The sequence below is a fragment of the Paenibacillus sp. P22 genome (genome assembly GCF_000469945.2).
Lineage (GTDB): Bacteria > Bacillota > Bacilli > Paenibacillales > Paenibacillaceae > Paenibacillus_O > Paenibacillus_O humicus.
In genome coordinates, this window is sequence record NZ_CBRA020000143.1 from 1 (window position 1) to 47,999 (window position 47,999).

Here is a 47,999-nt window from a genome sequence, read left to right on the forward strand (position 1 = left end):
CTTCACGGGCACCACCGGTGCTACCGGCGCAACGGGCTTCACGGGCACCACCGGTGCTACCGGCGCAACGGGCTTTACAGGCACCACCGGTGCGACCGGCGCAACGGGCTTTACAGGCACCACCGGTGCTACCGGCGCAACGGGATTCACAGGGACCACTGGAACTACCGGTGTAACGGGACCAACGGGCTCGACTGGATTTACTGGTGCCACGGGAGCTACCGGTGCGGCAGGCTTAACAGGCACTAACGGTGCGACTGGCGCAACGGGCTTCACGGGCACCACCGGTGCTACCGGCGCAACGGGCTTCACGGGCACCACCGGTGCTACCGGCGCAACGGGCTTTACAGGCACCACCGGTGCCACCGGCGCAACGGGCTTTACAGGCACCACCGGTGCTACCGGTGCAACGGGCTTCTCTGGCAGCACTGGAGCAACTGGCGCGACGGGCTTCACGGGCACCACCGGAGCAACTGGAGCGACGGGCTTCACTGGCACTACCGGTGCGACCGGCGCAACGGGATTCACAGGGACCTCTGGAACAACTGGCGCGACTGGATTTACTGGCACTACGGGAGCTACCGGTGCGACGGGCCTTCCAGGAGCTACTGGACCAACTGGGGCGACAGGCTTTACAGGGGCCACTGGAACGACTGGAATAACTGGCCTTACAGGAGCCACTGGAGCAACCGGTGCGACTGGATTTACCGGGGCTACTGGCCTCACTGGCGTTACTGGAAACACTGGTGTGACTGGAGCAACCGGTCCTACAGGCTTTACAGGTGCAACCGGAGCAACCGGAGCTACCGGCGCCACTGGATTCACTGGCACTACCGGACATACCGGTGCGACGGGCTTTACAGGAACTACTGGGCCAACCGGTGCGACAGGCTTCACAGGGGCCACTGGAACGACTGGCATATCTGGCCTTACAGGAGCCACTGGAGCAACCGGCGTGACGGGCTTCACAGGGGCCACCGGAGCTACCGGTGCGACAGGCTTCACAGGGGCCACTGGAACAACTGGTGCGACTGGGCCAGCTGGAACTACTGGCTCGACTGGATTTACTGGTGCCACTGGACCTACCGGCGCGACGGGCTCTACAGGTGCGACTGGCTCTACAGGTGCCACTGGCTCTACCGGTGCGACGGGTTTCACTGGCACCACCGGAGCTACTGGTGCGACGGGCATCACCGGTGCTACCGGTGCGACCGGCTTCACAGGGGCCACTGGCTCTACAGGTGCGACGGGCTTTACGGGTGTCACCGGAGCTACCGGTGCGACCGGCTTCACGGGTGCCACCGGAGCATCTGGCGCGACGGGTTTCACAGGCGCCACCGGAGAAAGAGGCGCGAATGGATTCACGGGCACCACCGGAGCTTCAGGCGCGACGGGCTTTACAGGTGCTTCTGGAGCCACTGGTCCGACTGGTCCGACAGGTGCAACAGGCGTCACAAGCGCTACCGGTGCAACCGGCTCAACAGGTGTTACAGGTGCTACAGGAACAACGGGCACTACCGGCATCACAGGTGCTACTGGGCCTACAGGGGCCACGGGACCAACCGGCTCCACAGGAGCAACTGGCCTAGAGGGTCCGACAGGTGCAACGGGCGTCACCGGAATCACAGGAGCGACCGGCCCTAATATACTGGCTCAAGGGTTTTCGGCGACGCGAGCCCCCACTACAGTGTCTGCGAGTGCACAGCTGACGAACTGGAGCACGCCTTCTCCTTTTTACTCCGGTACCGGATTCAATGCCGCGACGGGAAACTACACCGTTCCGACTACAGGCAGATATTCGATTCTGGCGACCATCACTTACAGCACCACAGCAAGCCTGACCGCGAGTATCGGGGCGTCCGTATCCCCCCAATTCGTCATTATGCGGACATCGCCGACTACAACCAATCTCGTTACGGGGAACTTCCCCGTTCTGGACGTCAACGTTGCCCTGGTCCTCACCCTTAGGGCCATCCTTGGCACCGCCACCGTCACGATGACGGGCGAATTCTCGCTCAATGCCGGTGACGTCATCGGAATTTACTACGTCGCGAACGGACTGAACGTCAACCTCAATCTCGGGGGAGCCGGCAGTGCCGTAACGACTTGGGCCATACACGAAATGACTTGATTCAAAATTTGCAGCTCTAGGAGCGGTTGACATGGCTTCGGACCCCCCTCCTTCCGTAGAAGATCGGGTTAAACGTCGAGCAAAGTATGAAAACACCATTCATCTGCTTCTCTTTTCCCTCGCCATGGAGGAATTGAGCATGGCGCATATACTGAATGCGGAAGGCGAAAAAATCCAGCATGCGCTTGGCACGCTCCACGGAACCAATCCTTTGGCGCGGACGGTCAAGGATATCTGCGACGTGAACGGCAGCGTGCTGGAAACATTGAAAGAACTGACCAAAAAGGATTTGATCCTTCTCAACAAGCTGGATCGGGTGACTCAAGCTTTCATGCAGACGGAAGAAGAACCATTCTGAAGCAGTACGGCGGAAGATATGAGTGTTGACTGGAGGTGGTGATCGGTGTCTCAACCGAACATTCCCGATATAACCCCTGAAATTAGCGTGACCAAAAAAGAGGCTTTGTCCCTGCTGCTCAGTTCAATCGCTATGGAAGAGCTGGCTCTGTCCAATCTCATCAACGCGGAGGCGGACAACATTCTCGCCTTGGCCAGCCTCATCAAGAAAGAAGGATGCCTGCCATCCCGCAGCCTGCAGCAGATTCAACAAAATACGGCTCAGTTCATAGAAGGAATCGTCATCAAGCAATGGCTGGCGTTGAACCGGCTTGACCGGATCATCCATTTGGCGGGGCATGAAGGTACTTGCGAGTGCTGCCACAGCGAAGTCGAAGAATGAATACCGTGCCTGAATCGCCGTTGTCCGCTCTCCTTCCTCCCAAGCCGCTGCAGGAAGCGTTGAATGAATGGCTGCAAGGGTCTCTCGCTCTCCAAAGAGCGGGCGGCCGCTTGCTGAGAGCGGAAAAAGCGGTCCTGAAAGCTTGCGGCCAATCCAGCTCCAATCCTCCTTCGGAATCTCTCGTTCGCGGCAGCCGCCGAATCGCTCAATCGGCGAAAGAGCTTAACCGGCTCTTAGCCTCGGCTCGAAGGAGAGCCTCTCTGCTGCAATCCGGAAGCCGCAAGTCCATCCCGGCTGGGCACGAAAGCCGCCGACCCCGATCCGGCGAATCCAGCATGAAGCTGTTTATCAAGCCTATGTCCGTCCCAAGGGAGCTCCCCCCGCCATCCCGCAGCCAAGCCGGCAGGGTGAAAAAACCGAATTCTCATCGTCCAACCTTCTTTGCCCGAAAGCATCTTTTCTTCCCTTAAGGCGGTATAGCTCTTATATCGATGAAGATTTACGCCGCATGCATAGATCTCCTAATAAAAGCCGGGTGATCGACTTGATCCCCGGCAGGCGCTCAAGCGCATTTTCAACAACCGCCACTGGACAGTATGTCCGAGGAGATTGGGACAGGCTGACAGAATCAAACATTGATTTACGAAATCGATAATTCGCCGCCCGTCCATTTCCTGTATAATCCAATTGCACCTATCTTCCCTATCGAAAAGGAGGCATTATGTAATGAAATCAATCGTCAGGCTTTTAGCGTCGGCCGCCCTCGTGCTGGCTCTGCTGCTGGGCAATGTAAGTCCGTTGATCGGACAAGCGGCCCCGGTGGCGGATGCAGCCGTATCCGGACCGACCGATTTTGCCGGCATCATCGCCTACATCAAGGCAAACGGCAAGCTGCCGGCCAACTTCCTGACGAAAAGCCAGGCGACAAGCAAAGGCTGGGTATCCAGCAAATGCAATCTGGCCACAGTAGCACCCGGCTACAGCATCGGCGGAGATGTCTTCTCCAACTATGAAGGCCTGCTTCCTGCCAAGTCGGGGCGCACCTGGCGCGAGGCGGACGCCTATTACACGTCGGGGTGCCGCAACGCTTCACGGGTCCTTTATTCCAATGACGGCCTCTACTACACGACAAGCGACCATTACGCCAGCTTCCAGAAGTGGTGAGCAGCTTAAGGGACTTGCTTTTTCAAGCAAGTCCCTTATTCTTGGAATAGACATGAACCCTCTCCAAGGAGATGAGAAAGCTGGACAATATCTTGCTACTGGACGGCAGCAAGCTGGCGACGATCGAAGCTTTTCACGAAGCGCTTAGCCGCGGGCTGCACTTCCCCGATTATTATGGCCGCAATTTGGATGCCCTTTACGATTGCCTGACGGATTATGACGGTTCCCCGCTGACCATTCATTGGACTTCCATCGAAGACAGCCTCAAGCTGCTTGGCGAACGCACGACATCCGCCCTGCTCTCCGTATTCAAGGATGCCGCAGCCCGCAACCCCAGCTTGATTTTCTCCACTCCCGACTCGAACTAAAAATACCGGAGGCCTGCCGAAAACCTCGGCAGGCCTAGCAGGCTTCCATCTATCGGCTTGGTTATTTCCACGCGCATCCGTTCCTTTCCGCATATCTGTCCATTCAGCCGCCATCTGCAGCAACCTCTGCAGCAGCCGGCCAATGTCCGGCGAATTCCTGCTCGTCATAAGCGTAAAAGCTGGCCAGAATCGGCTTGCGGTCATCGAGAAACAGCTGGCTCGACACGGCGGATACAAGCTTGGGAATCGCATAACGCATGCCCGAAAGGGCCGAAGCCGACAATCCGCAGCTGATCATCGCAGAGTAATTGAACGTAAACAGTCCATGTAGCAGGCTGTCCCCCTCTTCGGTTCGGCTCGTGAAGGCGAAGCCTGGCGTCAAGTAAGGATGGGCGTCAAGCACAGAGCTGGCGATGGGCTCCGGAGCGTCGTACCGGTCCTTCCAGCGGGCGATATGCTTTTCCACCAGCTTCAGCTCCGGACGCAGCGCCGGATCGGTCAGCAAGCCGGTGCTGACGAGCAGGAAGTCGTAGGCGAAGCTTCCTGCAGGCGTCGTTACGACCGCCTGCCCCCCCTCCTCCCTGACAGCCAGCCATGGCGCTCCCAGATGGAGCTGAAGCCCGGCCAGGCGCACGCCCGCTGGAAGGTGTCGTTGGTCGGAGGCTGATTGTGACGGAAGAAATGCGCCATCGCCTCGTATTTCTCTTCATCGGAGAGGATGTGGAAATGCTCGATCATGCCTGAATACTCCATCTGGCGGATCGGATTGATCCGAGGCAGCTCGCTGCGCCGGACGAATACATGCGCAGCCGCGGCTCCTTGAGCAAGCGCATGGTTGGCGTTGTCGAACGCCGATGCTCCCCCTCCCAGCACAGCGATCCTCTTCCCGGCAAGCCTGGAGAAATCGATCGGCTCCGAAGTATGGGCATATAGGCTGCGGGATACGTTGTCGGCCACGATGCCGGGAACATGCCACTCTCCGCCCCCCTGAATGCCGGTAGCCAGAACGACCTTTCGCGCCAGCAGATGCGGGGATGAAGGCTCGGAGCCTTCCACATGAAGGCGATGGATGCCGCCCGGAAGCGGCTCGATCAGCTTCAGCCTGGCATCGTTCCGAACAGGCAGCGCGAGGATGCGGCGATACCATCGCAAATATTCCATCCATTCGCCGCGCGGAATTTTGTCCACTGCCTCCCAGCCTTCCTCTCCGTGCTGCGATTCCCACCAGGAGCGGAAGGTCAGGGAAGGGATGCCGAGATCGATGGAAGTCAGATGCTTGGGCGTCCTAAGCGTGACCATTCGGGCATAGGTTGCCCAAGGCCCCTCCCAACCCTCCGCATTCTCGTCGATGACAAGAATGTTGGACACTCTCTCCCGCAGCAGGCCGAAGGCGGTGCCGAGCCCGCTTTGGCCGGCGCCGACGATGACAACATCATAGACGTGCCCATCCGGATGCACGCGGGGACGAACCCAATCCTTTCCACCAAAAGCAATATAGGCAAGATCTTTGCGGACGCGCGCGTTCAGTTCCTCTAGGCTCATGGCAGCATTCATACCTTTCCGGACGCGATGGCATCCTTGCATGACCGTTCATCAAAGGAATCAGCGGATAGAAGGAGAGATTTCGCGACAATATGCGGCCAACCGCTCCTCGTCAGCTCCTTCGAAATTGTTTATAGGTTATATTTTATGACCTGCTGTGTAAATATAGAGCTCTGCATCTTGTAATCCGCTTTTCGGATTTTGTGCAGCGTAACGATTTTCCCCGCCTTCTCCCCGAACGGCCCTTTTCTCCCTCTCGCCCTTCCATTCGGCTTGAAATAAAAAAGCATCTCCGGAGCGACAGGAGATCGCTTCGGAGATGCTTCTTGCGGCCGGCTTCACATCCCCGGAAGGCTGCGCCGGTACTTGTCGGCAGACATGCCGACCGTCTGCTTGAACAGACGGCTGAAATGGGCCGGATGCTTGAACCCGACGCGGAAGCCCGCTTCCGTAACGGAAATGTCCGGTTCCAGCAGAAAAAGCACCCTGGCCTGGTTGACGCGCTGCTTGTAGATGTACTCGAACAGCTGCACGCCGGTAACTTCCTTGAACGTTCTGGACAGGTAGGAACGGCTCAGATGCAGCTCGCTCTGAAGCCGCTCCAGCGTCAGCTCCTCGGAAAGATGTCCGCCGATATAGTCCATGATATCCTGCGCGATCTGCTCCTTGTCCCTCGACCGTTCCGGCGCCAGATTCATCGGCTCCCGGCATCGCTCGTAGATGAACCCGAGCAGATCCTCGAACGCCAGCTTCATCCGGTACAGGCCGGAAGCATCGCCCTGCTTCTTGAAGCGGTCCATCCGGGCCAGAATCTGCTCCGCTTCTTCCCTATGCTCTCCCCGCAGAGACAGCCGATAGTTGCGGAGCTCCTCGAACGGCCGCATGACGGGAAGCTGCGCCCCGGAAGGCGAGGCGGCCCGGAGCGGATCGGGGTAGAAATGAATGATGCTCCGCACGTAAGGACGGCTCGGATCGACCTTGGGCCTGTGCAGGGTCATGCCGTACATGAGCAGCATGTCGCCCGGCTCCAGGCGATAAATGCGGCTACCGATCAGATACGTGCAATCCCCTTCATGGAAGAAATAAATCTCATAGTAGGGATGAGAATGGAAATCCTGCATGACCTGCCCATCCTCGCGAAAGGTATAATCGAGCAGGCCGGCAGGATATCCGCCGCTTCCGGACATGCATGCCACATCCTCTCCATGGCTCACGGCCATGGGTTCAGCATACCATCGTCCATCCGTTCTGATAAGAGAGCACCTGTCAGGCTCCCGACGCGGCACCGCTCGTCTCCAGCAGCTCGCGCATATAGCGCGAGTATTGCTCCAGCATTTCCGGCGAGCTGTATTGCCCGCTGAAATCCTCCACCCCGATGAAACCGTCGTAGCCGACGGCGACGAGGTCGGAGACAACTTCCCTCCAGCGGACGACTCCGCCTTTCATGCCCGTCCAGCCGCTGTTCCACCGTACGCTTCCATCGGCATCGGCCGTCGATGTCCACCCGGCATTTTTCATATGCACATGAGCCAAATAGGGTCCGAGCATCTCCATGCCCATGCGGTGATTCTCGTAGCCTTCATGGACCATGTTGCCGGGATCGTAGAGGACGCCGACGGCATCGGCGTCCAGCCCTTCGCACAGCCGGATGGCAGCCGAAGCGCTCGGGGCGATCGTCCCGTGATGGGTCTCGATCAGGCCTTTGACTCCATATTGCCTGCACAGGCCGGAAGCTTCGCGCAGGTAAATCCTCTGCAGGCCGAACAGCTCGCCGAAAGGTCTCGACCGGTCGTAGCCGTGAACGCCGAGACGGATATAATCCGCTCCGAGCTCCCTCGCCGCAGCCAGCACCTGCTCCGTCCCTTCCAGATCGCCCGCTTGCAGATAAGGCGTCAGGCTTATGGACTTCAGTCCTTCCTTCTCCGCTGCGCTTCGGAACCGGGCCAGCACGCCGGCATCTGCGCTCTGCGGCACCGTAGCCAGATTGTTGCCCCAGAAGGAGGGCTTCTCTTGCCCGACAGCTGCGGGAGTATCCTTGCAGCGCCATTCTATCCCCTGCAGGCCTGCCTTGCGGGCGGCTGCGGCAAGCTCCTCCGGATGAAGCTCCGGCGTTGCCACCGTAAATACGGACAGCTGAATCGTCATGGTCGATATGGCCTCCAATCTGTCATCTGAATTATTTCCGCCTCCAGGAAGCAGTCTCCTTATTCAAGGCGGAGCTTCAATTGAATCCGCCGATCCTTGTCGCTGCCGCTTGCGCCAGCAGGCACAGCTCCGCCGCCTTGAACGCATGCTCCTGCGTCATGGCCTTCTCCGTCCGGTTCAGGACATCGAGAATCAGGCTGCCGAAAAACGGATACCCGACCTTGCCGGACAGCTCCATATGATGCTCTCCCTCGCCGTTTACGAGATAGAGATGATCCCCCTGCGGGGAACGGGCGATATCCACGTACTTGCGCAGCTCGATATAACCCTCCGTGCCGAGGATGACCGTGCGGCCGTCCCCCCAGGTCGAGAGGCCTGCCGGCGTCAGCCAGTCGACCCGGAAGTAATGGCTGGCTCCGTTGTCGCCCAGCAGGCTGGCGTCGCCGAAATCCTCCAGCTCGGGATAGTCTGGATGGTGGTAATTGCCCACCTTGCTGTGAAGCACCCGGGCATCGCGGCAGCCGGCAAAATGAAGGAACTGCTCGATCTGATGGCTGCCGATATCGCACAGGATGCCTCCATACCGCCGCCGGTTGAAAAACCAGTCCGGCCGCGACGGCGCATTGAGCCGATGCGGGCCGGTGCCCATCACCTGCACGACCCGTCCGACGGCTCCGTCGGCGATAAGCTCTCCGGCGAATACGGCGCTCTCCACATGCAGCCTTTCGCTGAAATAAACGGCATACTTGCGGCCGGTCTCGGCGGCGCAGCGACGGGCTTCCTCCAGCTGCGAGAGCTCCGTGAACGGCGTTTTGTCCGTAAAATAATCCTTGCCATGCCGCATGACCTTGACGCCGAGCGGTCCGCGCTCGTTCGGCACGGCGGCTGCCGCGACGAGATGCAGCTCCGGATCCTGAAGAACTTCTTCCAGGGATCCGGCAATGGCCGCGCCCGGGTAGCGGGAGGCAAACGCGGCTGCCCGATCGTAATCGGCATCATAGACCGACTTCAGCGTGCCGCCTGCTTCGATCAGTCCGTTGCACATGCCGTAAATATGGCCATGGTCGAGGCAGACAGCGGCGAACACGAATTCCCCCCTGCCGACGACGGGACTCGGCTTCCCTTGCGGGGCATAATTCATGCCGTCCTTGCTCACTTGCGGTTCCCCCTTTCATCCGCAGCGTCAATCGCCGCGACAATGATTGAATGATCTAATGAGTGCCCTTCACATCCAGCGTACGGCCTGCAGCCGCTTGGTCCTTGCCGGCAGTCGAAGCCGCGATGCGGGCCTGCAGCTCACGGTAATACTGCTCGTCATCCAGCGGCAGCTCCACCCAGCCGTCCGTCCAGGCGGACAGGAGCATGGCGTTGGCAAGCGCCAAGCCTTTGATCCCTTCCTCTCCAGGCGACTCCAGCGGGGCGCGTCCGGCGATGGCATCGACCCAGTTGCGGGTCACGGCCCGGTGCTGATTGGGCTCGCCGCCCGGCACCGGGACATCGATCCGCCATGTCTCCGGGCTGCCGAAGCCTCCGGCGTACGTCCGGTTGAACTCGCTCTCCGGCGTTCGGAGACGCCAGAACGTCAGCTTGCCGTCCTCGGCGACCAGCTTGCCGCGGTCGCCGGTAATCTCGAGCCGGTTCGTGCCGGGCGCATCGACGGTCGACGTAATGAACACTCCGGTCGCTCCGTTGGGGTATTCGGCGTAAGCGGTAACATCGTTCTCCACTTCAATGTCCCGATGCTTGCCGAAGCCGCAGAAAGCACGGATCCGGGTCGGCATGAGGCCGGTGACCCACTGCCACAGATCGAGGTTATGGGGCGATTGGTTCATCAGGACGCCTCCGCCCTCGCCTTCCCAGGTCGCTCTCCAGCCGCCGCTGTCGTAATAGCTTTGGGAACGGTACCAATCCGTGACGATCCAATTGATGCGCCTGACGTCGCCGAGCTCTCCGGTTTGGATCAGCTCTCGCATTTTGCGGTAAAGAGGGTTCGTCCGCTGATTGAACATGATGCCGAACACCCGGCCGCTGGCCGCGGCAGCCTCGTTCATGATCTTGACCTGCTTCGTATACACGCCGGCCGGCTTCTCCACAAGCACATGCAGTCCCGCTTGGAGGGCGGCTATCGTTTCTTCGGGATGGGAATAATGCGGCGTGCAGATCAGGACGCCGTCCACCTCGCCGGAATCGAACATCTCCCTGGCGCTTGTGTACGTCTTGACGGAGTCGCCGAAGGCGGCCTTCGCCCAGGAAAGCCTTTCCTCCCGGACATCCGATACGGCAGCCAGCACGCCTCCCGGCACTTCGCCCGCCGCCAGATACGCGGCATGGCCCGAGCCCATATTGCCGAGCCCGACAATTCCGATTCTCAGCTCAGTCGTCATTTGAATGCCTCCCCATGCTTCGGTTCCGCCCGCCTGTTGGCGGGTATGCCGTGATTGTATCATGGCAGCGGTTGCAGCTCTTGACCGAGATGGACCGATTATCGCTTTCATTTGACTCTCGTTGCACAATACAGGCCCAAGACTCCATTCCGCTGCGTCTGCTCCCCTCTGAGATAAGGCTGTCGCTGTCCAACCGAGCAGGAGATTCCCCCCCCCCTCATCCATCCACATAAAAAGCAGCGGCTTTCGGACATGAACTCATCCGATTGCCGCTGCTTGTTGGGTTGGAAAAGGTCTCTCCTTCCTGAAAATCCATCGGACAGGCCATTGCCGGCGTCAGCCTTTCACGCCGCCGACGGTCATGCCTTTGACAAAGTATTTCTGCAGGAAAGGATACACGATGATCATCGGCAGGCTGGCCACGATCGTCATCGTCGCGCGGATGGAGCTCGGCGTGACGAAGTTCGAGCTTGAGTTCGCGCTGTTGGCGAATGCCGACGCCGACGTCATCGAGGAGTTCGAATTGGAGTTGGCCAGCATCTTCATCAGCTCGTACTGGAGCGTGCTGAGATTCACTTTCTCGGAGTTGTAGAGGAACACATCGAACCACGAGTTCCACTGGTAGACGCCGGTGAAGAGCGCGACCGTCGCGAGCGCCGGAAGGGCGAGCGGAACGACGATCTGGATGAAGGTGCGGAACTCTCCGGCGCCGTCGATCCGGGCGGACTCGATGATGCCGTCGGGAAGCCCTTCGATGAAGGAGCGGATGACGATCATATTGAAGACGCCGATGATGCCGGGCACGATGTACACCCAGAAGGTGCCGATCAGGTCCAGATCCCTCATCAGCAGGTAGTTCGGAATGAGGCCCCCGTTCAGATACATCGTCAGGATGAACATGATCGTAACGAACTTGCGGAGAACGAATTCCGGACGGCTGATCGTATAGGCCACCATCGCCGAGCAGAAGACGGTGACGACCGTTCCGATCACCGTGCGCAGGATCGAGATCAGCGTCGCGTGGAAGATCGTCGCTTCCTTGAAGACGTACTTGTAGTTGTCGAAGCTCAGGTCCCGCGGCAGCAAGTAGATGCCGCCCTTGATGGAATCGTTCGCGTCGTTCAGCGACACGGCCAGCGTGTTGATGAACGGATAGAGCGTGAAGACGACGAGCAGCGACAGCACCAGGACGTTGAGCGTATCGAATATGCGGTCTCCCGGAGATTGGAACCGCTTATGCATTTTCTTGGGCTGCTGCGGCTGGGGAGCCGGTTCAGCGGCAGGCCGGACCGTATTTGCCATGATCCATCACTCCTTCTAGAACAGTCTCTGCTCGCCGAACCGCTTGGCCATGGAGTTGGCGGTGAACAGCAGGATGAAGCTGACGACGGTTTTGAAGATGCCCGCAGCCGTCGCGAGCGAGAAGTTGCCCATCGAGATGCCGTATTTGAGCACGAAGATCTCGAGATTTTCGGAATAGTCGGCATTCATGCCGTTGCCCATCAGGTATTGGGGCTCGAAGCCTGTCTCCAGGATGCTGCCGAGGTTCATGATCAGCAGGATGACGATGACCGGCTTCAGTCCGGGAAGAGTGATATGGAGAATGCGCTGGAGCCTGCTCGCTCCGTCGATCTCAGCCGCCTCGTACTGCGACGGATCGATCATCGTCATGGCGGCGAGGTACACGATCGTATTCCAGCCCACGTCCTTCCATACCTCGGATGTGCCGAGAATGCCCCAGAAATAATGGCCGACGCCGAGCCACATGATCGGCTGGTCGAGGATATGAAGCCGCATCAGCACTTCGTTGACGATGCCGCCTTCATCGATGGACAGCGCCGTGGAGATGATGTTGGCCGCCACGACCCAGGAAATGAAGTGGGGAAGATAGCTGATCGTCTGCACGGCCCGCTTGAAGAAAGCGACGCGGACTTCGTTCAGGAGAATGGCCAGTACGATCGCGGTGACGAACCCCAGCACGAGCTTGATGACGGCCTGGACAAGCGTGTTGCGGAGCACCCGGATGAAGGTATCGTCCGAGAAAAGGAAGCGGAACTGCTCCAGCCCGACCCATTCCTGCTGGAACATGGTCAGATTGGGGCGATAATGCTGGAAGGCGATGAGCCAGCCCCACAGCGGCACGTATTTGAAAATGAAGATCCAGATGACGAAAGGCACCGACATGAAAATGAGCGTTTTCTGCTTGAGAAGCGTCTTGAACCATCGATTCAGGGCGCTGGGCTCTGCGGCCCGCGGCGCCGGGACGGCGGTTTGATCCCGCATCGTATCTCTCCTCTCCTATCCAACAAGGCACCCAACGTGCAGGGACCGGACCCTGTTGACTGACCGGTCCGGTCCCTCTTGAAGCAGCCTGGCTTACTTGCCTTGCGTTTTGGCGATTTTGGCGGCGACTTCTTTGGTGAGGGTGTCTTCGTACGCTTTCACGTCGAGCTTGTTGAAGTCCTTGAGATACTGGTCCCAGATGCCGTCGAACTGATCGGGCTTGGCCAGCACGAGCTTGGAGAAGTATTTCAGCTTGACGTCCTTGGACTTCTGCGTGAAGATCTGCGCCGGCGAGCCCTGCTCGAGCGAGATGCTCCAGGCCGGGTACCACGGGCGGTCTTCGGGCTTGGCGAACAGCTCCGAGAACGTCTTGACCCCGTATTTGTCGAGGATCAGCTTGTCGCCGTCCGTGAAGGAGGCTTGGGCGACCTCCGGCTGGCGTCCCGCGTTGAACGAGTTGCCGTCCGCAAGCGTCGAGCCCTGGCCGTACATCGGCCAGCTGTAGTTGAAGTAGGAGAAGCCGATGCTTTCCTGCTTGGCGTTGTCCTTCAGCATTTCGATCTGCTCCGGCGTGCGGTAGAAGCGGCCCTTGTCGTCCACCTCGTACGTTTCGCCCTTGATGCCCCATTGGATCAGCACCTGGTTCTCTTCCTTGAGCATCGTGTCGAAGAACTTGATGATGCGCTCCGGATCCTTGGCCGCCGTCGTGATGCCGACGCCGCGGTTGTTGATGAAGGAAGGAGGGTCGAGATACTGGTCGGTCGTATTGTTGTCGAATACGATCGGCAGCGGCATGTAGTCGAGATCGTCGTTGCCGGTTTTTTTGATGTTCTGGAGAGCCTGGTTCGCCTGCCAGCCGTAGTCGAAGAATCCAAGCACTTTGCCGGAGGAGATTTTGGCCAGATACTGGTCATAGTTGCTGACGAACGAGGCTTGGTCGTACAGTCCCTCGGAGTTGACCTCGTTCAGCTTTTTCAGCCAGGTTTTCGTGTAGTCGCTGTTGGCGTATACCTTGGCGTCATGGGTGCTCATATCGACGATGACGTCGCCGTCGTTCGGATAGCCGGCCAGATGCATCGGCGGGTTGAAGATGCCCATCGTCCGCCAGTCGTAGATCAGCGAGCTGAAGCCGGTCAGCTTGTCGGTCTTATGCGCGTCGTTGTACTTCTTGATCAGGTCGAAGTACTCGTCGATCGTCTTGATTTTCGGATATCCGGCTTCCTTCAGCACGCGGCGCTGAATGAAGAAGGCGCCTTGATCGATCGTCGGGCTCGGGATGTACTCCCCGACCACCGGGCTGAACGGCAGGAAGTAGATGTTGCCGTCGTCCGCTTTCATGAGGTTGTAATAAGGGCCGTATACGCGCTTGATGTTCGGTCCGAACTTCTCGATCAGATCGTTCAGTGGAATGAACGCCTTGGCGTCGAGCACCTTGTCGATCGCGGTATCCGGAGCCAGCACATCCGGATAGTTGCCGCTCGCGATCATCGTGCCGATCTTCGTATTGACGTCGCCGACCGGATATTGAAGATTGAAGTTGACCCCGGTCTGCTCCTCCAGCTTTTTGCCGATCTCCGTTTTGTTGGAGTCGATGTTCGGCACCTGGGAGTTGGCATTGAAATACGTGAACGTAACCGGTTTCAACTCTTCCTTCGGCTCGCCGCCCGCATCCGTATTGGCTGGAGCCGATGCTTCCGGCGATGACGCGGGAGCCGGGTTTCCGGCATTGTTGCTGCTGTTGCCGCTGCAGCCCGCCACCGCCGCCATGGCGACGGCAAGGGCGAGAAGGCCCATTTTTTGTTTGACCATGCTGGTCATGTCCCCTTCCACCAATGAAAGTCTCGAAATTGTGCAACCCTTTTCTGTAAGCACTTTCATTGTAAGGCAGGGCTGAGAGCCGCAACACCCGACAAACTTTAGCTGTTACCCCAAAAACCTTAGGAATTAAGCGGAACGCTCCTCCGGCTCGCGCGGGAAAGCGATGCGGATGGCCGTCCCGCGCTGCCATTCGCTGTCCAGCTTGAACGTAAAACGGTCGCGATAATAGAGCTGGAGCCGGCGGTAGACATTCTGGATGCCCACATGCTCTCCGAACGACTCCTCCCGCTCCAGCATCCGCTCGATCGCTCCTACCTCTTCCTCCGGCATGCCAGCTCCATCGTCCTTGATCTCGGCGATCAGCTGCCGGCCTTCCGCCCGGATGGCGAGCCGGATCAGACCGCCGTTCTTGCTCGGCTCGATGCCGTGGATGCTGGCATTTTCCACGAACGGCAGGATGGACATTTTCGGAATGAGCCATTCCATCGCCTCGTCCTCGACGTCGATCTCGTACATCAGCTTGTCCCCGAACCGGTACTTTTGAATTTCCAGGAAGCAATGGACAAGCTCGAGCTCTTCCCGCACGGTCATCCAATCCTTGTCCCAGGACAGCGAGCGCCGGAAGATTTTGGCCATATTGTGGATGATTTTGGCCGTTTCCTCTTCCTTCTTGATGATGCTGCGCATGCGGATCGTCTCCAGGGCGTTGAACAGAAAATGCGGATTGATCTGGCTCTGCAGAGCGTGGAGCTGCGCTTGATTGCGCTTGATTTCCAGATCCTTGCGCTGAATGTCGGCCACATACACGTCGTCGATGAGATTTTTGATCTGCATGGTCATCCGGTTGAACTCGTTCGTCAGCTGGCCGATCTCGTCGCGATGGTCGGGATGCTTGATCGTATCGAAGTGATGGTTCCTCACCCTCTTCATATGCTTGAGAATGCGGACGATCCGCACGCTCAGCGAACGGGTGAACCAGATGATGATCAGCGTCGGGATGAGCAGATTCGGCAGGGCGAGATAAACGACAAAATTGCGGGACTTGTAGACATCCTGCAGAACGCGGTGCTCCGGAAAGACGCCTTCGATCCGCCAGCCCTTCAAATAGTCGACGTTCTCGATGCTTTTGGTGACCGCGATGCCGTCGCTCGGAGACGCATGGCTCGCATAAGCGAGCGAGCGATGCTGCCAGTCCAGAGCGGAGCCCGAAGCGTAATCGATCAGCTCCAGATCGTTGACCAGATACAGGTCGCCCTGCAGGGTCGAGTTGCGGAACAGGCTCGCGACCGCATCGTAGCTGATGTCGATTTTGACGACGGAATGGCGGGCGTACTGGGACTGGAAGTAGTCCAGCTTGCGGACGAAGCTGTATACCGTCTCCAGGCCGCGCGAAGTCTCCACATCGTTGCGGACGACGACCGGCGCCCTCCTGCCGGGCATCTCCAGGGCGCGGTACCAAGGCGTCGCCTCGACCTCCTCCGAGATCGGAAGCACCCCTCCGCCTCCGATGATGGTCGGGTTGTCGGTGTAGATCGTAATATTGCTGACGGATTTGTAGATCGGAGAATACCGGTACAAGGTCGGGCTGATGTCCGAATAGTAGGAATCGACGTATTCGGATGCGCCGGCATACGGCTTTTCGATCGTCTCGTTCAGCTTGGCGTCGGTGTAGAGAATAGAAGAAATTCCGGCCGCGACATCCATCTGCTCGAGGAAGTCGCGCCGGATCTGCTCCATGGCCATGGAGATGTCGTTCAGCTTTTGCTGTTTGACGTGATGCGTCGTCACCTGATAGAACACAAAGTCGGTCAGCACGATCGGGATCAGCACGCAGACCAGATACACGATCAGCATTTTGTCCCGGAGCCGCACATGATTCAAGCTGAATCGCATAACACTTGCCCTCTCCGTCATGTTTTGGCCAACAGCTCGTTGCGGTAGGAGGTCGGCGATTTGCCCTCTACCTTCTCGAATTTGCAGATGAAATAGTCCGGGTTGTCGAAGCCGACGCTGCGGGCGACTTCGTACACTCTCATTTCCGTCTGGCGAAGCAGCTTTTTGGCGTTGTGGACCCGAAGCTGCAGCAGATAGTCGTTGAAGTAGACGCCGTAATTCTTCTTGAACAGCTGCCCGAGATAGACGGGATTCATATAAAACCGGGCGGCAATGCTCTTGAGGCTGATGTCCTCGTTGTAGCGGCTGTCGATATACTGCTTGATCTTGACGATATCGCCCTTGGCGTTGCTCTTCCGCAGCCGGCTTGCCATCTCCGAGCTTTCTTCGGCGAACGCTCGGAACAGCTCTCTCAGCCCGCATGGAGAAACCGGATAATCCCTCCAGGACAGAATCGGATCCAGGGAGAGCAGCTCCTTCTCGTCCCCCTGCAAGGAGCGGATCGTGCCGATCGCGCCGAAAACGAAGCGATTGACGGCATTGTGGACCGCGTCCGGCGTATACCGCTTGCTGCGGAACTGGTCGAAAATCCACTCGATGCCCGCATTCCGCTTGTCGGGATCGGCGTCCTCGATCTGCTCCTGCAGACGGGCATATTCGGCCGGCTCGAATTCAAGCCGGCGCAGCTCCTCTCCCTTCAGTCTCCCATAGCCGAAGGTTCTTTTCTCCGGATAGGCGAACTTGAACTGCATCGCATCGAGGGCGGTGCGGTAACCATGCTTGAGCTGCTTGAGCCCTTCAACCTGTTCGCCCAGATAACCGGTGAACAGCAGCCCCGTACGGCGCCGCAGCCGCTCGGCGAGGCGGTCGGCGGCTTCCTCGGCGGACAGCCCGGATGAAGAAGGGAGAACGACCGGCAGTCCGTAGACGCCCGGCTTATGCTCCAGCAGAACGCATGGACGAGGAGTCAGTCCGAGCTGCTCGGCGCAGCCGGCGATTTCCAGCCGCAGCTCGCCCGCCCGCTGCTCGGGCTGCTCCGCTCCCATGAACGACAGGATGCCGTTGGCTTCCAGGATGAGGTAGCAGCAGGAGCCTTCCGGATCAAGGCCGAGCAGCTCTCCATGCCTCTGCAGCTCTTCGCCGGAGCTCTGACCCCGCAGCAGGCTTTCGAGCGCCTTCCGCGATTGCCGGGAGGACCGCTCCCCGGCCTGCTCGTCCTTCTCGATCTGGGAGGCCAGCCCTTGCAGCGCCTCCATCATTTCGCCATCGTCCACCGGCTTCAGGATGAAGTCCCGGACGCCGAACTTGATCGCCTGCTGCGCATAGCTGAAGTCTCCATACCCGCTGACAATGATGAACTTGACGGAATGATTGCCTGTTCCCCGGACCGAACGGATCAATTCCAGACCGCTCAGGACAGGCATCCGAATGTCGGTGATGACCAGATCGGGGGCATGCTCCCCGATCATCCGGAGCGCTTCCTCTCCGTCCTCGGCTTCCGCGCATACCTCGTAGCCGCAGGCTTCCCAATCGATCATGCTCCGCAATCCCTGCCGGGCATAGCCTTCGTCGTCGACCAGCATGACCTTGTGCATCGTATCCCTCCTACGGGTTGATCAGCTCAGGGCAGCATCTTCGTCGGGCATCCAGATGCGGTAGCTTCCGCTCAGCGCCAGCATCGCGAACATATACAGGCAATTGTCATAGTAACGGCGCTCTCCGGTGCGCACGGGCGTATCCCAGAACCGGCGCACCGTATTCAGCGCAAGCTCCCCGCCGGTTGCCAGCGCGGCCATGGCGTTGGTCGCGGCCAGTCCGACCGGATGGAGCGATTTTTCGTCCAGCGGAGTGCCGTCGATCTCATAGCGGCGATAATCCTCGGGGGATTTGTCCGCGAAGAACGATTGAATGCGATCGGCGACCGCCGTCTGCTCCGGATCGGCGCGGAACCATTCGTAGTCCAGGCCGATGTTCGCCGCGACCCGGTACGAATCGCTGAAAAACTTGCCGTAGCCGCGGTCGTCGTTCGGCGTTCCGTCATAATGGGCGTACTCCGGCGCCAGTCCGGTGTCCGGATGGCTGGAGAGATGGATGTACGCCCTGCTGGCCTCGGCCGCTTCCTTCCAGAAGGAGCGGTCCTCCGGATCGGACCAGAGCGCGAACAATTCATAGAAATGGGGCAGATGGTAGGAAGGATCCGAATACTCGCAGTTCGGAATGAACTTGATCAGCTTGTTGTCCCGGTTCCACATCGGATCGCCGGGCCTTCCATCCTCTCCCTTGTGCAGGCAGGCCCGGAGGATGTCCCTCGCCTTGGCGCTGTAATCCAGCGGATGCTCGCCTTCCCCCCAGCGGTTGGCGGCGAAGAAGAGCGCCAGCGCGAAGTATTCCTCTCCGTCCGGCGCCGGGCCGTCCGAGCGCCGCGAGCCGTCCGTATTGCAGGACCAGGCGAAATACCCCTCGCCCCAGCCTTCCTTCATATGCATATATTCATAGGACCAGCGCCAGATCCGGTCGAACACGTCCTTGCGGTCCAATTGCACGGCCATCATCATGCCGTAGGACATTCCTTCCGTCCGGACATCCAGGTTGCCCGTATCGAGCAGATAGCCCTTGTCGCTGCCGGCTTCATAATAGATCCGCGTCTCTTCGCCGCCTTCGAACAGCTTGCTCCACGTCTCCTCCACCCGTGCAGCGATTTCTTCGGACGGATAGCCCGCTTCCATGAACACATTTCGATACGTCCCGGTATGGAACGCTCCGCTGCCTGCTTGACCCATGCTTTCCCGCCTCCTCGTTGAATTTTATTGCCCGTGCTTGCCTTCCGTCTCTACAATACGGTGAATGAATAGGCATCTTCGATAAAATGAACCGGAATTTCGGGAACGGCGGCCTGCAGCCGTTCCGCGAGCAGCCGCATGCCGGGCTCTTCGCTGGCCGCATGCCCCAGCAGCAGCAGCGACCTCCGATCGCCGCGATGCAGGGAATCCCGGACATATTCCGGCGTTTCCCATTCCGGACCTTCTCCGGCGACGACCAGATCGACGCCGGACTCCTCATAGAGAGGCACGGCGACGGATCCGCCGCCTCTGTATCCGACTGCGATGCCGATCCGGCTGCATCGATAATCCAGGCCTCCGATTCCTCTCAGCCAGGGAACGTTCAGCTTGCGTTTGATATGCTCCGCAACGGAGCGGGCCGTCGACGGCTCCGGCAGGCGCACGATCGCCGCCGCCGGCATCACCTGCTCTACCGCATCCCCCCAGCCGAGGCTCGACACCAGTCCTTCCGTGATCCAATCCGGATTGCGCCGATGCGGACCGTCGTGGGAACGATAGACGGCCAGCCCCGCTTGCCGGATCCATTGCCGCTTCAAGCCGGCTGACCGGCTTCCGGCGGACCACTCCGCCCGGTCGTCGTGGCTGTAGCAGATGCCTTCATGGACGACGAGCAGGTTGGCGCCCGCCGCCGCCGCCTTCTCCAGCACGGCCAGCGAGGCGTTGAAGGCGACCGCGACTCCCTTCAGCCCGGCGTCCGCGCTGCCGGCGAGCAGTCCGTCGACGGATGACGCCGGCTGACCCGCTCCCTGAAGCCAATCCATGACATGGCGGACCGTTCTCATGCTCTTCCCTGCCTCCTTCCTTTCCCGGCCGCCCGGCTCTGCAAGCATGGATCAGACTCGAATAGTCCATAACATCAAAAGCTTCGGCCTTCCCGGGACGTCAGAAAATCCTGCGCCCCTTCTCGTCCGGAATGCCGCTTTTGCGGAAGAAGTACGTATTGATGACATCCCGCCACTCGCGGGCATGCTCGGCCTGATGCCGGAAGCGTCCCAGCGTTTCCCCGAAGGCAGGCTCCGGAATCTCGCCCTCCAGACATTCCCACTGCGCAGCCAGCTCTTCCGCTCTCCGGGCTCCATGAAAATGAGAATCGTAAATATGCTGGATGACCGTCTTGCCGGAATGCAGCACATGGCGGTAAGGGACGTGGTGGAAAAACAGCAGCAGCTCGTCCGGGGTCGCATGCTTCTGCTCGAAGCGCTCCCGATTCGGAGGGAAATATTGGGAGGCGTATCCGGTTCCCGTTCCGCTCGTGCGGTCGACCCCGATGCCGTCCCGGTCGGCGAAGTGGTACGTGCCCCACATGGAATATTCATAGCCGTCCACGTCGGGTCCGTAATGATGGTTCGGCTTTACCATCCAGCCGACGCCCAGAGGCGCCGTATAGGCTTCATAGATGCTCCAGGATTCCATCAGCATGGAAATGACCGTCCCAGCCGCCTTGCCCTCGGTCCCGAAGGCGAGTCCGGACCATTCCTCCGCGATCTCCAGAGCCGTCAGCTCCGGATTCCAGGCGAGCCGGCCGAAGCCGTACAGATTCGCCTGTGCGAGCAGATGGCCGGTCCAGTTGTCGTCGTCCCCGATATTGGATACGGCCGCCATGCCTCCGGCTTCGCGGCCGTGCAGCCTGCCGCTGGCGACCGCCTTGACGAAGGACCCTTCGCCGCGCGCATGCGTATCGAAATCGAGCACTTCCTTCCATTGCGGAACGAGATAGCAGAGATGCTTCTGCTGGCCGGTGTACTCCTGGGCGATCTGGAACTCCGCCAGCATGTTCGTGTCCGGCATCGCTCCGAAGAGCGGAGATGCGGGCTCCCTGACCTGGAAGTCCATCGGCCCGTTCTTCACCTGCAGGAAGACATTGTCCCTGAACCTGCCGTCAAGCGGCTTGAAGTGGTCGTATGCGGCTCTGGCCCGATCCGTCTTGCGGTCCCGCCAGTCCTGCTTGCAGTCATAGACGAAGCAGCGCCAGATGACGCGGCCGCCGAACGGCGCCAGCGCATCGGCCAGCATATTGGCGCCTTCGGCATGATCCCGGCCGTAGGTGAACGGCCCCGGCCTGAATTCTGAATCCGCTTTCACGAGAACCCCGCCGAAATCCGGAATATGGCTATAGATGCGGGCCGCTGTCCGGCTCCACCACTGCCGGACCGAAAGATCAAGCGGATCGGCCGTCTCCAGCTCGCCGGTCTCGCACGGAGCGGCGAAGTTGGCGCTCAGATAGAGAGAGATGCCCCATTCCCGGAAGACGCCGGCGATTCTCGCTATCTTCGGCAGATCCTCTTCTCCCGTGAAGCGGGTCTCGCGCGCATGCACGTTGACGTTGTTGATGGAGATGGCGTTGATGCCGACGGACGACAGCAGGCGCGCGTAATCCCGGATGCGGCTTGTATCCTCGGCGATCTGCCCGTCCCGGTAAAAGATGGAGCGCCCCGCGTAGCCGCGCTCGACGCTGCCGTCGCCATTGTCCCACTGGTTGATCATGCGCAGTCCATTGGCGGGAGCTTCGGCGATGTCGAGCCCGGACAGCGGCGCTCCCGCACGGAGCAGCCGGATCAGGTGGAAGGTGCCGTAGAGCACGCCGGCCGCGCGGGAGCCGCCGACAACGATGCTGCTGCCGGCCGTCCGGATCCGGTAGCTCTCACCGGCGGATGCCGCTCTCTCCTCCTCGCTGAACGCCGCCGCAGCCTGCGGACAGCCGCGGAAGGTTCCGAGAACGATGCCTCGGACGCCGTCGGACGGCATTCCGTCCTTCGGAGCCTGGCCGATTAAGCTTTCGACCGCCCGCCTCAGCTCCTCCAGCGCGGATGCGACAGGAGCATCACTCTCGGGAGCGTGGAGACAGGCTGCCCACGATGCGGCCTGCTCCCGCACGGCTGCCGCCGCCGGAGGGCTTCCCAGCCACGCTTCGTAGCCGGTGCCCGGCTTAGCTTCCGCTGAGCGCTGCATTCCGGACTCCCCCTTCCATCGCGGCTGCCGCAGAAGCCGTTTCCCGCAGCCATAGAATGGCCGTCACTCCGCGCGGATAATACTTGCTGCCGATGATCTCGCCGCTCAGAATCTGGTCGCTCCATGCCCAGTAGGACAGCTCCGGATGCTTCAGCCATGCGGCGTGTGCGGCGTCCGCAGCGGCTCCGCGGCCGTCCCATGGGAGGCCGAGAATCTCCCTGGCGATGAATTGGCAGAGATAGATCTTGCTCAGCCAGGAATTGGCGCTCGTCGACGAGAGCTTCCATCCGCCGTCTTCGAACAGGCAGGTTCCCGTTGTGAGCACCGTATCCAGATGCGTCCGCAGCGCAGCGAGGTAGGCGGAGAAGCGTCCGTTGGGATCGAGAGCTTCCCGGTTGCCGGTGAAGTAGGGGAAGATGAGCCCTTCGATGGCCGGGATGATGCGGGAGTCATTGTTCTCCCCGATCACAGCCGGGATATAGCCGCGATCGTTGAGCTGGGCTGCGATCGACGACGACGCCCGGTCCGCCTGCGCTCCGGCTTCGGCGGCGAGCCCGTCAAGCCCTTCGGATGCGAACAGCTTCTCCAGCGCCACGTAGACGGCCCAGCATTTGCCCGCCATATAGATGTTGTTGCGGGACTGGCCGAGCGAGACGTCGAGGCTGTCGTAGGTCGTAATTTCCGCGCCGCCGTCCGTGCGGCTGCTGTCGAGCCCCATCAAGCCGTTGCGCTCGCCCGGCACCGGATGGTCGCGGTTCAGCATGCTCTCGAAGCCGTCCTGCAGCACCGGCAGCATCCGCTCCAGGAAGTCCCTGTCGCCGGTCTGCTCGATGTAGACCGCCGCGCAGCACAGCCAGTTGACCAGCTCCTCATGGCTCATATAGGAGAAGCAGCCCTCGATGCCCGCCAGCTCGTAGGCGGAATGCTGCGGCCGGGAGAAGGCATTGGCTACGCCCATGTCATGCGTGAAAGCGAGTCCGCCGGGATGCTCCCGCTCCTCTCCGGGGAAGCGGACCGAATCTCTATAGCTGTACCTTTTGACGAACCAGTCCAGCTCGTTGCGTACGGTCCAAGGATTCATCTCCAGCTCGTAATAGAGCTGGTCGGCCGTCAGATCAAGCGTATTCATCATCCGGTACTCGCCTTCGTTGACGACCCAGACCGGCTCGCCGTCCGCGTCGAGCAGCTGCGTGCTGCCGTAATAGCTGTGGATGGCGTGGTTGAGCATGAACGCCTGATCGTCCGACAGCCTGCCGCTTCCGCTCCATTTGTCCGCGGCGCGGCACGAGTCGGCCAGCTCGTCGAAATGCCGGAGTGAATAGGCCGCTACGTCTTCGATCCTGGTGAAAAAGCGGGTATAGAAATACGACGTCTCCATGCCCGTCGTCACAACGCCGCCGCGGAAGAAGCACACCGCGAAGCGGAACGTGCGCCGCTCGCCGGCAGGAACCTCCATAAGCAGCGCGCCCGTGCCGCCGAGTCCGAACTGAAGATGCTGGGGATGCTTCGCCGTCAGAATGCTTTCCATCGAGAAGCCGAGGCCGGTCTTGATCCCGGCGTCCGCAGCCGCGGCGATCGCGGTGCACAGGCCTTGGCCGACGCCCGTGAAGGAATCGCCATCGGCTCCGATTCTCCGCATGGCGCTGTAAGGGTCGTTGCCTTCATAACCGAAGAACGCCCGTCGCGCGGCATCGCCGCTGCGGTTGTCGACGGTCAGCTCGGCGAATACCGCCGGCACGAGGGCGGCCTTCAGCTCTTCATCCGATCCCGCGGACGGATCCGGCACGGGACGAACGGGCGACAGAATGCGGAACGTCATGTCCCCTGCTGCCCAGACATCCTCTCCCGCAGCCAGCCTGCGCTTGATTCCGGCCCGATCGAACGTTTGCAGCAGCGCCTGGTCTTTTTTATCCTTTTTCTCCACATCGTAGCGGGCAGCCTCGTCGCCGAGCTCCCCGAAGAAAGGCAGAGCTTCATAATAAGTCCCGTCCCGCGATTGAAGGCCGATATAGACGTTCTGGTCGGCCGGACGTCCAAGCTCAAGTCCCAGTCCTCCCTTGGCGCCGGGAAATCCGAGCGTGAAGCTGGCGAATGCTCCTATCGGAGAATGATGAGCGTTGTAGAACCTGTTGTCGGCCATGAAAGGCAGCCCCTCTCTGAAAGCGATTACTTCCATCCTAGCATGCCGGTTCCGCTTGGGAACATGGTCAAATCCGCCGGATATTTACCCAAATCGCGCCAGAGATTATAATGAAGCCGACGATTCCGAACAAGCACGGGAGGGAAACGACAGATGGCCGATTCCGCCATGCCGCCCGAAGCCGGCGGCAGCATTTCCGAGACAATGTTCCCCGATGTCAAAACGACGCTGAACCTGTTCGGCATCCATAAGAGGAAGGTGCGCGGAGACTGGCAGTATCCCCTTCACCATCACCCCCAGTATGAGATCAACTACCTGCTGGACGGCCGCCAGGTCATGACGGTCGGCGGCGCCGAGTACGCTCAGGGTCCCGGCGACCTGCTCCTGATCCGTCCGGGCGAGCTGCACAACAGCCGCAGCGGAGACGGCAGGCCCTTCACTTATTTCTGCCTCCATTTCGATCTGGACGATCGGCTGTTCCTCCCGATGCTCGGGCGGCTGGAGCAGGTGCTGTTCAAGGAGGACAGCGCGCTGGCGCGCAAGGTGAGCCCGATTCTCCGCAAAATGCTGGAGCCCGAGCTCGATCCGGACTCGCGCTCGGTATCCGCCCGCATGCGGCTGCAATCCGCCGTCTTCGAGCTGTTCGCGCTGCTCTGGGACGCCGTCTCGCAGGAAGTCAGCCAGCTGCCGCCGCGCGCCTACGGCAAGGAGGAGCTGGCCCATGAGATCGCCGGGCGCCTGCAGAGCATTTCCGTCCTGCGTTTCGAGCCGGGGCACGGACGGGACGAGGGGCAAGGCATCCGGGAGATCGCCTCGGAGCTCGGCATCAGCGTCTCCCATTGCGGCCGGGTGTTCCGCGAGGTGTACGGCCAGTCTCCGCGCGCATACTGGTCCTCGCTCGTCCTGCATGAATCCAGGCATCTGCTGTCCGACTCGAAGTATTCGATCCAGATGATCGCCGGCATGCTCGGCTATCGCGACATCGCCCACTTCAGCCGCCAGTTCAAGCGCTGGACGGGCTTTTCTCCATCCGAATACCGAAAGCAGCTCCATGTTTGATAAAGAAAACGCTGTCAAACTGGTATGGTAGTATGGTAGTATCAAAAGGGAGGAGGCGATACCGCCATGAACGAACCCCTCGGCACCCGCGGTTCATCCGCACGCGACATCGTGTACGCCGGCTTGAGAGAACAGATCCTCAGCCTGGAGCTGCCTCCCGGAACGGCTCTGTCCGAAAAGGACTCGGCCGCCGCCTTCGGCGTCAGCCGCACTCCCGTACGGGAAGCTTTTTTGCGGCTTGCTCAGGAACAGCTGGTTCAAGTGCTTCCGCAGCGCGGCACCTTCGTCTCGCTGATCGACCCGGAGCTCGTGGAGGAAGCCCGCTTCATGAGGGAGCAGCTGGAGAGAGCCGTCATTCGGCTCGCCTGCGCCGGCTTCCCTCCGCTCTCGCTCTCCGCGCTGCGGGACAATCTCGCCGCCCAGCAGGATGCGATGACGCGGCTCGACGACCGCAAGCTCTTCGAGCTCGACGAAGCGTTCCACCGCACGCTGTTCCAGGGCTGCGGCAAGCTGAACACCTGGTCGGTCATCCAGCAGATGAATCTTCATCTGAACCGGGCCCGCTTGCTCCGGCTGGCGACGGATCCCCATTGGAGCCATCTGTACGAGCAGCATGCCGCCATGGCGGAGGCGATCGCCGATGGACGCGAGGAAGCGGCCGACGACCTCATGAGGCAGCATTTGCGGCTCGGCATCGCCGACCAGGAGCTGCTCAAGAAGGAATATCCGCACTATTTCAAGCCGGAAAAGGAGAATGCCCAGTGAAAATGAGCTTCCGCTGGTTCGGCGAAGGCAACGATACCGTCACCTTGAGCCAAATCAGGCAAATTCCAGGCGTCACCGACATCGTCTGGTCGCTGCACGATATTCCGGCCGGAGAGGAATGGCCGCTGGACCGGATCCTCGCGCTCCGCGATCAGGCAGCGGCGCATGGCCTCGGCATCAATGTCGTCGAGAGCGTCAACATCCACGAGGACATCAAGCTCGGACTCCCGAGCCGGGATGCCTACATCGAGAACTACATAAAAACGATGGAAAAGCTGGCCCAGGCCGGCGTGAAGGTCATCTGCTACAACTTCATGCCCGTCTTCGACTGGCTGCGCACCGATCTTCATCATCCCAGCGGAGACGGCTCGACCGCGCTGTTCTATGAGAAGAGCCGAATTGAAAACGTCGATCCGTTCGAGCTCGTCCGGCAAATAAACGCGAATTCCACGCTCACGATGCCGGGCTGGGAGCCGGAGCGCCTCTCCCATCTCGCTTCCTTGTTCGAGGCGTACCGCGGAGTGACCGAGGAGCATCTCTGGGATCACCTGAAGTATTTTCTCGACAAGGTCATCCCGGCAGCGGAAACGCTCGGCATCCGGATGGCCATCCACCCGGACGATCCGCCATGGCCGATCTTCGGCCTGCCGCGCATCATCACCGGTCAGGACAACCTGCGCCGCTTCCTCGCTCTCCATGACAGTCCCGCCAACGGCATTACGCTGTGCAGCGGCTCGCTCGGAGCGAACCCCGCCAACGACATCGTGGGCATGATCCACGAATTCGCGGACCGCATTCCGTTCGCCCACATCCGCAACGTCAAGGTGTTCGACAACGGAGATTTCATCGAGACTTCCCACCGGACGCAGGACGGAACCGTCGATATCGCGGGCATCGTGAAGGCTTACCACGACATCGGCTTCGACGGTTACGCCCGCCCGGATCACGGCCGCCATATCTGGGATGAGCAATGCCGTCCCGGCTACGGACTGTACGACCGCGCGCTCGGCATCATGTATTTGTGGGGCCTGTGGGACGCGGCAGGCTACCGGGCTCCGTCCGCCGCGAAGGAGGGACACGCTTCATGAGCCAGCTTCCGATGCATTCTTCTCTGGAGGGCAAAACCGTCGTCATTACAGGCGGCTCAGGCGTGCTCTGCCGGGTCATGGCGCTGGAGCTCGGCCGCCAGGGCTGCCGCGTCGCCGTCCTCGGCCGCAGCCTCGACAAGGCGGCTGCCGTCGCCGATGAAATCTCGGCAGCCGGCGGCACGGCCATCGCGCTCTCCTGCGATGTGACCGATCCCGACAGCGTCGCTGCCGCTGCCCTGTCCGTGCTGGAGCGGCTCGGTCCATGCGACATTCTCGTCAACGGCGCCGGCGGCAACCATCCCAGCGCCAACACGACGAACGAGATTTTCCGCCCCGGGGATCTGGAAGACGAGAAGACGGTTTCGTTCTTCGATCTCAGCGTCCAGGGCTTCCGGAACGTGTTCGACCTCAACATGGTCGGAACGCTCCTTCCGACCCAGACGTTCGCCAGGCAGATGCTCGGACGTGGCGGCACCGTGCTCAACGTCTCCTCCATGAGCGCGCCGTCCCCCATGACCAAGGTGCCTGCCTACAGCGCCGCCAAAGCTGCGATCAACAACTGGACGCAGTGGCTGGCCGTCCATATGGCCGAGTCCGGAATCCGCGTCAACGCCATCGCTCCCGGCTTTTTCCTCACGGAGCAGAACCGCGGGCTGCTGCAAAATCCCGACGGGAGCTGGACGGAGCGGTCCGGCAAGATTATCGCCCATACGCCGATGCGCCGCTTCGGCGTTCCGGAGGATCTGCTCGGCACGCTGCTCTGGCTGCTCGACTCCGAATCGTCCGGCTTCGTGACCGGCACGGTCGTGCCGGTCGACGGCGGGTTCATGGCTTATTCCGGCGTCTGATAAGAATACCGTCAAGGAGCATCAGGCTGGATCTCGCCGGATGCTCCTTTTTCTCGGCATGTCCACGAACTAATCCCTCGCTCCACCCATTCGTGTAAGCGCTTCACTGTGACTCTTAAATGTACCATCTCCATCCCCATCCGCGACATGTCTTTCCTTATGCTTTCTTGTCTTCATTTGTGCTAATATCTTCCAATTAAACCGCCGAATACCACATCTCATTCCATTTTTAGCGGGTGCATTATGGACTATAATACGAATTGCCCCCAGTAAAGCGCTTTCAAAAATGAAATCGAAAGGAGGCTCCGCAAAACCTGCCTGGGTTCAAGCTGACTGCCGCTGCTGCATTCGACACCCGCACATCCAATCGTAAAGGAGAGATTCATTGATGAGCATGAAAAAATGGCTGAACCGCCTCGCCTTGTCCGCCATCGCCTTGGCGCTTGCCCTGCCGCTGCTGTCCGCCCCGCCTGCCCGGGCCGCGGCCAACGGCTTCTATGTCAGCGGCAGCTCGCTGCTCGATGCGAACGGCAGCAGCTTCGTCATGAGAGGCGTCAACAACCCGCATATCTGGTTCGACAGCCAGGCTTATGCGGCTCTGACCGACATTGCGGCGAAAGGCGCCAACACGGTGCGCATCGTCTGGAGCACGAGCGGCACCGCCAGCCGTCTCCAGCAGATCATCGACCGCTGCAAGGCGCTCAAGATGGTTTCCGTCATCGAGCTGCATGATGTGACGGGAAGCAACGACGCGGCCAGACTGAACGACATGGCCAAATACTTTGCCCGAAGCGACGTCAAAGCCGTCTTGAACAGCAACGAGAAGTACACACTCGTCAACATCGCCAATGAATGGGGCGGCAGCGACCTGAGCGACACCGCTTGGCGCGACGCTTATCAGACCGCGATCTCCACGCTCCGGGGCGGCGGCATCAACAATACGATCGTCATCGACGGCTCCGGCTGGGGTCAGAACTCTTCCCCGATCAAAGCCTACGGCAAAACGCTGCTCAACTACGATCCGAAGCATAATGTCATGTTCTCCATCCATATGTACGGGTCCTGGAACGACTCCAGCCGCATCGGCACCGAGCTGCAGGCGATCAAAAACCTCGGCCTCGCCGTCACGGTCGGAGAATTCGGCTACAACTACAACAACGGCAGCAACAACCTGGGCTGCAAGGTGAACGCCCAGGAAGTACTGAACCAGGCGCAGGCCAAAGGCATCGGCTACCTGGCCTGGTCATGGACGGGCAACGACAGCGCGAACGCCTGGCTTGATCTGGCCAGCAGCTCCGACTGGAAGACGCTGACCTCCTGGGGCAGCCTCGTATTCAACGGCACGAACGGCATCGCCTCCACGAGCAAGAAAGCGACCGTATTCGGATGAGCCGCTGAAAAAGTTGTCGCTGCGTGCGTGAATCATTCTTCCGGCCCCATTCCTTTCTCCAGAACGATTCCGCGCCCTTCGCTTGTTTTTCAGCAGCCTCTAGCCTGATCTCTGTCCTATCTGCATCCGGCGGCCGAACGATTGCGTTCGGCTGCCTTTTTCTTTTTTTTCAACATCTCTCCGGGCTTCTCGTTGGTATAATGAGAGGACAGCTTTTAGGGGAGGTAGATGCATTTGAATGCAATCGCGGTATTTTGCGGATCCAGCATGGGCGCCAGGCCGACCTATGCCGAAGGAGCGGCCAGACTCGGCTCGGAGCTGGCGCGCAGGGGCATCACCCTCGTCTATGGCGGGGCAAGCGTCGGCATCATGGGAGTGCTTGCCGATTCCGTTCTGCAGGCGGGCGGTCAGGTCATCGGCGTCATTCCAACGATGCTGGAGGAAAGGGAGATTTCCCATCGAGGACTGACCGAGCTGATCGTGGTCGGGTCCATGCACGAAAGAAAGCTGAAAATGTCACAGCTCGCGGACGGATTCATCGCGATGCCCGGCGGCCCGGGCACGATGGAAGAGCTGTTCGAGATCTTCACCTGGGGACAGCTCGGCCTGCACCGCAAGCCGATCGGCTTGCTGAACGTGGACGGCTACTACGACGGACTGATCTCTTTCTTCGGCCATATGAACAAGGAGCAGTTCCTCCAGGACAAATACTTGTCGATGGCGCTGTCGGATTCCGACCCGGCCTCGCTCCTGGACACATTCGCTGCGTATACGCCTCCGGAGGTCAAGACGTACATCAAGAAAAGCCAGACGTAACCGCCGAACGGCACGGCTCCATCTATGCAGGGCCAAGCAAAAAGGCATTCGGACGCGAGCGGCGTCGGAATGCCTTTGCTGCCTGTTGAAAAACAAGCATTATGGACGGGAGGAAGGCTCCTCGCCGGCCTCGTTTTTGCTTTCCCGTGCAAAATCGGCGATTCGGGCATGAATGGCATCGCGCACCTCGCGGAACTTCGCCATGATCTCCTCTTCCGTTCCCGTCGCCTTGGCTGGATCCTCGAACCCCCAGTGCCATTTGACGACGTCCGGATTGGAAATGGCCGGGCAATGCTCGTCCGCATGCCCGCACAGGGTAATGACATAATCGGCCGCGTTCAGCAAATCCGGATCGATCACATCCGAGCTGTGCCCGCTTATATCGATGCCGGCTTCCTTCATTGCTTGCACCGCGCGGGGATTCAAGCCATGCGCCTCCAGGCCGGCGCTTCTGACGTCGAACCGTCCACTCCCTTCCGCCTTGAGAAAGCCGTCGGCCATCTGGCTGCGGCAGGAGTTGCCGGTACATAAGAAATATACGATCGGTCTAGCGTTCATAGGACGGGATATCCCCTTTCCTTTTTGATTTTGACCTTGCAATCAGCAGCCAGCCGAAGGCTGCAAAGATCAGAACAGCGCCCGCATTCGCAAGCCAGACATGAATGACATTCAAGGACAGGAACGATAGCCACAAATAGAGTCCGGACAGAGTAATGAGCAGCGTCGGAACCGTAAGCGCGATTCCCGTTTTGAAATAATACCCCCAGCCGATGCGCAAGCCTTTGCGGGAAAGGACATGCAGCCAGAGGAGAGTAGCCAGCGAGCCGATCGGCGTAATTTTCGGCCCAAGATTGGAGCCGATGACGTTGGCATATATCATCGCTTCCCGAATGACGCCGCTAGTCTTCGTCGCCTGGATAGCCAGCGCATCGATCATGACCGTCGGAAGATTGTTCATGACGGAGGACAGCACCGCTGCGATGAACCCTGCAGCTATGCTCGTCATCAGCAAGCCTTGCCGGCCGATGGCTTCGAACAAGGAAGTCAGCGAGTCCATCAGCCCTGCATTCCGAAGGCCGTATACGACGACGTACATCCCGATTGAAAAGATGACGATCGACCACGGAGCGCCTTTGACCAGCTTCCGGACATCCACCTCCGGGCTCCTTCGTACGGCTGCCAGAAACAGGAGCGCTATCGCTCCGGCCGGTATGGAAACCGGAACATGCAGCCAGCCGCTGGCAAAGTACGTGATCGGAAGAGCCGCCAGCACGATCCAGGCGAGCTTGAACAGCCGGGGATCCTTGATGGCGTCCCGCGGATTTTTCAGCTCGCCGACCGTATAGCTGCCGCGGATGCTTTTCCGGTAGAACAGGTACAGCACGAGCAGGCTGGCCGCTATGGAGAACAGCGATGGAACGATCATGCGGCTGGCGTATTCGTCAAAAGAGATGCCGAAAAAATCGGCGGAGACGATATTGACGAGATTGCTGACGACAAGCGGCAAGGATGCGGTGTCCGCAATGAAGCCGCTCGCCATGACGAAAGGCAGAACCATCCGATCGTCGAACCGGAGCGCGCGCACCACCGCCAGTACGATCGGAGTCATGATGAGCGCGGCTCCGTCGTTTGCGAACAGAGCCGATACGGCCGCCCCCAGCAATATCATATAAATGAACATGAGCAGGCTGCTTCCGCCGGCCAGCCGAGCCATATGCAGGGCGGACCATTCAAAAAAGCCGATCTCGTCCAAAGCAAGCGAGATCAGGATGATGGCGATGAAAGCCAGCGTCGCGTTCCATACGATTCCCGTTACCGCCGCCACATCCTCGAGGGTAACGACTTGAAAGAGCAAGGCGGCAATCGCTCCCCCGGCGGCCGGCCAGCCGATGCCGAGTCCTTTGGGCTGCCAAATGACGAATAGTAGTGTAATTGCAAATAGAATTGCTGCCGTGATTGCCATCTTTGACCCCTCTTTATTCCCCGCAGCCCTTCAACCGGTTCAGCCGTTCGGTTTGCGGCGGGATGCAGCTTAAAATCGATTCCACATGAGATTTGTCTTCCAGGCTTAAAGAATAGTAGATCCAGGTCCCTCTGCGGGATTCCTTCACGAATCCGGCCTCCTTGAGCTTCCTCAGATGCTGGCTGACGCCAGGCTGGGACAATCCGACCAGCTCGACAAGATCGCACACGCACAACTCCCGCTCCCGAAGGCAGGCAAGGATCATGAGCCTTGATTTGTCCCCCAATAGCTTCAAATGTCCGGTTAATTGTTCCATCCTAGCTTCCACTATGCACCTCCAGCACGAACTTCTCCCGCTATTATATTAGCAATCATTTATATAAACAATTGCTAATATAACTTGCCGTCTTTTTATAGGTTGAAAATTCGGATGAAGTTCATCTTGACCTTGAACATGAGATTGCCTCATCTCACTGGCAAGGGAAGAGTCGACAAATTGAACTCTATTGCTTTGGTTAAAGTAACTCGACATTCCTTATATGCGCACTGCGTCTTGCACATAATCGGAGAAGAATGACTTCTTTCTTCCATGCGTTCAACTGTTCGGACCTTCTTTGGCGGCATAGAAAAATCCCCTCCGATCAACAGCGCCGAGTTCATGATGGCATGAACTCTTTTTTCACTGTCTGCCATGAGGGGATCATATCCTCCTGTCATGCTCATAGAAGATTAAACCAGACCAGCCTCTTTCAAATTAAGGTAACTGACCAGCACCGTTTCGAATGCGGTCAAGTTGCGCAGCTGATCCTGCTCGACTGTCATCCATTCGACCCCGCCGATTTCACAGGCCGCCCGGATCGAGTCGTGGATGCTGACGATGCCGGTTCCGACTGCCGTCCATTTGCCGACCACGTCCGTCCCATAAACATCCTTGATATGTATGGCGGGGACGCGGCCTGCCATTTTGCGCAAGATGTGAGCCGGATCGGCTCCGCCGACTGTTATCCAAGCCACATCCATGCGGAAATACAACGATTTCGGATCGGTATGCTCCGCCAGAATGTCCAGCGCATACAGGCCGTTGAAGGTGGTTTTGAATTCGTGGTCGTGGTTATGGTAGCACAGCTTCAACCCTTCGGCAGCGAGCCGTGCGCCTGCGGCATTGTACAGCTCGGCGTCGCGCAGCAGCTCCTCTTTCGAGTTGCAGGGCGCCCACCATAAGGTGACATGGGAAGTTTCCAAGGACAACGCTTCCTCAATGATTTTGTCGAGGTCGTTGCGCAAATGATCCAAGCTCGCGCTATGAGTGGCTACTTGCAAACCGAGTTCATGAAACCGCCTGACATTGGCTTTCACATCTCCTTGCAGAAGCTCGCCGGCTCCTTCGATGCCTTCATAGCCGATGTCAGCCACGCGCTGCATCGTTCCCCAAAAATCCTTTTCCGCTTCTTCCTTAATCAAGCCGATAAGACCTAGCTTCGGTCTGTTCATTTCGCCCGCTCCTTGTCGTTTTTGTCCTTTGACGGAAAAGCTCCGCTATCAAGCGCGAAGCGCTTTGAGATGGGATAGCTCGGGTTCCTCTTCCGGAACCAGACAGTCGTTGACATTTCGGTACAGGCCTACCATCTGTTCATTCGGCTCGCCGGTCTCTACTGGTGGCTTCCACGACGGGTCTGCACGGCTCGCGGATATCTACATCCCATAACACCGTTATCAAACACAACGATGGCATGCTCGCCTTTCCCGCAGCCGATAAAAGCCACACGATTTGAGTGGCTCATTTCCAATCCTTCCATTTATTCACGCAATGCCGCAGCGGAAACGTACACATACCGCTCGAACCGCGCCATGACATGGCTTTTCTGCGTCGGATGCCGGTCATACAAATAGTCGATAAAATAACCCGGGTGCTCCGAATTTCCTGCGAACATATCGTAATGCAGCGGAATGACCGTGTCGAAGCGAGCTGCGACCGAGAGCTCTGCCGCTTCCCTATAATTCATGTTGCCTACGATATCCCTCGCATTGCGGAATGGGTCGCGCCCGTTGATCGGCAGCATGCCGAGGCCGATCGATTCGGCCTGCAGCAGCTCGATCAGTCCGGGATACACCGTGGTGTCTCCGGCGTGGTACATCGTAACGCCGTTAAGCTCCACGACATAGCCTACGAAGCGATGGTCCAGATCATCATCGTATTCCAGCTCCTCATGGGCGGAGGGCAGCGGTTTGACCCGGAACCCAGGCCCGTTCCACCACTCGTTCGTTCGCGCCGAGATCAGCTTGTCCGGTCGGACTCCGAGCCGGAGCATGTCCTCCCGACAATATCCCGGAGCCATGTAGACCGGGTCGCTGTGGGCTTCGGCCAACGCGGAAACCGTGTCCGGATCCAAATGATCCATATGGTCATGGGTTATGAGCACATACTGTGCATTCGTCATTTGCTGCGGCTTCAGCGGCGGCTCGAACGCCCGATGCGGCGAGGGCGTCAAATACGGATCGATGTAAATGACCACATCCCCTCCCTTGACGACGACGCTGCATTGGCCGAGAAACCATACCGCCAGCATGCCGAACGGTACACGGGTGTCATCGATCTCTTGGATCAGCGCTTCTCCGATTCGTGTCGATGATTGGTTCGTCATAAGCCCAGCCCTCCATTGATATGCAGCTCGGTGCCTGTTACTTGGCTCGATTCATCGGACAATAGATAGACGGTTCCATAGGCCATATCTTCAGGAGTCTGCATGCGGCCGGAAGGTACATGCGTCAATGCCTTCCTATGCAAATCGTCCTCGCTTATGCCCATGTTCTGATGGAGTTCGATTTCCCCTTCGGAAGCTACCCAGCCGACAGTGACCCAGTTCGAGCGGATGCGGTCTCTTCCGTAATGGGCTGCGATGTGGCGGTTCAACGTAAGCATGGCTCCCTTGGAGCAGGAGTAGGCGGCCAACTCTTTTGCGCCCTTGTAGCCGTTCGTCGAGCCCATATGAACGATAGAGCCTCCCCCGGTTTTCTGCATGGATTGAATGGCGTACATGGAGCAGAAGAATGCGCCTTTCATGTTGACGGCAAAAATCGAGTCGAACAGCTCCTCCGACGTATTCACCATCGAGCCTCTTGGGAAAATGCCGGCGTTGTTGACAAGACCGTCAACTCTGCCGTACCTGCCCACCGTCTCATCGATCAGCTGCTTGCATGCCGCTTCCCGGCTGATATCCCCTTGGACAAACAACGCCTCCGCGTCATGGACGTCCTTCATCTCTTTTACAGCTCTGGCGCCGTCCTGCTCATTCCTCCCGCCTACTACTACCGTGGCGCCTTCCATGGCGCACATCATAGCGACTCCCTTGCCGATGCCCTTCGTTCCGCCTGTTACGACGATCACCTTGCCATCAAGCCGTCTCCCCATGTTGATCCCCTTTCAGCGTACAACGCGCCTATTAATCGTTATACAAGTTGGACGTAGGATTCCAACAATGACTGCACAGTCGGAATGTACTTTGGATCGCTGTAGAGTCCCGAATTTCTTCATGATCTCCTTACTAGGGAGAAATTCGGTTCTCAAGGCGACGCGTTTCAGGCCTCAATGCGGTAGGCACGGACCATGGATTCCAACCCGTACCGCGCTGTATCAAGAGCTCCTTTGCCCCCGGAATCGAAATTGACGGCTCCTTGCTACAAATCCAGCTGATTGTATTTCAATCCAAGCGGCAGCGGCGCAGGACGGTCAACCTTCGTTTGGAGATGCACATGCCGGTTCGTCTCCGAAGCCTCTAAGATACCGAGTGAAATGTCCAAAATGTGCTCGGCCAAGCGGCCGCTCGCCCGATTAGGCCGGCCGCTGCGAATCGCATACGCCATATCGGCAACGCCCAGCCCTCGGCTGTCTTCCGTAAATCCGTGCGAAAGCGGAAGCTCCTTTACTTCACCGCTGCGGGACTGGATGGTCAGCAAGCTGCCCAGTCCGGATACAGGACCGAAAAAGTTCGGATCCGGTACTGTCATATTACCTTCGGTACCGAATATTTCCAGCCTCGGCTTGTAGCCGAAGCTTTCCTTGGCAGCTTGCAAGCTTGCAACCGCACCGCTGTGGAAGTCCAGTACGGCCGTAATGTTGGTAGGCGCTTCTACCGGGACGATGTCGCCGCAACGCGGAGATTTGGGGTTCTGAATGATGATTTCATGGCGGAGCTGCTGGGCGGAACCGGTCACTCTCCGAACGGGACCCAGCAAATGGACCAGTGCCGTCAAATAATACGGTCCCATATCCAGTAGAGGGTCGCCGCCGAGCTTCAAGAAATGGTGGAAATTCGGATGCATGCCGGCTTCGGCATTCCCCATAATGATCGTTGCATTCGCGGCATACGGGGTTCCGATCCAGCCTTCATCGATGAGCTTGCGGCAAGTTTGCAGCGCACCGCCCAAGAAGGTATCTGGAGCGCAGCCGACGAGTAGGCCTTTGGACTCCGCAATCGACAGCACCTCTCGTGCATCTTCCCTTGTCAGAGCGAATGGCTTCTCCGTGTATACATGCTTGCCGGCATGGAGCGCCGTGATATTGATCGCCGCATGCGCTGCCGGGGCCGTTAAATTGAGAACGATTTCAATTTCCGGATCGGCAAGCAGCTCGTCGACTGAGCATGCTGCAGGAACGTTGAATTCTTCCGCACGCTTCTTGGCAAGCTCAGGCACCAGATCGGCACATGCGACGAGGTCCACGGCATGATCGAACACTTGCGTCAAATTTTTCAAATAAATTCCGCTGATCATTCCGCAGCCGATGAGGCCTGCTTTTACCCTATGCATCAACATCACCTATTCTTTCTTCGACTTTTTCCATAATAAAGAAATTTTAACGCATTCTTATTCTATCACGGTGTAGCCTGCTTGGCCCTTCTGAAAATGCTCGATCAAACAGCAAATAGAAGCACGCCCATGTGACCCGAGAAAGGGACACTTTGAAAAAGTGCCCTTTCTCGGGTTCTTTGTGTCAGTTCTCATAAGCCCAAGGAAAGCTTGAACCGTTGGTAATATTATTGAGGCGTTAGTCAATCATCAAAAAAACGAAGCAGAATGTTTAGGTCGACTTCGTTTTTTGCTTTCTACTGTTAACCGCAGCGGCTATAGCCGCAATGGCTGCAGGTTTTGCAGCCTTCGACATTGATCAGCGACGCGCTGCCGCAGGAGGGACATAAATCCAGCGACGAAAGCTCTCCTCCGCTCCGCGCTAGAGCAGGCGGAGCTTCAGAAACATCTTCGCTGTCAGCTCTTTGAGAAAGTTGTTGCGATCTCCCAACATCTTCTTCGACAGGATGAGGAAAAGCATGCCCGGCATGCGTCTCCAATGCCTTGGCAACCGCGTCCGCGATCGACTCCACCCGGTTCGCGCCGAAGCCGATTGCGCCCGAGCCGCCGATTCCCTTGAGATGCTTGATCAGAAGCTCGACCTTATGCCCGTGGTCGCCATAACGGAGGAACAGCGAGCATACTCGCCCGAGCGCCTCCGCCATGGCGAATACATCCGAGCCGGCCTTGCCGACGTTGAGGAAGATTTCACCCGGCGTGCCGTCCATGTCGTTGATCGTGATGTACGCCATACCGAACGGCGTATTGATTTTGTACGTGGCGCCGCGAAGAACTTGCGGCCGCTTCCTGTACTCCTTGTCGATGACCGTGCCGGTACCGATGCCCTCATTGCCGGCTCGATGAATACCGCCCTCCGCGGCTGCCGCTGAACTGCTTGCAGCAGTCATCCCGAGGGGCGGCCCAGCCGTTCCAGCCTTGCCACCGCCAAACGGCTCCTTATCCACTGAAAGCGGTGGAACCGCGTCTCGAGCCTCCTCCATTTCAGGCTCAGCGTCTTCCTTCCCCTTCGCCGTGCTCAGCACCTGAGTATCCCGACTGCCGTCGCGGTAGATCGTTACGCCCTTGCAGCCGAGCTCGTAGGCGAGCTCATACAGCCGGGCCGTCTCCTCCACCGTGAAGTCGGCCGGGCAATTGGCCGTCTTGCTGATCGAGCTGTCCACCCAGCGCTGGATCGCGGCCTGGACGCGGATATGCTCCTCCGCCGACAGTTCCATCGCCGTCACGAACGAGTCCGGCAGCTCCTCGCCGGGATGGGCTTCCTTCCACTTCTGCGCGATCGGAACGAGCTGCTTGTCGAAGCCGAGCCGGCTTTGCCGGTAGTATTCAAAGGCAAAATAAGGCTCGATGCCGGTCGAGGTTCCGACCATCGTACCGGTGCTGCCCGTTGGCGCCTGCGTCAGCAAGGTCACGTTCCGGATGCCCCCGCTCCGCACCGCCTCCGCCACCTCCGGGAAAGCCGAGACCATGTTCTTCATGAAGCCGCTCTGCAAGTAGAGCTCGGCATCGAATGCCGGAAAGGAGCCCTTCTCGGCGGCAATGTCCGAGCTGGCCAGATAGGCTTCCCTGGCAATGAAGCGGTATAGGCTATCGAGAAACTCCAGCGATTCGGGGCTTCCATACCGGATGCCGAGCCGGATCATCAGCTCCGCCAGCCCCATCGTGCCGAGGCCGACGCGCCTTTCCTTTTTCTGATTGCGTTCATTTTGCTCGAAGTGGTACGGCGTCTTGTCGATGACATTGTCCAGAAACCGGACGGACCAATGGACGACTCGGCCAAGGTCCTCCCAATCCACATCATGCTTCTCTTCGTCGTAGAACTTCGAGAGGTTGATCGCGGACAGGTTGCACACGCCCCAGCCGGGAAGTCCTTGTTCACCGCAAGGATTCGTGCAGATGATCGGGTTGAAATACCAGCTGTTCGACATCCGGTTGTAGTATTCCATGAACACGACCCCCGGCTCCGCCGACCGCCAGGCCGATTCCATGATCGTCTGCCAGACGTCGCGGGCTCTTACCGTCCGATAACGAGAGACGGTGCCTCCGCGCTCCTTCCATGCGGAGAGATCCCCGTTCCAATGCCCGTCATAATCGGGATGCCTCGTATCCGGGAAGACGAGCTCCCACTCGGCATCCTCCTTGACCGCCTGCATGAAGCCGTTGCTGACGCAGACCGACAGATTGGCGTTCGTCACCTCGCCCATCTTCTGCTTGACCGTAATGAAATCGAGCAGATCCGGATGCCAGTCGTTGATCATGAGCATGAGCGCGCCGCGGCGGCTGCCGCCCTGCTCGATAAGCCCCGTCGCATAGCTGAACAGGCCGCCCCAGGACACCGCTCCGCTGGAGGCGCCGTTCACGCCGGCTACGATCGCCCGCCTCGGCCGCAGCGAGCTGAGATTGATGCCGACGCCCCCGCCGCGGGCCATGATTTCCGTCATTTCCGTCAAAGTCCCCATGATGCCGCCTCTGCTGTCATGAGGGGAGGGAATGACGTAGCAGTTGAACAGAGTCAATTCCTCGCTCGCCCCCGCTCCAGCGGCGATGCGCCCGCCCGGCACGAGCTTCCAGCCGTCCAGGATGCTCCGGAACCGATTCTCCCACAACTCCCGCGCCTCTTCGTTCTCTACGGATGCCATCGCCTTGGCCAGGCGGTCCCACATCTCCTCCGGCGTCCGCTCTGCGGGTAGAGTCAGCTTCTCTACAACCGATTCCACCCGCTCTCCGCTGCGGGTAACAACGGTAACCGAGCGTCCGCTGCGTGCGATGATCTCGCCGACCTCCTTGGCGGGAAACTTCGGATCGTCCTTCGTCAACACGAGCACGGTGTCCCCGACCGCCGCCTCGCCCGGATCGGCCTTCTTCCACGCGTACCGGTCCAGAAATATTTTCTCGCTCAACCCGTTCAGACGTTCGGCCTTCGTGTCCATATGCAGCCAACCTTTCCGTATCCGGCGCGGCCCCTGATTCGCGTTTTCTCCGGGCTGCCGAAATTTAGTAGGCCTATAAAATCAATATCTAGTATCCATTCTTATTATACCCTACAACATATTGGTTTCGCTCCCCATTACTCGACTTTTTTCCTCTCCCTTATTAGAAGCCCTTGCTTGGGGCATACTGGGAACATTCCAAAGCCGAGAGGAGCCGATAACTTGTCGCGCACAACAAGAGAGAACGGACCCGCCAAGCTTCATCCGCTCGTCGACTTCCGCATGGACCGGAGCTGGTTCGACGATCTGCAGGCCCGGCTCGACCGCAATGGCCCTTGGGACGACTGGACGCTCTATCAGCTCGCCATGGAGGCCGAGCAGTCCCGGCGCATCGAGAGCTTCGAGGAGCTGCAGTCGCTGCGCTTCCTGAACGGCCTGGAGCCGATGAAGCATCAGATCGACACGGCGGTCAAGGTGCTGCATGATATGGGCGGACGAGCCATTCTGGCGGATGAGGTCGGACTCGGCAAGACGATCGAAGCCGGACTGGTGCTCAAGGAATACCTGGTGCGCGGTCTCGTGAAGCGCGCGCTTATTCTGGTGCCCGCATCGCTTGTCCTGCAATGGGTCCGGGAGCTCAACAGCAAGTTCGGCATCGCCGCCGTCGCCCAGAAGCGTGCCCACACCTGGAACTATGATGTCGTCGTCGCTTCCATCGATACGGCCAAGCGGGAGCCGCACAGGGATCTGCTGCTCTCCACCGACTACGACATGCTTATCATCGACGAGGCCCATAAGCTCAAGAACAAAAAAACGACGAATTACCAGTTCATTACGCAGCTCCGCAAAAAGTACTGCCTGCTGCTGACCGCCACACCGGTCCAGAACGACCTTGAGGAGCTCTACAATCTCATCACGCTGCTGAAGCCCGGCCAGCTCGGCGGACACGGCGAGTTCTCCTCCAACTTCGTCGTCGGCAAGCGCATGCCCAAGAACGAGGATCAGCTGCAGGAGGCGCTGTCCGGCGTCATGATCCGCAACCGCCGCGGCGAAGGAGATGTGAAATTCACGAAGCGGATCGTCCGCAACATCCCTTTGCACTTGTCCAAGGAAGAGATGGACCTCTACCACGCGGTCACTTCCTTTGTCAAAGAGCGTTATGAGGAAAGCGGAGGCAACCTGACGAGCATGCTGTCGATGGTGACGCTGCAGCGCGAGGTATGCTCGAGCCGCGACTCGGTGTTCCTCACCCTCGTGAACCTGTTCAAGAAGACGGCCGAGGACTCCCCTGTGCGCGGCAAGATCTGGGAGCTGATCGAGGTCATCAAGCAGATCAAGTCCAACACGAAAGCGGAGAAAGCGATGGAGCTCGTGCGGGAAAGCGACGGGAAAGCGATCATTTTCACGGAATACCGCGCGACGCAGGAATATCTGCTCCAGTTTTTCCGCGGCAGCGACATTACCGCCGTCCCTTACCGGGGCGGGATGGGCCGCGGCAAAAAGGACTGGATGATGGATCTGTTCCGCGGCCGCGCGCAAGTCATGATCGCCACGGAAGCAGGCGGAGAAGGCATCAATCTGCAGTTCTGCAGCCGCATCATCAATTTCGACCTGCCCTGGAACCCGATGAGGGTGGAGCAGCGGATCGGCCGTGTGCACCGGCTCGGCCAGACCCAGGATGTCCAGATCTACAATCTGTGCACGATCGGCACGATCGAGGAGCATATCGTCAATCTGCTGCATGAGAAGATCGATATGTTCGAATCCGTCATCGGCGAGCTGGACCATATTCTCGAGAAGTTCGAGAAGGAGGAGAGCATCGAGGAAAGGCTTGCGCGCCTCATGCTGGAGGCGAGCGATCCCGATGTCTTGACCGAGAGCATCGAGAACCTGGGCCGATCGATCAGCAGCATGAGAAGCCGGGCTTCGGAATCCGGCAAGCCCGTCGATTCAGAGGAGACGGCCGGCTCAGCGGCCGCGCGCAAGTATGCGATCAACCGTCTGCTTGACGGGGTCGGACATGTTGTGGAGGTGGATTCGCCATGAATGGAAAGCAAGTGCATCGCTATATCCAGAAGTACGCGGAGGCGACCGGATGCCGGATCGTCGAGAAATCCCCTTCCCATCTGACGGTGAAGCTGTCGCCGCAGGCGGACAGGGAGCTGACGAACCGTCCTTATTACTGGAGCTATGTCGACCGTGCCGGCGTGGAGCCGGAGACGATGACCTATCTGTTCGTGACCGACCGTTCGCGGTACGAGGAGCTTGCAAAAGAGCGCGAGGAAAGCGAGGCCCGGGCGCAGCAGTCCGCGAATCCGATGGAGCAGGCGGCCCAGAGCGCTCTCGGCCGCTCCATCGGATTTGTCCACAGCTCCGTCTCCGGCGTCCGCACGCCCCGAGAGGACATGTATTTCGGCGCGCGCAAGCTCGATCAGCTGTTCGAGGCCGCACGCACGGGAGGCAGCTTCGTCTATTTGTTCCAGGAGCCGGAGCGCCGCTCGCTCCATCCCACGGAATCGGTCGCGTATACGGCTTGGCTCGGAGTCAATCTGCGGGTGGAATTCGCCTGCGACATGAAGCGCGAGGAAATTCATTCCTTCGGCGTTTCTCTCGCGACCGGCGCCGTCGTCGAGCGTTTCCACGAGCGGCTGGTCGACCTCAGGATGACGCCAAGGCTGCCCGCCAATGTGCATACGGCCAAAAACGGCATCACCCTCGGCAAAGCGATGAGCCTGATCGAGTCTTCGCTCGAGCGCAAGCTCAGGGGAGCGGATTTCTCCTGGGCCGAAGCCGCCTCGCGCCGTCTGGAGGAAGAGCTTGGGATCGTCGCCCACTATTACGATCGCCTGCTGGAGTCCGCGGAGGAGGAGCAGCGACCCGCTGTCGAGGAGCAATATGCGACCCGGAAGGAAGAAATCCGCTGGCAGTTCGAGCCCAGGGTAACCGCTTCCTCGATCAACTGCGGCATTTTCCATCTGGAAGGCATCGAGTGACAGCAATCTCCCGGGTCGGCCCGATCTCGCCAATAATAGCGGTCGTTTGCGCGACAGAATGCAGCATTCTTCTCGCGCGGGCCGCTCTACAATCAAGTAGACAAGCTTCGGAATCATGCATGCTGCCACCCTATAGCGGATACGACAGGGGGATGTTGAAAAAATGAGAAGAAGATCTGCAAGCGCCGCATCAACCGCAATCGCGGTTTTGCTTTGCGTCCTGTTCCTGGCGAATGCTGCGGCCCATGCCGCGGCTCCGGCGTCTTCCGCTCCCGGATTGGCGGAACAAGCCGAAGCCTGGCGGGCGGCGCTGTCCGCCCAACCCGAATTTGCCGGCTGGAAGGCGCCCGCGCCGTCATCGAGCCTCTCGGCCCAGGCACCCATTCATGGCTCGTGACCCTGGATAAAGCCGGACGGACAGCCGGCTATATGATTATCAGCGCCAGGCAGCCGAATGGATATTCGCTTGGAGAATACGGGGCGGGTTCCTACCCGCTCTATTCATCCGCCCTGCTTCAAAAGAAGCTCAAGGAGCAGAATGTGGCGGCTGCCGAAATGTCGAGGCTCTACGCCTCGCCTGCCGCAGCAGTATGGCGGATCGTGAGCCGAGACCGCGAAGTCCTCTACGCCGACGCCTGGACAGGAGAAATCCTCCCCCTCTCCGACGGAGACTGGGCCAAGCAGCTGAAAGCCTTGTCCTCATCGGATGCCAGCGCATCCGAAAACGAAAAAAAGACAACGCTGGCGTTGTCTTCCTCGTCTGCGGTACCGCCGACCAAAACGGCGGTAGCGTATGCCCGGACGCTCCGCTCATCCGATCCGATGCAGCGGCTGAGCTGGCTCCTGTCCAAGCCGATCGGCAGCCCGACCCCCGGCTCTCTCTCTTCCATTCTCAAATCGGGACGCCCGCTGGATTACGCATCCGAGCTGTATGGCGGCAAGGTGCTTCAGGTCTGGCAGGCAGCCGGCCTTCACCGCTGGACGACGGGACAAGCCTATGCTTCCTTCGTCAACACGGAATCGGCCGCCAAGCGATACATCACGCTTGAGCAGGCTCTGCTCGCAGGCCATTTCTACCGCGTCTGAGCAGAGAATGCCGAAGCGGATCCCTTTTCAGAGCGGCAATCATCCCTCTTTGCGGCGGAGCCCTCTGAACCAGATCAGCATGCTCATGCCAGGGACGCCGAACCAGCGCGTCAGCCAAGGCTCCTTGGCCTGCTTATGATCGCTGCGCTTCTGCTTGCGTACATCACGGGGCGTTTCCACATAGACAACCAGCTTCTCGGTCATATATTTGATCCAATCTTCAGGGTCCATCGTTGTCGCCTCCTCTTTATGCGCTTAGTATGTCCGATAACTTCTTGGCGCAAACGCGAATAGTCCTGCCTGATTGCGGCAAAGTATAAAGGTTCGGACAACTTTGCCTTATGGAGGATTGCAAATGGATTTGCGATGGATCGCAGCCGCGGCGCTTGCGGCAGCCCTGGTTCTCCAACCGGGGGCAGCGGCAGCCGCTTCCCTTTCCGACTCGCCGGATTCCGATCCTGCCGGTCCCCGGTACAAAGGGGCGCTCCCCTATGCCGAAGTACTCATCGATGCCGGCCATGGGGGCATCGATGGCGGCACTTCCTTTGAGGATGTGCTGGAGAAGGACATCAATCTGGCTGTCGGCAAAAAACTGCTGGCGAGCCTGCAGCAAAAAGGGATCAGCGCCGTCTTGAACCGCAGCTCCGACTACGCGCTCAGCGAGGAGAACCGCTGGCATCCGAGCCGGTCCCGCCATCAGCGGGATTTGTCCCAGCGGCGCCAGCTGACAGAGGAAATCCACACCGGCCTGCTCGTCAGCCTGCATGTGAACTGGTCCCGCAGAGCCGCCGCGCGGGGACCGGTCGTGCTTCATCAAGAGGGCGGCGAAAGCGTGCTGCTGGCGTTATGCATCCAGGACTCCCTGAACCGGCAGCAAAAAACGAATGAGCTGCCCCGTGCGGGCAGCCCATTCTATCTGCTCAATACGGTCAAGCAGCCTGCCGTCATCGTGGAAATGGGCTTCATCAGCAACGAGGGGGACAGGTCCATGCTGACTTCGCGGGAAGGCCAGGAGCAGGTAGCCGAAGCCGTCGCGTCAGGGCTTCGGCAATATAAGCTGCTCTTCCGCTGATGCCGGAACAAGCTCGGACAGCCGGACGAACCGGGTCGTGCCCGCCATGCGGCCGGCTGCCCGGGACAGCTCTCCCGAGGTCATGAGGCCCGGAGTGCCGACATGCCCGATCGTGATGCTGTCCGCCTGACCGGCGGACAGCTTTTTTAATCTTTCCACTTGTCTGGCGATATGGCCGGCTTCATACACATCGTCCAGAAAGACGTCGTTGCGCAGGACGGGAACCCCGATTTCAGCCGCGACTTTCGGCACGACCGTCTTGAAGGTCGTCCGGCTGTCCAGGAAAAAGAGCCCCCGCTCCTTGCATACCTGCAAGACGATCCGCATGATGCGCTCATCGGCCGTAATCTTGCTGCCCATATGGTTGTTCATGCCGGCCGCATGAGGCACATCGTCGATCGCCTTCTGCACCGCGAGGCGAACCTGCTCGTCGGTCATGCTGCTGAACAGCGCTCCCGGCCCCAGCCACTCCGGCTTGCCCTTGTTCGGCTCCATCGGCATATGGACGATGACATCCAGGCCGAGGCCATGCGCCTTCTCCGCGTCGGCATGCGTGGAGGGCATAAAGGGCATGATCGCGGCCGTTATCGGAACCGGCAGCTTGAACATCTCCTCGGTGCCCTTCATGTTGTTGCCGAAGTCGTCAATGACGACGGCCACCCGATGCGGCGGACCCGCCGATACATGCTGCTGCGGCAACAGCCCGATTGCAAGCATGCCGGCCGCCGCGGCTTTCCAGATTGCGTTCCTCATCAATCAGCACCCCCTGAAGGTTTCCCCTTCATTTTGCAGAGAAGAGATGCGTTTTATGTAAGGAGAAAACTGGCCTCTCTTCATATGGCCATCCCTTTGGCCAGAGGCATAACGGCTATAGTTAACTCCAGCCTTTTACTGGAACAAAAAAAGCCTTTCCCCGAAGGGAAAGGCTACGTTATGCGGTCAAGAGGACTTGAACCTCCACGTCATTGCTGACACTAGAACCTGAAACTTGCGCGCTAAAGGGAAGCAAGCGGAAGCTATGTTCCTTTAGAGGAACCAAAAAACCACGAAAAGCCTATAAAATCAAGGGGTTTCGGCGTTTCACGCCACCCTTCCCTAGTGCCACAAGGCGTCTCGTAAATTCATCAAAAAGTGACTGAAATTGCACGTTTGAGAGAACTCGGAGAGAACGATACTCGAATCAGCCCTGCTCCACTACCATCGACAAATTATAGCGGAGCAAGAAATTAAATACCTTTCTTGTGTAAGAAGCCTAATACAATCGCTTGATTAGGTTGTTTCCCTAGTTGACGATTCTTATATAAGAACTTTTCACTAAGTAACTACGATTCTTGTATTTTTACGCACATATGATAAAGCCGTGTATTTTTACCTGAACGATTATGCGTAGTTGTCATGAATCTTATATCAGAGTATGAATAATCTTTATCAGCATTTGTATCAGAAGAGACAAGCATTACTGGATATTCACGTGTTTTAACGTAGTTGCAATACCTATCCCAAAAAGACCCAAAATCTTTAACTTTAACATATGACAAACATACATTGAATGCATTTCCTGTTGTATCGTAAGAATATATCTTGTCAAGATGAACATCAAGATAATTAGTATTTAAGCTATCCAAATTAAGGGCTTCAATAATAGTAAAAGGCATTCTATCGTTTTCAACAAAAATATCAATTTCGCCAGATGATTTACCACTAGCAGAACTTCCGCGTCGAGTTTGGTCTTTTATGCGATATCCGTTTGTCTCCAGTAAATCTGTAATAAAGTCATTACGCTCATCTTCTGTAGTGCTAACGTAAAGCTTACGTGCTTGAAGTTTGATGCAAGCCAAGTAAAGATCACGAATAAATAAATCGGTTAGTGACTCTGTATTTTGTGGAGGCTTGAAGAAAATCTCGTTTGTAATATTTATCACTTTTATTGCATAAATATTTTTACCTTCAATACTAAGTGTACCAAATTCTATTATTGGTTGCTCAGCTAACAAACTGAGTGCCCGTTTAATAGGTTCATCTAATATGAACCCATTACTTATTCCATTAATAGAGTAATTATCTGTATTTTTGCTTACCCCGATTACAATGTAGCCATACCCCTCTGTCATGTTTGACAGAGCAGCAATAAACAAAGCCAAATTTTGCGGTCTGAATTCTACGTTTCTACAAATAAGATTTTTTGAATCAGGGGATTGTAGTAATTGCTTTACTTCATTAATGTCAATCATTTTTCTCTTATGCTCCTAAGTGGAATCTTGTTAACACCAGTCAGCTTTAATATTTTCCCAAATGTAATTTTTTGCGGCTCGCTCTTATCATCTTCAACCCATAATTCACAATCCTTTTCATAGTCAAGCATATCCAACTCAGTATCATAATATAATATTATTTGACCATAATCAGACGGTCGAGTAATTAAATATATTTCAGTACCGTGTTTTTTTATTACGAAGATAGTATTACTAATTCTGATTGGATCTGAAACGTCATATTCCGATTTTTTCTTATCTAAAAATTCAAGGATTTTATTCTTGGAGCGCTCAAGAATATCTTGGACATAGCTGAATAATTCTGAATTGCGTTTAGAATCATGAATAAATTCTGGGCCAAACACATTATTTGCCAGAGCACGATTTAAATCTTCTTCAGTTGAAATACCCCATTGTGCAAGAATTTCCATTGAAATCTCCACCGTTTTACTAGAACTACTTTCAACATTTGAGCGAG

At 58.4% G+C, this 47,999-nt stretch carries 40 protein-coding genes and 1 pseudogene; 15 read left to right on the forward strand and 26 right to left on the reverse strand.

From position 1 onward, the window contains the following. Positions 1 to 1,687: 1,687 nt before the first annotated feature. From BN871_RS29270 to BN871_RS18820, 5 genes are all read left to right on the forward strand, one after another. Positions 1,688 to 2,131, forward strand: coding sequence for a hypothetical protein (locus BN871_RS29270; protein ID WP_176587492.1), 444 nt, complete (start codon positions 1,688 to 1,690; stop codon positions 2,129 to 2,131). Positions 2,132 to 2,270: 139 nt separating this feature from the next. Next, positions 2,271 to 2,489 carry a hypothetical protein gene (locus BN871_RS18800; protein ID WP_049867144.1) on the forward strand — a complete coding sequence of 73 codons (219 nt, stop codon included), beginning with the start codon at positions 2,271 to 2,273 and terminating at the stop codon, positions 2,487 to 2,489. Between the two features lie 45 nt (positions 2,490 to 2,534). Then, on the forward strand, positions 2,535 to 2,870 hold the full coding sequence (locus tag BN871_RS18805) for a hypothetical protein (RefSeq protein ID WP_021879121.1): 336 nt from the start codon (positions 2,535 to 2,537) through the stop codon (positions 2,868 to 2,870). A gap of 726 nt (positions 2,871 to 3,596) precedes the next feature. Next, positions 3,597 to 4,034, forward strand: coding sequence for a ribonuclease domain-containing protein (locus tag BN871_RS18815; RefSeq protein WP_048748334.1), 438 nt, complete (start codon positions 3,597 to 3,599; stop codon positions 4,032 to 4,034). 92 nt (positions 4,035 to 4,126) lie between these two features. Then, positions 4,127 to 4,402, forward strand: coding sequence for a barstar family protein (locus BN871_RS18820; protein ID WP_232313179.1), 276 nt, complete (start codon positions 4,127 to 4,129; stop codon positions 4,400 to 4,402). 103 nt (positions 4,403 to 4,505) lie between these two features. Here the strand turns inward: BN871_RS18820 and BN871_RS18825 are convergent. The 14 genes and pseudogenes from BN871_RS18825 to BN871_RS18890 form a co-directional block, all read right to left on the reverse strand. Further along, positions 4,506 to 5,944: pseudogene (locus BN871_RS18825) on the reverse strand (FAD/NAD(P)-binding protein). Between the two features lie 338 nt (positions 5,945 to 6,282). Further along, positions 6,283 to 7,131: an AraC family transcriptional regulator gene (locus tag BN871_RS18830; RefSeq protein WP_069202420.1), complete on the reverse strand. Its 849-nt coding sequence runs from the start codon at positions 7,129 to 7,131 to the stop codon at positions 6,283 to 6,285. Positions 7,132 to 7,210: 79 nt separating this feature from the next. Then, complete coding sequence (locus tag BN871_RS18835; RefSeq protein ID WP_048748358.1) at positions 7,211 to 8,083, reverse strand: sugar phosphate isomerase/epimerase; 873 nt, start codon at positions 8,081 to 8,083, stop codon at positions 7,211 to 7,213. An 82-nt stretch (positions 8,084 to 8,165) separates the two neighbouring features. Further along, complete coding sequence (locus BN871_RS18840) at positions 8,166 to 9,230, reverse strand: Gfo/Idh/MocA family protein (protein ID WP_048748359.1); 1,065 nt, start codon at positions 9,228 to 9,230, stop codon at positions 8,166 to 8,168. 70 nt (positions 9,231 to 9,300) lie between these two features. Then, entirely contained in the window at positions 9,301 to 10,473 is a 1,173-nt protein-coding gene (locus BN871_RS18845) for a Gfo/Idh/MocA family protein (RefSeq protein WP_048748335.1), read from the reverse strand. Between the two features lie 336 nt (positions 10,474 to 10,809). Next, positions 10,810 to 11,715, reverse strand: a complete 906-nt coding sequence (locus BN871_RS18850; RefSeq protein ID WP_232313183.1) for a carbohydrate ABC transporter permease — start codon at positions 11,713 to 11,715, stop codon at positions 10,810 to 10,812. A gap of 75 nt (positions 11,716 to 11,790) precedes the next feature. Continuing rightward, on the reverse strand, positions 11,791 to 12,657 hold the full coding sequence (locus BN871_RS18855; protein ID WP_232313184.1) for a sugar ABC transporter permease: 867 nt from the start codon (positions 12,655 to 12,657) through the stop codon (positions 11,791 to 11,793). Positions 12,658 to 12,849: 192 nt separating this feature from the next. Next, positions 12,850 to 14,565, reverse strand: coding sequence for an ABC transporter substrate-binding protein (locus tag BN871_RS18860; RefSeq protein ID WP_048748337.1), 1,716 nt, complete (start codon positions 14,563 to 14,565; stop codon positions 12,850 to 12,852). 135 nt (positions 14,566 to 14,700) lie between these two features. Further along, the gene (locus BN871_RS18865; RefSeq protein ID WP_048748338.1) at positions 14,701 to 16,467 is read right to left on the reverse strand and encodes a sensor histidine kinase; all 1,767 of its coding nucleotides are present in this window, start codon (positions 16,465 to 16,467) and stop codon (positions 14,701 to 14,703) included. Between the two features lie 17 nt (positions 16,468 to 16,484). Further along, positions 16,485 to 18,062: a response regulator transcription factor gene (locus tag BN871_RS18870; protein ID WP_048748339.1), complete on the reverse strand. Its 1,578-nt coding sequence runs from the start codon at positions 18,060 to 18,062 to the stop codon at positions 16,485 to 16,487. 21 nt (positions 18,063 to 18,083) lie between these two features. Then, entirely contained in the window at positions 18,084 to 19,247 is a 1,164-nt protein-coding gene (locus BN871_RS18875) for a glycosyl hydrolase family 8 (RefSeq protein WP_021879107.1), read from the reverse strand. Positions 19,248 to 19,297: 50 nt separating this feature from the next. Next, entirely contained in the window at positions 19,298 to 20,089 is a 792-nt protein-coding gene (locus tag BN871_RS18880) for a Nif3-like dinuclear metal center hexameric protein (RefSeq protein ID WP_048748340.1), read from the reverse strand. A 100-nt stretch (positions 20,090 to 20,189) separates the two neighbouring features. Further along, positions 20,190 to 22,256: an alpha-glucuronidase family glycosyl hydrolase gene (locus BN871_RS18885; RefSeq protein WP_048748341.1), complete on the reverse strand. Its 2,067-nt coding sequence runs from the start codon at positions 22,254 to 22,256 to the stop codon at positions 20,190 to 20,192. Beyond that, entirely contained in the window at positions 22,234 to 24,396 is a 2,163-nt protein-coding gene (locus tag BN871_RS18890; protein ID WP_048748360.1) for a glycoside hydrolase family 52 protein, read from the reverse strand. Before BN871_RS18890 ends, BN871_RS18885 begins: the two co-directional genes overlap by 23 nt. Before the next feature lie 153 nt (positions 24,397 to 24,549). On the opposite strand from BN871_RS18890, the gene BN871_RS18895 reads away from it, so the two are divergent. The 6 genes from BN871_RS18895 to BN871_RS18920 all read left to right on the forward strand — a co-directional run bounded on the left by BN871_RS18895 (position 24,550) and on the right by BN871_RS18920 (position 30,362). Further along, positions 24,550 to 25,455 (forward strand): AraC family transcriptional regulator, encoded by a 906-nt coding sequence (locus BN871_RS18895; protein ID WP_048748342.1) that lies wholly within the window; start codon positions 24,550 to 24,552, stop codon positions 25,453 to 25,455. A 66-nt stretch (positions 25,456 to 25,521) separates the two neighbouring features. Beyond that, entirely contained in the window at positions 25,522 to 26,220 is a 699-nt protein-coding gene (locus BN871_RS18900; RefSeq protein WP_048748343.1) for a GntR family transcriptional regulator, read from the forward strand. Further along, positions 26,217 to 27,308: a mannonate dehydratase gene (gene uxuA, locus BN871_RS18905; RefSeq protein WP_048748344.1), complete on the forward strand. Its 1,092-nt coding sequence runs from the start codon at positions 26,217 to 26,219 to the stop codon at positions 27,306 to 27,308. Before BN871_RS18900 ends, uxuA begins: the two co-directional genes overlap by 4 nt. Next, positions 27,305 to 28,156 (forward strand): SDR family oxidoreductase, encoded by an 852-nt coding sequence (locus BN871_RS18910; RefSeq protein ID WP_048748345.1) that lies wholly within the window; start codon positions 27,305 to 27,307, stop codon positions 28,154 to 28,156. Before uxuA ends, BN871_RS18910 begins: the two co-directional genes overlap by 4 nt. Before the next feature lie 388 nt (positions 28,157 to 28,544). Beyond that, on the forward strand, positions 28,545 to 29,546 hold the full coding sequence (locus BN871_RS18915) for a cellulase family glycosylhydrolase (RefSeq protein ID WP_127507736.1): 1,002 nt from the start codon (positions 28,545 to 28,547) through the stop codon (positions 29,544 to 29,546). A gap of 234 nt (positions 29,547 to 29,780) precedes the next feature. Beyond that, on the forward strand, positions 29,781 to 30,362 hold the full coding sequence (locus BN871_RS18920; RefSeq protein ID WP_157060338.1) for a TIGR00730 family Rossman fold protein: 582 nt from the start codon (positions 29,781 to 29,783) through the stop codon (positions 30,360 to 30,362). Between the two features lie 99 nt (positions 30,363 to 30,461). Here BN871_RS18920 and arsC read toward each other — a convergent pair whose 3' ends face one another. The 8 genes from arsC to BN871_RS18960 form a co-directional block, all read right to left on the reverse strand. Then, positions 30,462 to 30,920: an arsenate reductase (thioredoxin) gene (gene arsC, locus BN871_RS18925; protein WP_048748346.1), complete on the reverse strand. Its 459-nt coding sequence runs from the start codon at positions 30,918 to 30,920 to the stop codon at positions 30,462 to 30,464. After that, on the reverse strand, positions 30,910 to 32,325 hold the full coding sequence (locus tag BN871_RS18930) for an arsenic transporter (protein ID WP_021879775.1): 1,416 nt from the start codon (positions 32,323 to 32,325) through the stop codon (positions 30,910 to 30,912). Before BN871_RS18930 ends, arsC begins: the two co-directional genes overlap by 11 nt. A gap of 13 nt (positions 32,326 to 32,338) precedes the next feature. Beyond that, positions 32,339 to 32,641 (reverse strand): metalloregulator ArsR/SmtB family transcription factor, encoded by a 303-nt coding sequence (locus tag BN871_RS18935; protein ID WP_048748362.1) that lies wholly within the window; start codon positions 32,639 to 32,641, stop codon positions 32,339 to 32,341. A 413-nt stretch (positions 32,642 to 33,054) separates the two neighbouring features. Further along, positions 33,055 to 33,816, reverse strand: a complete 762-nt coding sequence (locus BN871_RS18940) for a sugar phosphate isomerase/epimerase (protein ID WP_021879777.1) — start codon at positions 33,814 to 33,816, stop codon at positions 33,055 to 33,057. 305 nt (positions 33,817 to 34,121) lie between these two features. Further along, positions 34,122 to 34,967 (reverse strand): MBL fold metallo-hydrolase, encoded by an 846-nt coding sequence (locus BN871_RS18945; RefSeq protein WP_048748347.1) that lies wholly within the window; start codon positions 34,965 to 34,967, stop codon positions 34,122 to 34,124. Next, positions 34,964 to 35,734 carry an SDR family NAD(P)-dependent oxidoreductase gene (locus BN871_RS18950; protein ID WP_048748348.1) on the reverse strand — a complete coding sequence of 257 codons (771 nt, stop codon included), beginning with the start codon at positions 35,732 to 35,734 and terminating at the stop codon, positions 34,964 to 34,966. Before BN871_RS18950 ends, BN871_RS18945 begins: the two co-directional genes overlap by 4 nt. Before the next feature lie 266 nt (positions 35,735 to 36,000). Continuing rightward, the gene (locus BN871_RS18955; protein ID WP_048748363.1) at positions 36,001 to 37,131 is read right to left on the reverse strand and encodes a Gfo/Idh/MocA family protein; all 1,131 of its coding nucleotides are present in this window, start codon (positions 37,129 to 37,131) and stop codon (positions 36,001 to 36,003) included. A 302-nt stretch (positions 37,132 to 37,433) separates the two neighbouring features. Beyond that, on the reverse strand, positions 37,434 to 40,118 hold the full coding sequence (locus tag BN871_RS18960) for an adenosylcobalamin-dependent ribonucleoside-diphosphate reductase (RefSeq protein WP_048748349.1): 2,685 nt from the start codon (positions 40,116 to 40,118) through the stop codon (positions 37,434 to 37,436). Positions 40,119 to 40,400: 282 nt separating this feature from the next. Here BN871_RS18960 and BN871_RS18965 point away from each other — a divergent pair, with 282 nt between their 5' ends. From BN871_RS18965 to BN871_RS18975, 3 genes are all read left to right on the forward strand, one after another. Next, the gene (locus tag BN871_RS18965) at positions 40,401 to 42,164 is read left to right on the forward strand and encodes a DEAD/DEAH box helicase (protein WP_048748364.1); all 1,764 of its coding nucleotides are present in this window, start codon (positions 40,401 to 40,403) and stop codon (positions 42,162 to 42,164) included. Further along, positions 42,161 to 43,111, forward strand: a complete 951-nt coding sequence (locus BN871_RS18970; RefSeq protein WP_021879782.1) for a YqhG family protein — start codon at positions 42,161 to 42,163, stop codon at positions 43,109 to 43,111. The genes BN871_RS18965 and BN871_RS18970 overlap by 4 nt, the downstream gene beginning before the upstream one ends. Positions 43,112 to 43,324: 213 nt before the next feature. Next, complete coding sequence (locus tag BN871_RS18975; RefSeq protein WP_048748350.1) at positions 43,325 to 44,197, forward strand: hypothetical protein; 873 nt, start codon at positions 43,325 to 43,327, stop codon at positions 44,195 to 44,197. 39 nt (positions 44,198 to 44,236) lie between these two features. Here the strand turns inward: BN871_RS18975 and BN871_RS18980 are convergent, their stop codons facing one another. Next, the gene (locus tag BN871_RS18980; protein WP_048748351.1) at positions 44,237 to 44,428 is read right to left on the reverse strand and encodes a YqzE family protein; all 192 of its coding nucleotides are present in this window, start codon (positions 44,426 to 44,428) and stop codon (positions 44,237 to 44,239) included. Between the two features lie 124 nt (positions 44,429 to 44,552). Here BN871_RS18980 and BN871_RS18985 point away from each other — a divergent pair, with 124 nt between their 5' ends. Further along, a complete protein-coding gene (locus BN871_RS18985; RefSeq protein ID WP_048748352.1) occupies positions 44,553 to 45,269 on the forward strand; it encodes an N-acetylmuramoyl-L-alanine amidase in 717 nt (238 codons plus the stop codon). On the opposite strand, the gene BN871_RS18990 is transcribed toward BN871_RS18985, so the two are convergent. From BN871_RS18990 to BN871_RS18995, 3 genes are all read right to left on the reverse strand, one after another. Then, positions 45,234 to 46,022 (reverse strand): divergent polysaccharide deacetylase family protein, encoded by a 789-nt coding sequence (locus BN871_RS18990; RefSeq protein WP_048748353.1) that lies wholly within the window; start codon positions 46,020 to 46,022, stop codon positions 45,234 to 45,236. The genes BN871_RS18985 and BN871_RS18990 overlap by 36 nt on opposite strands. Before the next feature lie 569 nt (positions 46,023 to 46,591). Then, positions 46,592 to 47,500, reverse strand: coding sequence for a helix-turn-helix domain-containing protein (locus BN871_RS27060; protein ID WP_021877435.1), 909 nt, complete (start codon positions 47,498 to 47,500; stop codon positions 46,592 to 46,594). Beyond that, positions 47,497 to 47,999 (reverse strand): hypothetical protein (locus tag BN871_RS18995; RefSeq protein WP_232313180.1); only part of this gene is annotated, 503 nt, incomplete at its 5' end. The genes BN871_RS27060 and BN871_RS18995, both read right to left, overlap by 4 nt.

Coding starts and splice junctions, on each gene's coding strand:
- BN871_RS18800 (WP_049867144.1), top strand. CDS start 2,271: ATGGCGCATATACTGAATGCGGAAGGCGAAAAAATCCAGCATGCGCTT.
- BN871_RS18815 (WP_048748334.1), top strand. CDS start 3,597: ATGAAATCAATCGTCAGGCTTTTAGCGTCGGCCGCCCTCGTGCTGGCT.
- BN871_RS18830 (WP_069202420.1), bottom strand. CDS start 7,131: ATGTCCGGAAGCGGCGGATATCCTGCCGGCCTGCTCGATTATACCTTT.
- BN871_RS18840 (WP_048748359.1), bottom strand. CDS start 9,230: ATGAATTATGCCCCGCAAGGGAAGCCGAGTCCCGTCGTCGGCAGGGGG.
- BN871_RS18845 (WP_048748335.1), bottom strand. CDS start 10,473: ATGACGACTGAGCTGAGAATCGGAATTGTCGGGCTCGGCAATATGGGC.
- BN871_RS18850 (WP_232313183.1), bottom strand. CDS start 11,715: ATGCATAAGCGGTTCCAATCTCCGGGAGACCGCATATTCGATACGCTC.
- BN871_RS18855 (WP_232313184.1), bottom strand. CDS start 12,657: ATGTCGGTGCCTTTCGTCATCTGGATCTTCATTTTCAAATACGTGCCG.
- BN871_RS18860 (WP_048748337.1), bottom strand. CDS start 14,565: ATGGTCAAACAAAAAATGGGCCTTCTCGCCCTTGCCGTCGCCATGGCG.
- BN871_RS18865 (WP_048748338.1), bottom strand. CDS start 16,467: ATGCGATTCAGCTTGAATCATGTGCGGCTCCGGGACAAAATGCTGATC.
- BN871_RS18870 (WP_048748339.1), bottom strand. CDS start 18,062: ATGCACAAGGTCATGCTGGTCGACGACGAAGGCTATGCCCGGCAGGGA.
- BN871_RS18875 (WP_021879107.1), bottom strand. CDS start 19,247: ATGGGTCAAGCAGGCAGCGGAGCGTTCCATACCGGGACGTATCGAAAT.
- BN871_RS18880 (WP_048748340.1), bottom strand. CDS start 20,089: ATGAGAACGGTCCGCCATGTCATGGATTGGCTTCAGGGAGCGGGTCAG.
- BN871_RS18885 (WP_048748341.1), bottom strand. CDS start 22,256: ATGCAGCGCTCAGCGGAAGCTAAGCCGGGCACCGGCTACGAAGCGTGG.
- BN871_RS18890 (WP_048748360.1), bottom strand. CDS start 24,396: ATGGCCGACAACAGGTTCTACAACGCTCATCATTCTCCGATAGGAGCA.
- BN871_RS18895 (WP_048748342.1), top strand. CDS start 24,550: ATGGCCGATTCCGCCATGCCGCCCGAAGCCGGCGGCAGCATTTCCGAG.
- BN871_RS18900 (WP_048748343.1), top strand. CDS start 25,522: ATGAACGAACCCCTCGGCACCCGCGGTTCATCCGCACGCGACATCGTG.
- BN871_RS18910 (WP_048748345.1), top strand. CDS start 27,305: ATGAGCCAGCTTCCGATGCATTCTTCTCTGGAGGGCAAAACCGTCGTC.
- BN871_RS18915 (WP_127507736.1), top strand. CDS start 28,545: ATGAGCATGAAAAAATGGCTGAACCGCCTCGCCTTGTCCGCCATCGCC.
- arsC (WP_048748346.1), bottom strand. CDS start 30,920: ATGAACGCTAGACCGATCGTATATTTCTTATGTACCGGCAACTCCTGC.
- BN871_RS18930 (WP_021879775.1), bottom strand. CDS start 32,325: ATGGCAATCACGGCAGCAATTCTATTTGCAATTACACTACTATTCGTC.
- BN871_RS18935 (WP_048748362.1), bottom strand. CDS start 32,641: ATGGAACAATTAACCGGACATTTGAAGCTATTGGGGGACAAATCAAGG.
- BN871_RS18940 (WP_021879777.1), bottom strand. CDS start 33,816: ATGAACAGACCGAAGCTAGGTCTTATCGGCTTGATTAAGGAAGAAGCG.
- BN871_RS18945 (WP_048748347.1), bottom strand. CDS start 34,967: ATGACGAACCAATCATCGACACGAATCGGAGAAGCGCTGATCCAAGAG.
- BN871_RS18950 (WP_048748348.1), bottom strand. CDS start 35,734: ATGGGGAGACGGCTTGATGGCAAGGTGATCGTCGTAACAGGCGGAACG.
- BN871_RS18955 (WP_048748363.1), bottom strand. CDS start 37,131: ATGCATAGGGTAAAAGCAGGCCTCATCGGCTGCGGAATGATCAGCGGA.
- BN871_RS18960 (WP_048748349.1), bottom strand. CDS start 40,118: ATGGACACGAAGGCCGAACGTCTGAACGGGTTGAGCGAGAAAATATTT.
- BN871_RS18965 (WP_048748364.1), top strand. CDS start 40,401: ATGGACCGGAGCTGGTTCGACGATCTGCAGGCCCGGCTCGACCGCAAT.
- BN871_RS18970 (WP_021879782.1), top strand. CDS start 42,161: ATGAATGGAAAGCAAGTGCATCGCTATATCCAGAAGTACGCGGAGGCG.
- BN871_RS18980 (WP_048748351.1), bottom strand. CDS start 44,428: ATGGACCCTGAAGATTGGATCAAATATATGACCGAGAAGCTGGTTGTC.
- BN871_RS18985 (WP_048748352.1), top strand. CDS start 44,553: ATGGATTTGCGATGGATCGCAGCCGCGGCGCTTGCGGCAGCCCTGGTT.
- BN871_RS18990 (WP_048748353.1), bottom strand. CDS start 46,022: ATGAGGAACGCAATCTGGAAAGCCGCGGCGGCCGGCATGCTTGCAATC.
- BN871_RS27060 (WP_021877435.1), bottom strand. CDS start 47,500: ATGATTGACATTAATGAAGTAAAGCAATTACTACAATCCCCTGATTCA.